At 50.8% G+C, this 57,671-nt stretch carries 52 protein-coding genes and 1 pseudogene (1 of these 53 running past the window's edge); 35 read left to right on the forward strand and 18 right to left on the reverse strand.

The window, feature by feature from the left end:
* Positions 1-103: pseudogene (locus VB712_RS03305) on the forward strand (IS5/IS1182 family transposase); the annotation flags it as partial.
* 189 nt (positions 104-292) lie between these two features.
* Positions 293-895: a hypothetical protein gene (locus tag VB712_RS03310; RefSeq protein ID WP_323252106.1), complete on the forward strand. Its 603-nt coding sequence runs from the start codon at positions 293-295 to the stop codon at positions 893-895.
* A 338-nt stretch (positions 896-1,233) separates the two neighbouring features.
* Here VB712_RS03310 and VB712_RS03315 read toward each other — a convergent pair whose 3' ends face one another.
* Both VB712_RS03315 and VB712_RS03320 read right to left on the reverse strand, forming a co-directional pair.
* Entirely contained in the window at positions 1,234-1,611 is a 378-nt protein-coding gene (locus VB712_RS03315) for a response regulator (RefSeq protein WP_323252108.1), read from the reverse strand.
* Between the two features lie 241 nt (positions 1,612-1,852).
* A complete protein-coding gene (locus tag VB712_RS03320) occupies positions 1,853-5,467 on the reverse strand; it encodes an EAL domain-containing protein (RefSeq protein ID WP_323252110.1) in 3,615 nt (1,204 codons plus the stop codon).
* Between the two features lie 474 nt (positions 5,468-5,941).
* Here VB712_RS03320 and VB712_RS03325 point away from each other — a divergent pair, with 474 nt between their 5' ends.
* From VB712_RS03325 to VB712_RS03335, 3 genes are all read left to right on the forward strand, one after another.
* Entirely contained in the window at positions 5,942-7,318 is a 1,377-nt protein-coding gene (locus VB712_RS03325) for an aldehyde dehydrogenase (protein ID WP_323252112.1), read from the forward strand.
* Between the two features lie 204 nt (positions 7,319-7,522).
* Positions 7,523-7,810 carry a type II toxin-antitoxin system HigB family toxin gene (locus VB712_RS03330; RefSeq protein ID WP_323252114.1) on the forward strand — a complete coding sequence of 96 codons (288 nt, stop codon included), beginning with the start codon at positions 7,523-7,525 and terminating at the stop codon, positions 7,808-7,810.
* Positions 7,811-7,812: 2 nt separating this feature from the next.
* Entirely contained in the window at positions 7,813-8,028 is a 216-nt protein-coding gene (locus VB712_RS03335; RefSeq protein ID WP_416236236.1) for a hypothetical protein, read from the forward strand.
* A 188-nt stretch (positions 8,029-8,216) separates the two neighbouring features.
* Here the strand turns inward: VB712_RS03335 and ylqF are convergent, their stop codons facing one another.
* Positions 8,217-9,074, reverse strand: coding sequence for a ribosome biogenesis GTPase YlqF (gene ylqF / locus VB712_RS03340; protein ID WP_323252118.1), 858 nt, complete (start codon positions 9,072-9,074; stop codon positions 8,217-8,219).
* Positions 9,075-9,170: 96 nt separating this feature from the next.
* Between ylqF and cbiD the strand changes: the two genes are divergently transcribed.
* From cbiD to VB712_RS03360, 4 genes are all read left to right on the forward strand, one after another.
* Positions 9,171-10,265 (forward strand): cobalt-precorrin-5B (C(1))-methyltransferase CbiD, encoded by a 1,095-nt coding sequence (gene cbiD, locus VB712_RS03345; RefSeq protein WP_323252120.1) that lies wholly within the window; start codon positions 9,171-9,173, stop codon positions 10,263-10,265.
* A 141-nt stretch (positions 10,266-10,406) separates the two neighbouring features.
* Positions 10,407-12,029: a glutamine-hydrolyzing GMP synthase gene (gene guaA / locus VB712_RS03350; RefSeq protein WP_323252122.1), complete on the forward strand. Its 1,623-nt coding sequence runs from the start codon at positions 10,407-10,409 to the stop codon at positions 12,027-12,029.
* A 308-nt stretch (positions 12,030-12,337) separates the two neighbouring features.
* Positions 12,338-13,648, forward strand: coding sequence for a nucleoside recognition domain-containing protein (locus VB712_RS03355; RefSeq protein WP_323252124.1), 1,311 nt, complete (start codon positions 12,338-12,340; stop codon positions 13,646-13,648).
* Between the two features lie 174 nt (positions 13,649-13,822).
* Positions 13,823-15,874: a cation:proton antiporter gene (locus VB712_RS03360; protein ID WP_416236237.1), complete on the forward strand. Its 2,052-nt coding sequence runs from the start codon at positions 13,823-13,825 to the stop codon at positions 15,872-15,874.
* On the opposite strand, the gene VB712_RS03365 is transcribed toward VB712_RS03360, so the two are convergent.
* Positions 15,856-16,770, reverse strand: coding sequence for an SGNH/GDSL hydrolase family protein (locus VB712_RS03365; protein ID WP_323252128.1), 915 nt, complete (start codon positions 16,768-16,770; stop codon positions 15,856-15,858). The two genes, VB712_RS03360 and VB712_RS03365, sit on opposite strands and share 19 nt — an antisense overlap.
* A gap of 95 nt (positions 16,771-16,865) precedes the next feature.
* Here VB712_RS03365 and VB712_RS03370 point away from each other — a divergent pair, with 95 nt between their 5' ends.
* The 4 genes from VB712_RS03370 (at position 16,866) to VB712_RS03385 (ending at position 19,117) form a co-directional block, all read left to right on the forward strand.
* Positions 16,866-17,003: a hypothetical protein gene (locus VB712_RS03370; RefSeq protein ID WP_323252130.1), complete on the forward strand. Its 138-nt coding sequence runs from the start codon at positions 16,866-16,868 to the stop codon at positions 17,001-17,003.
* 119 nt (positions 17,004-17,122) lie between these two features.
* Positions 17,123-18,229, forward strand: a complete 1,107-nt coding sequence (locus VB712_RS03375) for a hemolysin family protein (protein ID WP_416236238.1) — start codon at positions 17,123-17,125, stop codon at positions 18,227-18,229.
* Positions 18,230-18,500: 271 nt separating this feature from the next.
* On the forward strand, positions 18,501-18,710 hold the full coding sequence (locus VB712_RS03380) for a transcriptional regulator (protein ID WP_323252133.1): 210 nt from the start codon (positions 18,501-18,503) through the stop codon (positions 18,708-18,710).
* Positions 18,707-19,117 (forward strand): type II toxin-antitoxin system VapC family toxin, encoded by a 411-nt coding sequence (locus VB712_RS03385; protein ID WP_323252134.1) that lies wholly within the window; start codon positions 18,707-18,709, stop codon positions 19,115-19,117. Before VB712_RS03380 ends, VB712_RS03385 begins: the two co-directional genes overlap by 4 nt.
* Before the next feature lie 90 nt (positions 19,118-19,207).
* Here VB712_RS03385 and VB712_RS03390 read toward each other — a convergent pair whose 3' ends face one another.
* On the reverse strand, positions 19,208-20,341 hold the full coding sequence (locus VB712_RS03390; RefSeq protein WP_323252285.1) for a phosphodiester glycosidase family protein: 1,134 nt from the start codon (positions 20,339-20,341) through the stop codon (positions 19,208-19,210).
* A gap of 192 nt (positions 20,342-20,533) precedes the next feature.
* Here VB712_RS03390 and gltB point away from each other — a divergent pair, with 192 nt between their 5' ends.
* The 10 genes from gltB (at position 20,534) to VB712_RS03440 (ending at position 32,505) form a co-directional block, all read left to right on the forward strand.
* A complete protein-coding gene (gene gltB, locus VB712_RS03395) occupies positions 20,534-25,195 on the forward strand; it encodes a glutamate synthase large subunit (RefSeq protein ID WP_323252135.1) in 4,662 nt (1,553 codons plus the stop codon).
* Between the two features lie 219 nt (positions 25,196-25,414).
* Entirely contained in the window at positions 25,415-26,611 is a 1,197-nt protein-coding gene (locus VB712_RS03400) for an NAD(P)/FAD-dependent oxidoreductase (protein ID WP_323252137.1), read from the forward strand.
* Positions 26,612-26,617: 6 nt separating this feature from the next.
* Entirely contained in the window at positions 26,618-27,292 is a 675-nt protein-coding gene (locus tag VB712_RS03405; RefSeq protein ID WP_323252139.1) for an HAD-IA family hydrolase, read from the forward strand.
* 175 nt (positions 27,293-27,467) lie between these two features.
* Positions 27,468-28,376, forward strand: a complete 909-nt coding sequence (locus VB712_RS03410; protein WP_323252141.1) for an Hpt domain-containing protein — start codon at positions 27,468-27,470, stop codon at positions 28,374-28,376.
* A gap of 11 nt (positions 28,377-28,387) precedes the next feature.
* Complete coding sequence (locus tag VB712_RS03415; RefSeq protein ID WP_323252143.1) at positions 28,388-28,633, forward strand: hypothetical protein; 246 nt, start codon at positions 28,388-28,390, stop codon at positions 28,631-28,633.
* A 26-nt stretch (positions 28,634-28,659) separates the two neighbouring features.
* On the forward strand, positions 28,660-28,917 hold the full coding sequence (locus VB712_RS03420; protein WP_323252145.1) for a type II toxin-antitoxin system HicB family antitoxin: 258 nt from the start codon (positions 28,660-28,662) through the stop codon (positions 28,915-28,917).
* Positions 28,918-29,043: 126 nt separating this feature from the next.
* Positions 29,044-29,520, forward strand: coding sequence for a hypothetical protein (locus VB712_RS03425; RefSeq protein ID WP_323252147.1), 477 nt, complete (start codon positions 29,044-29,046; stop codon positions 29,518-29,520).
* Between the two features lie 49 nt (positions 29,521-29,569).
* Entirely contained in the window at positions 29,570-30,967 is a 1,398-nt protein-coding gene (locus tag VB712_RS03430) for an AAA family ATPase (RefSeq protein ID WP_416236239.1), read from the forward strand.
* A 53-nt stretch (positions 30,968-31,020) separates the two neighbouring features.
* The gene (locus VB712_RS03435; RefSeq protein ID WP_323252151.1) at positions 31,021-31,575 is read left to right on the forward strand and encodes a hypothetical protein; all 555 of its coding nucleotides are present in this window, start codon (positions 31,021-31,023) and stop codon (positions 31,573-31,575) included.
* A gap of 102 nt (positions 31,576-31,677) precedes the next feature.
* Positions 31,678-32,505 carry a TlyA family RNA methyltransferase gene (locus VB712_RS03440; RefSeq protein WP_323252152.1) on the forward strand — a complete coding sequence of 276 codons (828 nt, stop codon included), beginning with the start codon at positions 31,678-31,680 and terminating at the stop codon, positions 32,503-32,505.
* A gap of 35 nt (positions 32,506-32,540) precedes the next feature.
* On the opposite strand, the gene sigC is transcribed toward VB712_RS03440, so the two are convergent.
* Positions 32,541-33,878 (reverse strand): RNA polymerase sigma factor SigC, encoded by a 1,338-nt coding sequence (gene sigC, locus VB712_RS03445; RefSeq protein ID WP_323252155.1) that lies wholly within the window; start codon positions 33,876-33,878, stop codon positions 32,541-32,543.
* Between the two features lie 532 nt (positions 33,879-34,410).
* Between sigC and crtH the strand changes: the two genes are divergently transcribed.
* Positions 34,411-35,940, forward strand: a complete 1,530-nt coding sequence (gene crtH / locus VB712_RS03450; RefSeq protein WP_323252157.1) for a carotenoid isomerase — start codon at positions 34,411-34,413, stop codon at positions 35,938-35,940.
* A gap of 184 nt (positions 35,941-36,124) precedes the next feature.
* Here crtH and VB712_RS03455 read toward each other — a convergent pair whose 3' ends face one another.
* The gene (locus tag VB712_RS03455; RefSeq protein WP_323252159.1) at positions 36,125-37,594 is read right to left on the reverse strand and encodes a leucyl aminopeptidase; all 1,470 of its coding nucleotides are present in this window, start codon (positions 37,592-37,594) and stop codon (positions 36,125-36,127) included.
* Between the two features lie 14 nt (positions 37,595-37,608).
* Here VB712_RS03455 and VB712_RS03460 point away from each other — a divergent pair, with 14 nt between their 5' ends.
* Positions 37,609-37,734: a hypothetical protein gene (locus VB712_RS03460; RefSeq protein WP_323252161.1), complete on the forward strand. Its 126-nt coding sequence runs from the start codon at positions 37,609-37,611 to the stop codon at positions 37,732-37,734.
* 121 nt (positions 37,735-37,855) lie between these two features.
* Entirely contained in the window at positions 37,856-38,890 is a 1,035-nt protein-coding gene (locus tag VB712_RS03465; RefSeq protein WP_323252163.1) for a sensor histidine kinase, read from the forward strand.
* Here the strand turns inward: VB712_RS03465 and malQ are convergent.
* Complete coding sequence (gene malQ / locus VB712_RS03470; RefSeq protein ID WP_323252165.1) at positions 38,887-40,377, reverse strand: 4-alpha-glucanotransferase; 1,491 nt, start codon at positions 40,375-40,377, stop codon at positions 38,887-38,889. The two genes, VB712_RS03465 and malQ, sit on opposite strands and share 4 nt — an antisense overlap.
* 178 nt (positions 40,378-40,555) lie before the next feature.
* Complete coding sequence (locus tag VB712_RS03475) at positions 40,556-40,921, reverse strand: DUF1818 family protein (protein WP_323252166.1); 366 nt, start codon at positions 40,919-40,921, stop codon at positions 40,556-40,558.
* A gap of 102 nt (positions 40,922-41,023) precedes the next feature.
* Between VB712_RS03475 and gcvH the strand changes: the two genes are divergently transcribed.
* Positions 41,024-41,419 (forward strand): glycine cleavage system protein GcvH, encoded by a 396-nt coding sequence (gene gcvH / locus VB712_RS03480; protein WP_323252167.1) that lies wholly within the window; start codon positions 41,024-41,026, stop codon positions 41,417-41,419.
* Between the two features lie 211 nt (positions 41,420-41,630).
* Here gcvH and VB712_RS03485 read toward each other — a convergent pair whose 3' ends face one another.
* Positions 41,631-42,446 (reverse strand): carbon-nitrogen hydrolase family protein, encoded by an 816-nt coding sequence (locus VB712_RS03485; RefSeq protein WP_416236240.1) that lies wholly within the window; start codon positions 42,444-42,446, stop codon positions 41,631-41,633.
* Positions 42,447-42,730: 284 nt separating this feature from the next.
* On the opposite strand from VB712_RS03485, the gene VB712_RS03490 reads away from it, so the two are divergent.
* The 4 genes from VB712_RS03490 to VB712_RS03505 all read left to right on the forward strand — a co-directional run bounded on the left by VB712_RS03490 (position 42,731) and on the right by VB712_RS03505 (position 48,075).
* Complete coding sequence (locus VB712_RS03490) at positions 42,731-43,429, forward strand: hypothetical protein (RefSeq protein WP_323252170.1); 699 nt, start codon at positions 42,731-42,733, stop codon at positions 43,427-43,429.
* 77 nt (positions 43,430-43,506) lie between these two features.
* Positions 43,507-46,014: a P-loop NTPase fold protein gene (locus VB712_RS03495; RefSeq protein ID WP_323252172.1), complete on the forward strand. Its 2,508-nt coding sequence runs from the start codon at positions 43,507-43,509 to the stop codon at positions 46,012-46,014.
* Complete coding sequence (locus VB712_RS03500; protein ID WP_323252174.1) at positions 46,014-47,492, forward strand: DUF1802 family protein; 1,479 nt, start codon at positions 46,014-46,016, stop codon at positions 47,490-47,492. Before VB712_RS03495 ends, VB712_RS03500 begins: the two co-directional genes overlap by 1 nt.
* A 364-nt stretch (positions 47,493-47,856) precedes the next feature.
* On the forward strand, positions 47,857-48,075 hold the full coding sequence (locus tag VB712_RS03505; protein WP_323252176.1) for a hypothetical protein: 219 nt from the start codon (positions 47,857-47,859) through the stop codon (positions 48,073-48,075).
* A 40-nt stretch (positions 48,076-48,115) separates the two neighbouring features.
* Here VB712_RS03505 and VB712_RS03510 read toward each other — a convergent pair whose 3' ends face one another.
* Complete coding sequence (locus tag VB712_RS03510; protein ID WP_323252178.1) at positions 48,116-48,505, reverse strand: alr0857 family protein; 390 nt, start codon at positions 48,503-48,505, stop codon at positions 48,116-48,118.
* A 115-nt stretch (positions 48,506-48,620) separates the two neighbouring features.
* On the reverse strand, positions 48,621-48,824 hold the full coding sequence (locus VB712_RS03515; protein ID WP_323252180.1) for a hypothetical protein: 204 nt from the start codon (positions 48,822-48,824) through the stop codon (positions 48,621-48,623).
* 129 nt (positions 48,825-48,953) lie between these two features.
* On the opposite strand from VB712_RS03515, the gene VB712_RS03520 reads away from it, so the two are divergent.
* Positions 48,954-49,289, forward strand: coding sequence for a hypothetical protein (locus tag VB712_RS03520; RefSeq protein ID WP_323252183.1), 336 nt, complete (start codon positions 48,954-48,956; stop codon positions 49,287-49,289).
* 9 nt (positions 49,290-49,298) lie between these two features.
* Here the strand turns inward: VB712_RS03520 and VB712_RS03525 are convergent, their stop codons facing one another.
* The 3 genes from VB712_RS03525 to VB712_RS03535 form a co-directional block, all read right to left on the reverse strand.
* A complete protein-coding gene (locus VB712_RS03525) occupies positions 49,299-49,907 on the reverse strand; it encodes a Uma2 family endonuclease (RefSeq protein ID WP_323252185.1) in 609 nt (202 codons plus the stop codon).
* A gap of 134 nt (positions 49,908-50,041) precedes the next feature.
* The gene (locus VB712_RS03530; RefSeq protein ID WP_323252187.1) at positions 50,042-50,539 is read right to left on the reverse strand and encodes a type II toxin-antitoxin system YhaV family toxin; all 498 of its coding nucleotides are present in this window, start codon (positions 50,537-50,539) and stop codon (positions 50,042-50,044) included.
* A 2-nt stretch (positions 50,540-50,541) separates the two neighbouring features.
* Positions 50,542-50,877: a type II toxin-antitoxin system PrlF family antitoxin gene (locus VB712_RS03535; protein ID WP_323252189.1), complete on the reverse strand. Its 336-nt coding sequence runs from the start codon at positions 50,875-50,877 to the stop codon at positions 50,542-50,544.
* Between the two features lie 249 nt (positions 50,878-51,126).
* Between VB712_RS03535 and VB712_RS03540 the strand changes: the two genes are divergently transcribed.
* Positions 51,127-51,936, forward strand: a complete 810-nt coding sequence (locus VB712_RS03540) for a thiazole synthase (protein ID WP_323252191.1) — start codon at positions 51,127-51,129, stop codon at positions 51,934-51,936.
* A gap of 6 nt (positions 51,937-51,942) precedes the next feature.
* On the opposite strand, the gene VB712_RS03545 is transcribed toward VB712_RS03540, so the two are convergent.
* The 3 genes from VB712_RS03545 to VB712_RS03555 form a co-directional block, all read right to left on the reverse strand.
* Positions 51,943-52,839 carry a M48 family metallopeptidase gene (locus VB712_RS03545; protein ID WP_323252193.1) on the reverse strand — a complete coding sequence of 299 codons (897 nt, stop codon included), beginning with the start codon at positions 52,837-52,839 and terminating at the stop codon, positions 51,943-51,945.
* Positions 52,840-53,019: 180 nt separating this feature from the next.
* Positions 53,020-55,692, reverse strand: coding sequence for a P-loop ATPase, Sll1717 family (locus VB712_RS03550; protein WP_323252195.1), 2,673 nt, complete (start codon positions 55,690-55,692; stop codon positions 53,020-53,022).
* Entirely contained in the window at positions 55,644-56,057 is a 414-nt protein-coding gene (locus VB712_RS03555) for a HEPN domain-containing protein (RefSeq protein WP_323252197.1), read from the reverse strand. Before VB712_RS03555 ends, VB712_RS03550 begins: the two co-directional genes overlap by 49 nt.
* Positions 56,058-56,380: 323 nt before the next feature.
* Here VB712_RS03555 and carA point away from each other — a divergent pair, with 323 nt between their 5' ends.
* Positions 56,381-57,526 (forward strand): glutamine-hydrolyzing carbamoyl-phosphate synthase small subunit, encoded by a 1,146-nt coding sequence (gene carA / locus VB712_RS03560; protein ID WP_323252199.1) that lies wholly within the window; start codon positions 56,381-56,383, stop codon positions 57,524-57,526.
* A gap of 81 nt (positions 57,527-57,607) precedes the next feature.
* Positions 57,608-57,671, forward strand: partial view of an STAS domain-containing protein gene (locus VB712_RS03565; RefSeq protein ID WP_416236241.1) — the 5' portion only. Its footprint extends 293 nt past the window's final position; the window shows 64 of its 357 coding nt (coding positions 1-64); its start codon is at positions 57,608-57,610; the stop codon falls past the right edge of the window.

Below are 57,671 nucleotides of genomic sequence, written 5' to 3' on the forward strand. Positions count from 1 at the left end.
GTATCGCCGTTTAAGTAAAGACTATGAGCGTCTTCCCCAAATGAGTGAGTGTTTTGTTTATCAAGCCATGACATCTTTAATGCTCAAACGTCTTGCTGTTTAATCTTTTCTTTACAGATACCTTCTAGAAGAATTAAAAACTCTCAGCGAAAAAATTTTTCAAGACAATGAAATTCAGGCAAAACATAGAGTATATAGTTTTGTTCAAGATGGTATTGATATAGAACAGCTACGTCCAACACTTCAGGTAGTTTTTAGTGGAGTAATAGCAGTTGTTCAAGTAATAAATCTTGTGCTCAACATTCAAGAGAAAAGAAATAAATTATCTGCTGGTAACGACGCGCTATTTCACATTAAAGTCCAAGCAAGTAATGGTAAGAATTTGGATCTAAAAATTTCAGGAGAAATGACGAAGAAAAAAATCAAACTTTATCAAAAGTTAGGAGAAGATTTTGTTAACGAGTTTCTATCAGTGGATGATGGAAAATATTTGAAAAAATTAGGGAGTTCTGAAATAGCAGAGATTAATTTATTATTTGAGAGATTAAAAATTGAGCTTACTGATATTAGGGTTCTAGTCTCTCTTCCGTCAAAAAAAGTTGAAAATGTAACAACTTATTCTTGTGATTTTGAAAAAATAAATTTAACTGAAGCTATCAAAAGAGGTAGTGAAGAGCCTTTTTACCTCAAAGTAAATGACACTGAACGTTGCAAAAATATTTTCTATATTTTAGAAAGGGAAAACATCTTAGGTTTTCACGAAGACAGTACGGATGCTCGATTCATTGAAGTAGAAAATGAATTCATTGGATTTGTAGGCTATAGGATAGAGATACTTTCATTGTTTGAGGATGTTGTTAGTAATAAATCTTTTAATTTACATGATGAATTTTAATCTAACAAACAGCATAAAAACAATATCACAAATACAGAAGAAAAATTGAAACCTATTGACAACAAAATTTTGAATTGTTGGCAATGGATAAGAATTTTATTGCATCATATCGATTTATTGATGAGGCAAAAGAGCAGCTTAACGGCTGACGCACCACCTTAAATTAGAAACATCAACACAGGATACAAAATCTGGTTGTAGTGTTGATCTGCGTAGGGGCGTTGGCGTAAGCCTGCTGGAGGCACAAAAATTTTTCGCCCCAACATCACCGACAGCGTTACAGGATCGGATCAAGCAGATTCCAGATGATGCCCTGAGTCAAGCCGGAATTGACCCGATCAAATCGATGTCCCCGTCGCCAGTAGATTCTGGATCGTGTGGAGCAAAACTTGCGGCTTAAACGGCTTGCATAAATAGGCATCAGCCCCCTGCTCCAGACCCTGGGTGCGATCGCTGAGGGTATCCTGGGTAGAGCAGAGAATCACATAAATACCTTGGGTGCGGCGATTGGTCTTTAAAAACCGGCAAACCTCATAGCCATTGAGATGGGGCATCACCACATCGAGAATAATGATGTCCGGGAGTTCCTGACGCACTTTTTTGAGGGCATCCAGACCATTGCCCACCGCCGTAACGGTAAAAGACTGAGCCTTCAGCCAATGGGCAATTAAATGTCGCTGGGTACGACTATCTTCCACCACCATGATGTGAGCCATCAGAATACCTTGCCAAACGAAGAGCTATCTACAAAATCCTGATCCCTAACCCCAAAATCAGGGATGATTCATCCCCAATCTGCCCATAACCCGAAAGAGGGTCATGCCTAAGCGGATCAGCGTTAGACTGAAAACCCCTCGCTCTCCGGATGATCCTGGCGGTAGATGCGGTGCAGATGCTTTAAAAATTGGGTTCCACGCCGCTCAATGCTGATTGAACAGTGCGATCGCAGCTTACACCCTATTCCATTTTAAGAGAGTTCCCAGCGTTCGGCATCGGACTAATGGGGGAGTTTGATCGCGAAAATGCGTAAGGCGTGATGGGGCAGGTTTCCCAAGGCGACCAAGTAGCGGGTAAACGGCTATTCTGTAACAACACCGTCGCTGCCGTGGCCGTCAGGGGATGGGCGAAAAAGTAGCCCTGACCCAATTCACAGCCCAAAGTCCTCAGGTAGTTAATCTGGGTTGTGGTTTCTACGCCCTCCGCCACCACATCCATCCCCAAGTTATGGGCCAAAGCAATAATCGTTTTAATAATCTCCGCCTCTCCCCCTTGGGTGTCAACCGATTGCAGGAAAGAGCGGTCAATTTTGAGCGTATCCACCGGGAAATTGTGGAGATAGCTGAGGGAAGAATAACCCGTGCCAAAATCATCAATACTCAGTTGCATCCCTCGGGACTTCATGGCTTGCAGCGTTTCTTGGGCCAATTGAGCTTGGCCCATAATCGCACTCTCGGTAATTTCAAACTTGAGACAGTGGGGATTGATGTGGGTGCGTTGCAACATCGTATCGATTTGGGTGAGCAATTCCGGCTGGGCAAACTGCCTAGCGGAGAGATTAATATTCATCGTGATCTCAAGATCGGAACCCCATTGCTGTTGCCAGGTTTGCAGTTGATGGCAGGCTTGGGCAATCACCCAGGCCCCGATATCGAGGATTAAGCGGGTTTCTTCGGCCACGGGAATAAATTGGCTGGGGGAAATCCAACCTTGTTCGGGGTGATACCACCGGATCAGGGCTTCAAAGCCAGCCAGTTTGCCGCTGGCGAGGTGAATAATCGGTTGATAGTAAAGTTGGAATTGGTCTTGCTCAATGGCCCAGCGGAGATTGGTTTCCAATTGCAGCCGCTCCACGGCGGAACTGTGCATGGCGTAGTTAAAGACGGCATAATGCCCTTTCCCCCCGGCCTTGGCTTGGTACATGGCGGTATCGGCATCCCGGAGTAGTTCTTCGGGGTGGTGGTAGTTGGGATGGGCGCAGGCGATGCCAATACTGACGTTGGAAAAAATCGTGTGCTGGTCGATGGTGAAGGGTTGGAGGAAGGCTTCATGGATCCGCTGGGCGATGGCGATCGCCTCCTCTTCCTGCCGCACATGGGGAATGAGTACCGTGAATTCATCCCCTCCCAAGCGGGCTAAAAGCTGATCCGGGGTTAAACAACCGCGCAAACGTCGGGCAATGGCCATCAGCAGATGATCCCCCACCGTATGGCCCAAACCATCATTGACCATCTTAAAACTATCAAGATCGAGGAACAGCACCGCAAAGGGGTTGGTGGCATTACTGTGGTAGCTGTTGATCGATTCCTGAAGGCGATCGAAGAAGTAAGCACGATTCGGCAGATCCGTGAGGGCATCGTAGAAGGCAAAATGTTCTAATTGTGCCTCAGCCTGTTTGCGATCGGTGATATCCGTCAACATCCCCAACGCCCCCAAATACTCTCCCGCCTCATTAAATAAGGGACTGGTGGAAATTAAAGCCCATAGGGTTTGGCCATTCCGTCGCCGGAAACGAAAATCATGGCGATCTTCTTCCCCTCGCCGCCGCTTCGCCAGTTTTTCCGCCACGAGGGGCCGCGTCACGGGATCAATAAAATCAAAGAGGGATTTACCCCGCATTTCCTCTGGGGTATAACCGAGCATTTCCGCCATTTGGGCATTGACAAAGCTGGTGCGGTCTTGCTCATCGAGCATCCAAATCCCCTCTGCTGCTGTTTCGACAATCCGACGGTATTGAGCCTCACTACTTTGGAGCGCCAATTCCGTTTGATAGCGTTGGGTGATGTCGTTCTGGATGCCGACAAAATGGGTGAGGTGTCCTTGATCATTAAAGACCGGCGCAATAAACAGTTGATTCCAAAAGGGTGTGCGGTCTTTGCGATAGTTCCGCAGTGTGACATGGCATTCCCGCACCTCCTCAAGGGCGGAGCGGACTGAAGCGAGGGCTTCCGGTTGCGTCTCTGGCCCCTGGAGAATGCGACAATTGCGGCCGATGACTTCCTCCCCTTTGTACCCCGTCATCGCTTCAAAGGCGGGGTTAACGTAGATCACTGGGTTATCGGGTTGGGTCGCATCGGTGAGGACAACACCGTTATGGCTGGCGGCGATCGCCCTTTCCAGCAACCTTAACTGTTCATCAGCCTGCTGACGAGCAATGGCCGTGGCTAAGACATGGGCAACGGCTTGTAAAAAGTGAATATCATGCTCAGTAAACGAGCGACGGCTTTGGGTATGCACGCCCAAAACCCCAAAGGGAGCCGCCTCGTTTTTCCCCGCAATCAAGACATTCACCCCCGCCACAATGTTGTGGTTATGGAGCAGGGGGGTTCCGCCAAAGCGGGTTTCCGTGGCCAGGTTGGTGACAATCACCGGCTGATTCATGGCGAGGGTATAGCCCGCGTGGGACTGTCGCCCGGCACTGAGCACCGCATGACCTACTAAACTGCGCTCCCAACCCGTACCGGAACGGAGCAAAAAGGCTTGACCATTGGGGAGCAGTTCTAAAACATAGCCAAACTTAACATCTAAGGTGCGGGACACTAAGCGGATGGCCTGCTGCATCAGCAGATCGAGGTTTTGGTTGGCGAGGGCTTTTTGCCCCAGTTTGGCGACGATCGCCTGTTGACGGAGCCGTTGGTGGAGTTGGCTTTGGGTTTGGGCGCGATCGCGCAAATGGGCCTGTTGGCTCGTGATATCACGAATAATCGCTAACACCTCCGAACCGCTATAGGCCGTGATCCGCGCTTCGTAGTCCTGAAGACGGCCCCCATAGGGCAGTTGGTAGATGAGGGTTTGGGTCTGTTGGCTGGTGAGGGCGGTGGCGATCGCCCCGAGGAGTTGCTCCGCCAAATCGATTGGCATCAAATCCCCAAGGCTTTTGCCAATAGCATTCTCCGGCAGTAGGTTGGTTAAGGGCCCAACGGTGGGATAGTAATCCATCAACATCCCATCCGCCCGACAACGCATCAATAGATCCGGAATCGCTTGTAGATAAATCCGTTCCGAGGAAATGGAATGGGGAGTCACATCCTCAGCAATGACCGACAGCGTGTGAGTGCGTTTACTGGCTAAGGGTTGCCACCGTAGCCAAAACATCGAGCCGTTACGATGGAGATGACGGGTGACAAAGGGGGCGATCGCCTCACCCCGCTGCATTTGCCCTAAAGCAGTGGTGATCAGCGTTTGATCCCCGTGATAGGTTAAAGCCTGCCAGGATTGATGCATTAATTGAGCCAGAGGATAGCCAAATTGTTGTTCCCAAGCAGCATTGAGGTAGCTCAATTTCCCCCCGACGGTGATCACCGCACAAAGGTCTTGCACTTGGTCTAAAAACCCTTGGGGTTCCCCCTTCCCCTCTGACCCCCCGCCCTCACGGCCATTGAAGCTCCGGCTTGGACTCCCCGCCACTTGCCAAAGTTGCTCAAGCCCCTTGATGAAGAATAAAACGGTGGGGATCAGGAAAAACAAAGCAAGATAATGGTGGGAATTTACTCCTGAGCAAAAAAGCCACACCCCAATGATACTGGTGACTAAACTCAGCACCCAGCCTTTTGCCACTGAAAGGATGTATTCCATTGGAGGTGTAAATACTGGGCAGGGGTGGATCATATCATTCAAGTTTTGGGTGTATTCTCAAGCACCCTTTGCCTCTATTCTAGGGGAAATGTTAAGGACTCCGAAACTTTTTTGTAGTTAACTTGCGGAGTGTTTAGTTTTGTAAAGCTTTCCCAAGACTCTAGAACCCCTGTTGATTGCACCAAAACCTGAATATGATTCAGGTATAACGGTTTAACGATGGGGCTATTTTTCCCTGGAAATGCCAGATCCAATCCCCTGTTACGGTCAAAAGTCAAAATAAAAGTCCACCGCGTTTAAAATGCGCATCTTAGTTCAATACTTGAATTTCTTAAGATTTTTTTAAGATTAATCCCCATAATGTAGTCATCGGATTTACTCTGCAAAAGAATGTGGTTACTGAGTATGTTGTAAAGTATTGTGTGTACGGCCGGCAAAAACCAGTCTTCATGTTCTTGATTGAGCAAAACTACCATGCAAGTCACTCAATCCACCGCCCCCCTTGTCCAAGCCCAGCGGAACTATTTTCAAAGCGGCGTAACCCATGCCTACGGATTTCGCCAAACACAACTGAAAGCGCTAGGCGCAGCTATCCAAGAGCAGCAAGGGGCGATCCAGCAGGCCTTAGCCCAAGATTTGGGCAAGTCTGTTTTTGAAGCAGTCCTAACAGAAACGACCAATAGCATTAGCGAAATTAACCACACCCTCAAGCACCTCAAGGCTTGGATGGCTCCCCAACGGGTGCGGACGAGCGTTGTCCAATTTCCGGCCCAGGGGGAAATTTGGTCAGAACCTTTGGGGGTGGTGTTGAATATTAGCCCCTGGAATTATCCCTTTCAGTTGGCCATGGGGCCGTTGATTGGGGCGATCGCCGCTGGTAATTGCACGATTCTCAAGCCCTCGGAACTGGCCCCCCACACCTCGGGGGTGATTGCGGAGTTAATCGCTAAAACCTTCCCCCCGGAATACATCACCGTTGTCGAAGGGGATAAAACGATTACCCAAGACCTGCTCAAAAACCGCTTTGATCATATTTTCTTTACCGGCAGTACGGCTATTGGCCGGTTAATCATGGCAGCGGCGGCTCCCCATTTAACCCCCGTGACGTTGGAGTTGGGGGGGAAAAGCCCTTGTATTGTTGGGCCGGATGCGCCTGTGGAGTTAACGGCGCGGCGCATTGCCTGGGGTAAGTTCATCAATGGGGGGCAGACCTGTATTGCGCCGGATTATGTTTTAGTTCCCCCAGCGTTAAAAGCGCCGCTGTTGGGGCAATTGCGCCATTGGATCGGGGAGTTTTACGGGAAAAATCCCGCTGATAGCCCCGATTATGGGCGGATTATTAATGAACACCATTGGCAGCGGTTGCGGGATTTAGTTGATCCGGCTCAGGTCGTGATTGGCGGTGACGGGGACATTGAGGCCCGTTACTTTGCCCCCACGGTACTGGATGGGGTGGGTTGGGATGATCCGGTGATGGAGGCGGAGATTTTTGGGCCGATTTTGCCGATTTTGACCTATGGGGAGATGGGGGAGGCGATCGCCGCCATCAATGCCCGGCCCAAACCCTTAGCCCTTTATTTATTCACCAACGACCCAAATTTACAAAACCAAGTTCTCAGCCAAACCAGTAGCGGCGGGGTCTGTATCAATGACACGATCATGCAGTTGGGTGCGCCGTCGATGCCCTTTGGGGGTGTGGGGGAAAGTGGTATGGGGGCATACCATGGCAAGTTTTCCTTTGATACTTTTTCCCACCGTAAGAGTGTCTTAAAGCGCAAGTTTTGGCTAGATCTGGATCTACGCTATCCCCCCTATCACGACAAGTTGAAATGGCTGAAGTGGCTACCCTAAAGGAAAAAATTTTGTACCCTAGCTCTGCCGCTATCGAGGGGCAGAGCCTCCCAAATGCCATGACTGGGTAGAACCCAGTCACGAGAACAATCAATCTCGTCTCATTAGCTTTTCTTATAACCTTAAACTGGGAAGATCCCTCACATTTCTTAATTTATTGCGTTATGCTCGTAAATCTCGTCTATTTCAGAAAGTTTGTTCTCCATGCACATGATTACCCGCAAACGTATTAATGAATTTATCGAACAACACCCAGACACTCGTACTGCACTAAACCGTTGGTACAAGATTGTTAAAGCCAGTCAATTTGAGTCGTTTGATGATGTGCGCAGTACATTCCCCGATGCTGATCGGGTAAATAACTTGACAGTTTTTAATATTGGTGGGAATAAAGTGAGATTAATAGCCGCCATTCACTACAATCGAAAGAGAGTGTATATTAGATACGTGCTTACTCATTCTGAATATGATCGAGGTAAATGGAAAACATGACAATGATAAGTATTCTTGAAACAGAAAAATTGTGGCAGCCTTTCGCTGAAACATTAGAGGTTCCTTCTAGCGAAGAAGACTATCAGAACTTAGTCAATTTGCTTGATCAACTCATTGATGAAGTGGGAGAGAATGAACAGCATCTTCTCACTTCATTGATGGGCATTATTGGCCTTTTGATTGAACAGTACGAAAATGAAAACGTTCCAGAACCTTGAAACTCACTTTCTACAGGTTAACCTCGTGTCCTGGCTCTGCTTGGGCAAAGGCTCCCGGTGGCTCTGCCGCTACCGGGAGGCGGAGCCTCCCAAATGCCATGACTGGATTCTACCCAGTCACGAGGGCGTAGGGGCGTTGGCGTAAGCCTGCCGGAGGTGCAAAAATTAAACCTTTCGCCCTCCCCAGCCTAGATAAAGCGATCGGGGAGTTCGAGGGGGATGGGGCCGAGATCGCCCCGGCGGAAATCGTTGAGGAGCATCACCGCCACCCGTTGCGTATCGCTTTGGTAACGCTGATCCGCTAAACGATGTAAATAGCCCTCGCCATTCTCCTCAACTTCCAGGGGCAGATGATAGCGATCGCCTAAAACCCCCGCCAAATCCAACGCCTGCAACAGATCAATCAACCGCTCCGCTACCTTTTCGTTATCGTAGGCCGCCTCCCCAATATCCTCACAGATCGCCAACTTCACCGCATCCTCCTGACTCTCCAACTTCCAGGGGATCACCCCCGGCGCATCCAAAAGTTGAATCTCATCCGAAAGGCGCACCCATTGCAATTGCCGCGTTACCCCCGCTTTCCGCGCACTTTTCGCCACCTTGCGATTCACCATCCGATTAATTAACGCCGACTTCCCCACATTGGGAAACCCCATCACCACCGCCCGCACGGGGCGCGATCGCATCCCCCGGCTGTGGCGTTTCGCATTCACCGCCACCCCCACCTCCTGAGCCGCCTTAATCACCGGCCGAACCCCGATTCCCGCCTTCGCACTCGTCCAATACACCGTTTCCCCCTGATTTTGAAACCAATTTTCCCAGGCCTGTTTTAATTCCGGCGGGATCATATCCACCCGATTTAATAACAATAAACGCGGTTTTTCCCCAATCCATTGGGGAACATCAGGATGCTGGGAAGCGAGGGGAATGCGGGCATCGAGGACTTCAAACACCACATCAACGTGCTTGAGTTGCTCCTTGAGTTGGCGCTCTGCCTTGGCGATGTGACCGGGATACCATTGAATAGCGGGGGGACTGTTGCGCATAGGAGGGAGGGGGCGATCGCCTAAAAAAGCGGAATTCCTTTCTATTATCCCCACAAGCGGGAAAGGTGGGAAAATAGCAAAAACGCTAAAGGTGTGATGGAAACGGCTCGATCTGGTTATACTTTGCCCGTCTTTGCGGCGGCGGCGGCGGTGGCGGCATTGCGGGGATTGCAAACGGGGGAAAGTTGCCACAGCATTACCCTCGATTTAATTCAACCCGCTGAATCCGTGGAAATTCCCATCGAACAAATGGCCCCGTTGGGCAATGGAACAGTCCTCGCCATCACCCGCAGCGATCCCGGCGATAACCTCGATCTCACTCGCCATACCCCCGTTTGGGCGATTGTTCGCTTCAGCCCCGATGCCCCCGAACCGATCACCCTTGTAGGGGGGGAAGGCATCGGCAAACAAGCGGATCAACATCCCGCCATCTATCGCTACGCCCGCGAGGTGATCACCCATAACCTCCTCAAACACCTGCAACCCAACCAACAGATCACCGTGGAGATTATCCTCCCCGCTGGCCGAGAGTTAGCCAAACGCACCGCTAACGCTGCCTTTGGTGTGATTGAAGGGTTATCCCTGTTAGGCACAACGGGGATTAGCCAACCCCTGAGCGCACCGGCCCAACTGGCGGAATATCAAGAAACCTTGGCCCAACAAGTAGCCCAATTTAAAACCCTCGTGTTTTGCCTAGGGGAAAACGGTTTAGATTTGGCGCGAACGATGGGGATCAATCCCGCTCAACTGGTGAAAACCGCCAATTGGTTGGGGCCGATGCTCGTCGCGGCGGCGGCCTTGGGGGTGGAATCCCTTTTGCTCTTTGGCTACCACGGCAAGCTGATTAAACTGGCTGGGGGCATTTTCCACACCCATCACCATTTGGCCGATGGGCGGCTGGAAATTCTCACGGCCTACGGCGTGCGGGCGGGGTTAGCGGGGCCACTGTTACAGGATGTGGTGAATAGTGCCACAACGGAGGCCGCCCTCCAACGATTGCGCCAGGAGGGGGCGGCGGTGGTTGCCGCTGTGTATGACTTGGTGGTGGCGGGGATTGATGAGCGGAGCCGCGCCTATGTGGAGAAGCAAGGGTATAAGGCCCCCCGGATTGGCTCGGTGCTGTTTGATGGCGATCGCCTCCCCTTCAGCCAAAGTACAACGGGGGCAGAGATTCTCCGGGAATTATGCTAATATTATATTAATAAATAATATTAATTGTGGAAATGTTGTGAGTTAATCCCGCCATTTCATTCCTATTTAAAATTTCGTTTTTTGACGATGGACAATCCCTAAACTATGCTTTTTCTTCATTAACACTCACGCTAAATTCTAATGGCAACCCAATCATCTCCATCCCTCCTTGTCGATCCGCAAACTGACGTAGAGCAACCCCCGATTCATCGTCAGATGATTGCAATTCTAGATTTCGGCTCCCAGTATTCAGAACTGATTGCCCGGCGCATCCGGGAAACTCAAGTTTATTCCGAGGTGTTACCCTACCGTACCACTGCCGAGGAACTGCGCAAGCTCAACCCCAAGGGGATTATCCTCTCTGGCGGCCCCAACTCCGTTTACGACGGCCATGCCCCCCAATGTGATCCCGCCCTTTGGGATTTAGAGATTCCCATTTTAGGCGTGTGCTATGGGATGCAACTGATGGTGCAACAGTTGGGGGGGCAAGTGGAGCGGGCCAAACAGGCGGAATATGGCAAAGCGGCGCTGATGATCGATGACCCCACCGATCTGCTCACCAATGTCGAACCCGGCTCAACGATGTGGATGAGCCACGGCGATTCCTGCACAGCCTTGCCCCATGGCTTTGAAGTATTAGCCCACACCGATAACACCCCCTGTGCGGCGATCGCCCACCACAGCCGCCACCTCTACGGCGTACAGTTCCACCCCGAAGTTGTCCATTCCGTCGATGGCATCGCCCTGATTCGCAACTTTGTCTACCACATTTGCGATTGCCAACCCACTTGGACAACGGCCACCTTTGTGGAAGAAGCGATCCGAGAAGTGCGCAACCAAGTGGGAGATAAACGGGTTTTACTCGCCCTTTCGGGGGGTGTCGATTCCTCCACCCTAGCCTTCCTCCTCCATGAGGCAATCGGGGATCAACTCACCTGTATGTTCATTGATCAAGGCTTCATGCGCAAAGGGGAACCGGAGCGGCTCGTCAAGATTTTTAAAGAGCAGTTTCATATTGATGTGGTCTATGTCCATGCCCGCGATCGCTTCCTCAAACAACTCGAAGGCATCACCGACCCCGAAGAAAAACGCCGCCGCATTGGCCATGAATTTATCCATGTCTTTGAAGAGGAATCCCAAAAACATGGCCCCTTTGATTACCTTGCCCAAGGCACGCTTTACCCCGATGTGATTGAATCGGCGGATACCAATGTCGATCCCAAAACCGGCGAACGGGTGGCAGTGAAAATCAAAAGCCATCACAATGTCGGCGGCTTGCCGGATCAACTGCGGTTTAAATTAGTTGAACCCCTGCGGAAACTCTTTAAAGATGAAGTGCGCAACGTGGGGCGAGCCATTGGTTTACCGGAGGAAATTGTCCGTCGCCATCCCTTCCCCGGCCCCGGTTTAGCGATTCGCATTATTGGCGAAGTTACCGCCGAGCGGCTGAATATTTTGCGGGATGCGGATTTTATTGTCCGGGATGAAATCAGCAAGCAGGGGGTTTATCACGACTATTGGCAGGCTTTTGCCGTACTTTTACCGCTCCGCAGTGTGGGGGTAATGGGGGATCAACGCACCTATGCCCATCCGATTGTGTTGCGGTTTGTTTCCAGTGAGGACGGGATGACGGCGGATTGGTCGCGGGTTCCCTATGAATTGTTGGAAATTATTTCTAACCGCATTGTCAATGAGGTGGAGGGGGTGAATCGGGTGGTGTATGATATCACCTCGAAACCCCCCGGAACTATCGAGTGGGAATAAATTTTCTGCTTATCCCCCTGCCCTCACCCTAAATCCCTCTCCCAAGTTTGGGAGAGGGACTTTGAGCGGGAATTAGATTATTTCTGAACAATCGGTATTTCTGGATGATCGGAAATCCGGTTACAAAATTGGGCGTGGGGGCGAAATTTAAAATTTTTTGCCCCTGCGGGGTTGCATTCAGCGGCTCTCCCATAGCAATCCTATTTGATTCGTGAAACTTCCGACTCCCCTCTCCCACAGTTTGGGAGAGGGGCTGGGGGTGAGGGCTTACCCTACCATTGCTCTAAAATCTCAGAATTATTGAAGTTGTGAAAAAACAAGATTCTCCCCTCAATGGCATTTGGCTCTTCATGATCATCGCCTCGACAGTGGTGGCGGCGGCGCGGGGAACGATGCCGGAACTCACCGAAGCGGTGTTTGAGTCGGCGGCTAATGCGGTGACGTTGGCCATTGGCTTGATTGGGGCGTTAGCCCTGTGGTTGGGGATTATTCGCGTTGTGGAAGCAGCGGGATTGATGGCGGTGGTGGCGCGGCTGATCCGGCCGGTGATGTTGCGGCTGTTCCCCGATGTGCCGCCGGAGCATCCCGCCATGTCTGCAATGATTATGAATATGGCGGCTAATGCGTTGGGGTTGGGCAATGCCGCTACGCCCATTGGTTTGAAGGCGATGACGGAGTTAAATAAGCTCAACACCGCACCGGGGACGGCGACCAATGCGATGTGCTTATTTTTGGCGATTAATACTTCTTCCGTGACGATTTTGCCCATTAGTGCGATGACGGTGCGGGCGGCGGCGGGGGCGGCTGAACCGGGATCAATTATTTTGCCTTCAATTTTGGCAACAATCGCCTCCACAACGGTGGCGATCGCCGCCGCTAAACTCCTAGCCCGCCCCGATACGCAACCGGCCCCGGTTGATGTTGAAACCCTCGAACCGGATCACCCCTTAGAAGAATCCCCCCCAGAACCGCCAATGGTAGAACTCGATCCCCCTGGATTGTGGGGCAAGATTATTTTTGGGGGGCTAACGGTGTTGTTTTTGGGAGCGATCGCCTACCGCCTCACGGTACAAGGCACACCGGCCCTCGCCGCCACGGATTTAATGGCCGGGATTTCCAACTGGCTCCTCCCCATCGTGATCTGTACCTTGCTGCTTTTAGGCTATTGGCGGGGCGTAAAAGTTTATGAAGCCGTCACCGAGGGGGCCAAAGAAGGCTTTGATATTGCGGTGCGGATTATTCCCTTTTTGGTGGCGATTTTTGTCGCCATTGGCATGGTGCGGGCCAGTGGTTTATTAGATGGATTAACGCAGGTGCTCGCGCCGATTACCGAATGGGTCGGGATGCCCGCCGAAGCCCTGCCCATGGCCTTCATTCGCCCCCTCTCCGGCGGCGGCGCTTTTGGGGTAATGTCAGAAATTGTCAACAATGATCCCGATGGCTTTTTATCCTATCTGGTCAGCACGATGCAGGGATCCACAGAAACGACGTTTTATGTAATGGCAGTCTATTTCGGCAGCATCGGCATTCTCCGCACCCGCCACACGTTACCGGCGGCGTTAGCGGCGGATCTGACGGGAATTATCGCCTCGTTGGTGATCTGTCGCCTCACGTTTTAGCGGTTTGGCGTTTCGGGGTAGCCGATGATCTTGATTTTTGATAAAACTCATGGGTTAATTGGACAATTTTGATCCCCATGGGCATCGATGCGGGTTTAACCCTAAATCATTAATTCCCCCACCCCAGGAGCGTGTTGGATGGATACATTAACCACCCTTGAGGTATGCCTCGCAATGGGTGCATGGACACCAATTGCCCCTCCCCTATTGGCAATTTTTGGCGGCCCGATCACTGATCCCGTTGGGGTCTTTTTGATCATCATGGCGATCATGTTGGTGGCCCCCCTCATGTTTGAGCGGTTTCGTTTACCGGGAATTGTTGGGCTGATTCTCGCGGGGGTGTTAGTGGGCCCCAATGGTTTAGGCGTGTTGCAGCGGGATAATACGATTATCCTGTTGGGAACCGTGGGCCTGTTGTTTCTGATGTTCCTAGCGGGGTTGGAAACCAGTTTGAACGACCTTAAACACAATGGTAAGCAGGCTGTGACCTTTGGCCTGGCCACCTTTGTGATCCCGATGGTGATGGGGACGGTGGCGTTTTTGCTGTTGGGGTATAGCTGGTTGGCTTCGATTTTAGTGGCCTCCTGTTTTGCTTCCCATACGCTGCTTTCCCTGCCGGTGGTGAGCAAGTTGGGGATTATGCGATCGCCCATTGTCACCACCACCCTCGGCGGTACGTTAATCACCAACGTCTTTGCCCTCTTGGTGTTGGCCATCGTCGTGCAGGCCCACCAGGGGGATCTCAGCCTTGGGTTTTGGCTGGTTTTGATTCCCTCCCTGACTGCCTACACCGTAGCCACCCTTTGGGGTGTACCCCGGTTGGGACGGTGGTTTTTTCGGCGGTTTGGCCATGATGAGGGGGCAGAATTTTTGTTTGTGGTGGCGACGTTGTTTGTTGTGTCCTATGTGGCGGGATTGATCGATGTGGAGCCGATTATTGGCGCATTTTTAGCGGGAATTGCAATTACCGAACTGATCCCCCAACTCAGTCCCCTGATGAACCGGCTCCAATTCATTGCCAACACGCTATTTATCCCCTTCTTTTTGATTTCCGTGGGGATGCTCGTCAATCCTGGGATTTTATTTCAGGAAGCGCAATCGCTGCTGGTGGCGGGGGTGATGATTGGGGTGGCGATCGCCGCCAAATGGCTCCCCGCTTGGCTGACCGGCGTGATTTTTAAATATCCCGCCCCCCAAACCTTGACGATGTTCGGCCTTTCGGTGGCCCAAGCCGCCTCCACCCTCGCCGCGATCACCGTCGCCTACGATATCCAACTGGTGGATCAACGGACGGTCAACGGCACGATCGCCATGATCCTCGTCACCTGTTTACTCTCCCCCTGGGTGACAGATCGTTGGGGGCGACAGGTGAAAGCCGGGGGATCCGCCACGGCAAGCCCCACGGTTCAGCCCGAATTACCCCGCAATCAACCGGCGAAATATCGCATTTTAGTGCCGGTGGCCAATCCCAATACTGAGGATAATTTGTTGAATTTGGGGATTTTATTGGCGAAACAAAGTCAAGGAACGCTCTTGCCTTTCCATGTTTTGCTCGATCATTTAGGGCCAATTACGCCTTCGGATCAGACCCGCCAAGCGCAGCTTTTAGCCCATGCGGAACAGATTGCCCATGCAGCGGTGACGGCGGTGAAAACCATTGGGCGGGTGGATGATTCCATTGATAAGGCGATTGTGCGGGCCACCCAGGAGAACGGCGCAAGTTTAATTATTTGTGGGTGGAAAGGGTATTCCAACTATCGGGATAACTTTTTCGGCAGTGTGATTGATAATGTGCTGCGGCGATCGCCTGTCCCTGTATTAGTGACCCGGTTTACGAACCCCCTCAAAACCACCCAGCGGATTCTCCTCGCCCTCGCCGATCAAGGCCAAACGCCCCCCCATTTCACCGCCGGCCTCCGCATTGCCCACACCCTTGCCACGGAGTTAAAAGCCCGCTTAGAGGTGGTGCAAGTCACCCCCAGCCCCCACAGTCCAACGGCGATCGCCATTCCCCCCAATTTCAATAACATCACGCTCCGGCAGGAGCGGGGCAATTTTGTGCCGCGCATGGTTGAACTCATTGGTCAGGATGATCTGTTGGTGTTAATCGTCGAGTCTGATGTCAATTTGCCGGGTTTATCGGTATTGGGCAATGATTCGGAGGCGATCGCCCGCAGCGCCCCCCATCTCTCGATCCTGATCATTCACTATCCCGCCGCCGTCTGACCCCGCCACAAATCCGCTAGGCCATCGGTGACAACCCCATTGCCGAGGTCGTTGAGGTGGATGTGGTCGTGGTAGAGGCGATGGGGATCGGGGTCGGCATTGAAGACCGGGAGAAAATCGAGGTAGGGGATGTTATGGGTTTGGGCGAAGGTGGTGAGGCGATCGCGGGCCACCCGTTCATAATCGCGGGGTTTTCCGGGTTTGACCTCCCGTTGGAGGGGAGTCATCGCTAAATACAATTGCGCCCCTTGGGTTTGGGTGAGGGTGTGGATTTGCCCTAGGGCGGTGAGATTTTTGCCGATGCGATCGCCCCCCTCCTGATCCAGGGCAACTAATTCTGGCAACGGTGGCCCCTTGCGGCCATAGCGTTGATAAACCTCATGGATTGCGCACCAAGGGAGGCGATCGGGATAATTGCGATCGCGCCCCACCCGTAACCCAGAGGGAGCAGTGGCAAATAAATCATCGGTATTGAGCAGGACGATCACCCCCTGCGCCCCAAACAGGCCAAACCGCGCCACATAGGCCCACTGATTGCGCGGCCCCCAGGAATTCGCCGAAGCATTCAACACTTCTAAACCTAACTGTTGCCCCAACCGCGCCGAAATAATCCGCCCCTGATCCGTCCACCAGCCCCCATTGGCCACGGAATCCCCCAAAAGGAGCAACCGCCCTCCCCTTGGCTCTGGGGTAATCTCCGGCCCCCGCATCCCGTAGCCATTAATCACAATTCGCTGACCATCGCGGCGGGTGCGTTGGTGGGGGGCGGGGAGATAGCCAATTTCAGGATCAGCGATGTAGAGCAGGGGACGGCCGAGGCCAAAGCGCCAGCGGAGGATCCCTTCGAGGAGGGTGAGGGCGATCGCCATTGTCAGCAAAATCCAGAAAATTGGCATAGGCGGTTGTCCCTCCCGATGATTAAGATGAGAAAATGATTTGCCATTGCTTTGACAATGGCGACTTTGCAGCCTGCAACCGAGGAAACACTACTATGTCTGACCTAAATCGCGGCATTATGAAATTCAAAGGTGCGGATCAGCCCCTTGTGGTCTATACATCCGCTGCCCTTGTTTTGGGTAGCATTGCTATCTTAATCCTGTGGGCCCTGCGTGTGGCCTACGCCGTCTAACATTCAAAAAGCCCAAGCTTACCCCAAGCGGGTGAGCTTGGGGTCTGTCCCCAATCTTTGTAGCCAGCCGGTGCGTCCTACGTCTATCCCGCTGCCGCCCCTCTATCCCCATTCCCCCCATATTCCCCTTGTTATCTCCCATTAACACCTTAGCCGTTGCCGAAGCTGCCCCTCTCCTGGGTTCAGTTTGGCTCGATCTTACTGTCGTGATCTTGATGTTAATGCTTTCAGCCTTTTTCTCTGGGTCAGAAACGGCGATTACCGCCCTTGATGACCTCAAGCTCCGAGGGTTAATCAAACGCCAGGGCGATCCTGACGGACTCTTTCGCCTCGTCATTAACAAACGGCCCCGTTTCATCACCACCCTGCTGTTAGGGAATAACATCGTTAATATTTCTTCTGCTGTCCTGAGCAGTAACCTCTTTGTAATCTGGTTAGGAAATGCGGGGTTAGGGTTGGCAACGGGGGTTGTAACGGTATTGGTGTTAATTTTTGGGGAAATCACGCCGAAATCTCTCGCGATCTTAAATTCCCTAACAGTGTTTCGTTTCGCAGTGCGGCCGGTTTATTGGCTCTCCCGGTTTTTTGGTGCCTTCGGATTAATTTATCTGTTTGAATCGATTACCCACGTCCTGATCCGTTCGTTCCAGGGCAAATCCACCAAAGTCATTGAGGGTGAAAGTCTTACCGACTTGCAACTGATGATGGAGGTGCTCAGTGGCAAGGGGAAGCTGGATTTTTACCGCCATGATCTGATCAATAAAACGCTCATGTTGGATCAAATGATGGCGAAGGATGTGGTGAAGCCCCGCATTGAAATGCAAACCATTGCCCATTGTGCAAGTTTACAGGAATTAGTTGATCTTTGCTTGAAAACTGGCTATTCTCGTATCCCTGTCCAAGCGGATTCTAAGGATCAAATTGTCGGTATTGTCCATTTAAAACGGGCTTTACAACAATTACAATCCACTGAACCAGCCCCGGCAGAGCCTCATGATCTCAACCTCACTGCTGTGATGGATCCGCCGGTCTATGTGCCGGAAACGCAACGGGTGGCGAGTTTGCTGAAGGAAATGCTCAAACAGCGATGGCATTTGGTGATTGTCGTGGATGAGTATGGGGGAACGGTGGGGTTAATTACATTGGAGGATATTTTGGAGGAATTGGTGGGGGAAATTTACGACGAAAGTGATTTCCCGCGTCAACGGTTGCCCCTCCTTCAATAGGGGTTTAAGGGTTAGAAACCGGGTTTTTGGGAGGGGTTGGGGGGCAAACAAGGAGATAGACGCAACCCGGTTTCTTAGCTAGTGGAAAGAAACCGGGTTTCAGGAGAGCGATGCTGGGTAAGGGGTTGGTGCAAGAAACCCGGTTTCAGGTTTGAGGTTAGAAACCGGGTTTTTGGGAGGGGTTGGGCGGTAAACGAGAGGATAAACGCAACCCGGTTTCTCGATTTGGGGAATGGGGTAAAATTGGGGGTAGTATTTTGAAAAATTTACGATGCTCACTACGGAAACTGAAATTTTAGCAATTTTGCGTAATCTGCCCCAGCCTGCTTTAGATGAGGCGAAAATATTTTTAGATTTTTTGGCTTGGCGGTATCAAAATAATTTGCCTCAAGGAGCAAATTTAATTGCTAGTTTGCGGGGGAAGGCGACGAGGGATCTGAGTACCGATGAGATTTTGAGCTTAACGCGGGGTGAGGAATGACGGATTTCCTCATAGATAGTAATGTAATTCTGGATGTATTGACTGAAGATCTCCATTGGTTTGACTGGTCAGCCGCACAATTGGCTGATTGTGCTGAGAGCGGAACATTGCATATCAACCCAATTATTTATGCGGAAGTTTCGATTGGGTTTAAGGATGTGACGGAGGTGGAAGCAGTATTTCGCTTTTTTCAGAGGGATGGATTACCTTATGAGGCGGCATTTTTAGCGGGTCAGGCTTTTTTAGCCTATCGTCGTAGGGGCGGGGTGAAAAGATCGCCTTTACCGGATTTCTATATTGGTGCTCATGGGGTTGTGTGTGGGTACAATCTGCTCACTCGTGATGCTACCCGTTACCAAACCTATTTCCCTGAACTTGTCCTTATCAGTCCTAAGTCGAGTGGCTAGTGAGGGAAAAGAAACCGGGTTTCAGGAGGGCGATGCTGGGTAAGGGGTTGGTGCAAGAAACCCGGTTTCGGGGTTGAGATCAGCACAACCCTAGGGCAAATACACCCCGATCGCATTATGTACCCGCGCTGCCCCTGCTGGCGGTCGATCCACCAATTGCCCCCCCAGGTAAAAGGAAGAAGAACTCCCCCCATCCAAGTTGAGGGCGTGGGTCATCCCCAACCGTTGGGCTAAACCCGCCAGTTCTGGCAATGAGGGGCCGCGGCCGTCAACGCGATTATGCACCACGGCGAGGATCACATTACCGTTAGCCGTCGTGCCGATTAGCGTCCGGGAAGCGGCCTGTTGGGCAAAGGCGGCACTGAATTTTTCCGCCTCCGCATTGAGCACCACGCGGCCACCATCGAGCAATAGGGGGCCAGCCCCGATAATGTGGGGATAACTGGCAAAATCTCCGGGGGTGGTGGTGGTGGCAAGCGTCAGCCGCATCCCTAAGGGTAATTGTTCGCGGGAAACACTCCCGGCCCGAATCACCAACAGATAGCCATTGTCGGGAATGGGAAATTCTACTTCCCCCGCATTGCCCCCAGCATAATGCTCCTGGACTTGACCCCCTTCCACATAAATAATAATTTCGTTATTGGTGAGGGGACGGTAGGATACGCCCCAATCGGGGGTATAGCGGGCCATGCCCGCTTGGACATAGCCGCTGTTGAGGTGGGAAATAAACAACCGTTGATTGGTAGCTGTTGTGATTGTTTCTTGTAAACTAAGCCGGCCAATTTTAAACCGGCCCTCATCATTCCAGGCGATCGCCCCCCGGTTGAGAATTGGCCCCGAAAACCAACGGCCATCCCGCCGCAATGCCCCCAAGGGTAAGCGGTTATTGCGGTTAAAAAACCCCGCATTAATCGCCGCAAAGGCCTGCCACCGCTGCCCCATCTCCACTAAGGGACTCGTTCCCTCCATCCGGTAGGGGTCACTCCAGATTGGCCGCAATGCCACCCCCCGGTTATTGGCGGCAAACTCCAAAGAAAAAACGGGAAAGCGATCGCTCCCTAACACGACATAGCGTTTTTGCCAGCGGATCCCCGGTTGCCAGCGGGTATCCTCCGGCTCAAAGGTTTCATGATCCACCTGAGCCAGTTGAAAGGGAGCAAGGGCAGATTCTGCCATCGCTGGGCGGGGGGCTAATTCCGCCGCGATCGCCCCGAACAACCCCATTACCAAAAACGAAATGCTACCGTGAGAGATCCACCGTCGTAGCTCAAGTTTGATCCGTCGCGCTCTCTTGCCCAATGCACAGATTTCCTATAATAATCGAAGATTTACAGCAGTAGCAGTTCACACTTCCTACGTTCGCTATTAAAGCAATCTCTATCATTTTCGCCAATAATTCCTACTATGGATCAGATCATGGAGCCAACCCCGCAACTGTCCCATCCCACCGCTGACCCCCACCATCCCTATCCCGGTCAACCTTGGCTCGTCCAAGAGCGGGATGCCTGCGGTGTGGGATTCATTGCCAACAGCAGAAACGCCGCCGAACACCATCTGATCGAACAGGCATTAATGGCCCTCGGTTGTCTAGAGCATCGCGGCGGCTGTAGTGCCGACTACGATTCTGGCGATGGCGCGGGAATCATGACCGGCATTCCCCGTGAACTTTTCCAACCCTGGTTTAATGAGCAGGGCCTCACCCTACCGGAGCCAGAAGCATTAGGCGTGGGGATGTTCTTCCTGCCGGTGGATGAGGCGATCGCCCAAGAGCGGCGGCAACTGGTGGAAACCATCGCCCGCTCCGAAGGCCTCACCGTTCTCGGTTGGCGAGTCGTCCCCACCAACCCCGATGTCTTAGGCATCCAAGCCCGCGCCAACCTCCCCCGCATTGAGCAAGTTTTAATCACCTCCCCCGACCTAACCGGGGATGCCCTCGATCGCCGCCTCTATGTCGCCCGCAGTCGCGTCGGGAAACGGTTAGCTGATGACTTTTACGCCTGTTCTTGGTCTTGCCGCACCCTCGTTTATAAAGGCATGGTGCGCTCCGAAGTGCTGGGGCGGTTCTATCTCGATCTCGTCAACCCCCTGTATAAAAGTAAATTCGCCGTCTACCATCGCCGCTTCAGCACCAACACGATGCCCAAGTGGCTCCTCGCCCAACCGATGCGCATTCTCGGCCACAACGGCGAAATCAACACCCTGCTAGGGAATATCAACTGGATGACGGCGCGGGAAAGCAGCCTCGAATCCGCCGGGTGGAAACACGATGACCTTGCAGGATTAACCCCCGTGGTTAACGCCGCCAATAGCGATTCCTCCAACCTCGATAGCGTCATGGAATTGCTCGTGCGCACCGGCCGCACCCCCTTTGAATCAGCGATGATCCTCGTGCCGGAAGCCTACCGCAACCAGCCAGAACTAGAAAACTACCCCGAAATTACCGACTTTTACGACTACTACAGCAGCATCCAAGAACCCTGGGATGGCCCGGCTCTTTTAGTGTTTAGTGATGGTAAAACCGTTGGGGCCACATTGGATCGCAACGGCCTCCGTCCCGCCCGCTACAGCATCACCAACACCGGCTATATCATCGTCGCATCCGAGGCCGGCGTGGTGGACTTTCCCCCAGAGGACATCGTAGAAAAAGGCCGCCTCGGCCCCGGTCAAATGATGGCGGTGGATCTCGAAACCCACGAAATTCTCCACAACTGGGAAATTAAGCAACGCATTGCCCAAGCCCATCCCTATGGTCAATGGATGGAAAAGCACCGCACCCCCATCCCTCCCCAAGCTTTTGCAACCGCTGCAAATCTCGATGCGATCGGCTTACTCCAACAGCAAACCGCCTTCGGCTACACCGCTGAAGATGTGGAAATGGTCATCGTTCCCATGGCGTTACAGGGGAAAGAGCCGACGTTTTGCATGGGGGATGATGTCCCGCTCGCGGTGCTTTCGGCAAAACCCCGCCTCCTTTACGACTACTTTAAACAGCGATTCGCCCAAGTCACCAACCCCCCCATTGATCCCCTGCGGGAAAGTTTGGTGATGTCTTTGAGTATGTTCTTAGGGGAACGGGGCAACCTTCTCGAAACCACGCCGAAGGATAACGTGGTGCTCACGATTAATAGCCCGGTACTCAATGAGGCGGAATTAAATCAGATCCGCGCCGCTGGGTTGAATGTGACGGAACTGGCAACGCTGTTCCCCAGTGGAGCGGGGCCGGAGGGATTGCAGCCGGCCATTGCTGAACTGTGCCGCCAAGCCTTGGCCGCTGTCCAAGCCGGTAGTGAGATCTTAATTTTGAGCGATAGGTACGCTAACGCGGATCGCTCCCATCCTGCCCTCAACGGCGAAACCGCCTACATTCCCCCCCTCTTAGCCGTGGGAGCCGTCCATCAACATCTGATTAAAGCGGGGCTACGGCTTAAAGCCTCCCTGATCGTTGATACGGCCCAATGCTGGAGCACCCACCATTTCGCCTGTTTAATCGGCTTTGGGGCTTCGGCGGTTTGCCCCTATTTGGCCCTGGAAACGATCCGGGTCTGGTGGCAGGAAGAGAAAACTCAAAACCTGATGGAGCGGGGCAAAATTGAAACGGTGAGCCTTGACCAAGCTCAAACCCACTACCGCCAAGCGGTAGAGGCAGGGATTCTCAAAATTCTCTCCAAAATGGGGATCTCCCTGTTGGCCTCCTACCATGGGGCGCAAATTTTCGAGGCCATTGGTTTAGGAACTGAGGTGATTGATCTGGCCTTTACCGGCACAACTTCCCGTTTAGGGGGGATGACCGTGGCGGATTTAGGCCGTGAGGCTCTGACGTTCCATGGTCTCGCTTTCCCCGCACCCCCAGGGAAGAAGTTAGAAAACTATGGGTTGGTCAACTTTAAACCCGGTGGGGAATATCACATGAATTCCCCGGAAATGACGAAGGCATTACATCAAGCGGTGCGGGGGTTTGAAACCTTGGCCCACAATGGCACGGGGGCCAGTGCTTTGATTGCGGAACGGTATGATCATTACCGCACCTATATGGAGCAGTTGAAGGGGCGGCCGGTGACAGCGTTGCGGGATTTGCTGGATTTTGAGAGCGATCGCCCCTCCATTCCCCTCGACCAAGTGGAATCCATTGAGGAAATTGTCCAACGGTTCTGTACCGGGGCCATGTCCCTCGGTTCCCTGTCGCGGGAAGCTCACGAAACCCTGGCGGTGGCGATGAACCGCATCGGGGGGAAATCCAACTGTGGGGAAGGGGGAGAAGATCCCTTGCGGTTTACGACAATTAACGATGTGGATGAGACGGGCCATTCCGTCACGTTTGCCCATTTAAAAGGGTTGAAAAAGGGCGATCGCGCCACCTCCGCCATTAAGCAAATTGCCTCGGGCCGTTTCGGGGTCACGCCGGAATATTTAATGAGTGGCCAACAGTTGGAAATTAAGGTGGCCCAAGGGGCAAAACCCGGTGAAGGGGGACAATTGCCCGGTAAAAAGGTGAGCGAATATATTGCGATGTTGCGCCGCTCCAAAGCTGGTGTACCGCTCATTTCTCCCCCGCCCCACCACGATATCTATTCCATTGAAGACCTGGCCCAACTCATTTTTGACCTCCACCAAATTCACCCCACGGCTAAAGTTTCGGTGAAATTGGTGGCGGAAATTGGCATCGGCACGATCGCCGCTGGTGTGGCCAAGGCCAATGCCGATGTGATCCAAATTTCCGGCCATGATGGCGGGACGGGAGCCTCCCCCTTGAGTTCGATTAAACACGCCGGGGTTCCTTGGGAATTGGGCTTAACGGAAGTGCATCGCAGTTTAATGGAAAACCAGTTGCGCGATCGCGTCCTGTTGCGGGCTGATGGGGGGATCAAAACCGGCTTTGATGTCCTCGTTGCGGCCTTAATGGGGGCGGAGGAATACGGCTTTGGCTCCGTAGCGATGATTGCGGAAGGTTGCATCATGGCGCGGGTCTGCCATACGAACAATTGCCCCGTAGGGGTAGCCACGCAACAGGAGCGGCTGCGGCAACGGTTCCCCGGTACGCCGGATCATGTGGTTAACTTCTTCTACTTCATCGCGGAAGAGGTGCGCCAACTCTTAGCCCGGTTGGGTTATGCCCGATTGGAAGAGGTGATTGGCCGGTCGGATTTGTTGGTGGAGCGGGCCGATGTGGTAGTGGCAAAAACCCAGAGCCTCACCACCGCCTGCTTAACGTTACCCCCTGTTAACGAGGGCCGGGATTGGCTCAACCATGGCGAAACCCACGGCAATGGCCCGGTTTTGGAGGATCAATTGTTGGCGGATGGGGAAATTTTGGAGGCGATCGCCCACCATGGCAACATCACCAAAACCCTGAAAATCCTCAACACCGATCGCACCGTCGGCGCTCGCATTGCTGGCCACCTGGCCCAACGCTACGGCAACGATGGGTTTAAGGGGGAAATCCACCTTAACTTCAGCGGGTCAGCGGGGCAAAGTTTCGGGGCCTTTAACCTGCCGGGGATGATCCTTCACCTGCAAGGGGAAGCCAACGATTATGTGGGCAAAGGTATGAATGGCGGTGAAATCATCATCACACCGCCCCCAGAGGCCAGCTACGAAGCCGCCACCAATGCCTTAATCGGTAATACCTGCCTTTATGGGGCTACCGGCGGCACAGTCTACGCCAACGGTCGGGCCGGGGAACGGTTCGCGGTGCGCAATTCCAAAGGTGAGGCGGTGATTGAAGGAGCCGGGGATCACTGTTGCGAATACATGACCGGGGGCGTGATTGTCGTTCTCGGTTCTGTGGGGCGCAATGTGGGGGCAGGGATGACCGGCGGTTTAGCCTATTTCTTGGATGAGGCGGGGAATTTCCCGGCGCGGGTCAATCCGGAAATTATCAAAATCCAACGGGTACAAACCGCTGCTGGGGAAGCGCAACTGAAAGGGATGATTACCGCCCACGGCGATCGCACCGGCAGCCCCAAAGCCAAGGCAATCCTCGCCGACTGGGCCACCTATCTGCCCCAATTCTGGCAAGCAGTTCCCCCTTCGGAGGCGGATACGCCGGAAGTCTGTGAGCCGGTGGCGGTGGCGGTTTAGGATGGGGGAATCGGGAACGGGGAACGAGGAATCAGGAATTGGCAGGATTCCTGAAGGGCGCAAGCGGGGGAGGGCGAAAAATTTTTATGCCTCCGGCAGGCTTACGCCAACGCCCCTACCAGAGATCCCAAAGGGCGCAAGTTGCGCCCCTACTTCCTACTCCCCAATTCCCACTCCCCTTGGCCTATCCTAAAAGGCGAAACCCTCCTCCGAATTGTTATGCAACAACAACCCCTACGCATTGGTATTCTCGGCGGTGGCTTTGGTGGTTTATACACGGCGCTCCGCCTTCATCAGTTGGTTTGGGAGGGTTCCCGGCCGGAAATTGTGCTGATCGACAAGAGCGATCGCTTTGTCTTTTCCCCCCTGCTTTATGAGTTAGTCACGGGGGAAATGCAGGCCTGGGAAGTGGCCCCTCCCTTTGAGGAATTGTTGGCGAATACCGGAGTGAAGTTTCTTCAAGATGAGATTACTGGGATTGATGTGGCTAACCAAACGGTTCATCTAGCCCAGCACTCGGCCTTGAAATGCGATCGCCTCGTCCTCGCCCTCGGAGGTAAAACTCGCCCCAGCGATATCCCAGGGGTCAAAGAACACGCCCTGCCGTTTCGCACCCTCACCGATGCCCATCGCCTCCAGCAACGGCTCCGCCATTTAGAACAATCTGACCGGGAGCATATCCGGGTGGTGATTGTGGGGGGCGGCTATACCGGCGTGGAATTGGGCTGTAAATTGGCCGATCGCCTCGGTAAACGGGGGCGGATTCGCCTTGTTGATCGCGGTAGCGAGATCCTCAAAGGTTCCCCCGTGTTTAACCGGGATGCAGCAAAACAGGCCCTGAGCGATCGCCAGATTTGGCTGGATTTTGACACCGAGATCGAAGCGGTTCAGGCCGAGGCCATCGCTTTACGGTATAAAGGACAGGTGGATACCATCAGTGCGGATCTCGTGTTATGGACTGTGGGGACAGCCGTGGGGGAACTGATCCAGAATTTACCCTTACCGAAAACCGCCCAAGGGCGGGTTCAGGTGGAATCAACGCTGCAAGTGCCAGAGTTTCCCACCTTTTTTGCCCTTGGTGATGCCACAGACTGCACCGATATTACGGGGCAGGTGCTCCCCGCGACGGGTCAGGTGGCGCTCCAGCAGGCGGATTTCTGCGGTTGGAATGTATGGGCTTCTCTCAACAACCGGCCGCTGCTGCCCTTCCGCTATCAACCCTTGGGGGAAATGCTCAGTTTAGGGGTGGATGCAGCGACGCTAACGTGGTTGGGATTGCAGTTAACCGGGCCGGCGGCCTACTTGGCCCGGCGCTTGGCTTACCTCTACCGCCTCCCCACACTGCAACATCAACTTACGGTCGGGTTGAATTGGTTAACACGACCGTTACTCAATCACTTGGTGCAAGAGACTTAGGGGATTATGGCAAAACCAAAGGTAATTTTTCTTGATGCGGTGGGGACATTATTCGGGGTGCGGGGCAGTGTGGGCAAAACCTATAGTGCGATCGCCCGTGATTTTGGCGTTTCCACCTCAGCGGCGGCGGTCAATCAAGCCTTTTATGCAAGTTTTCAAGCCTCCCCACCCCTGGCTTTCGGTGCGATTTCCCTAATGGAATTACCAGAACGGGAATATGCCTGGTGGGAGGCGATCGCCCGTGCCACCTTTACCCAAGTCGGGGTCATTGACCAGTTTGAAGACTTTGATGCCTTCTTTAACCGGCTCTACGGCTACTTCGCCCTCCCTGATGCCTGGATTCTCTATCCCGACGTTAAAAAAATGCTTTACCGCTGGCAGGAAATCGAAGAAATCGAACTGGGGATCATTTCCAATTTCGACACCCGGATCTATGCCATCCTCGACACCTTCGGACTGATGCAATTTTTCAAAACCATCACCCTCTCCTCAGTCATTGGCTCCGCCAAACCAGAGCCAAAAATTTTCCAAGTGGCCCTCAAAAAACACCACTGCGCCCCCAACCAAGCCCTTTACATTGGCGATAGTGTAGAAAATGATTATAAAGGAGCCAAAGCAGCAGGGATCAAGCCCTACCTACTCAAACGAGAGCCATTGGTAGAAGCCAAAGCTCCTGACTAATATCAGAAGGAGAGAGGATAGAGAAGAGAGTAAGGTTTAGCATTCTCACTTCCTACTTTTCACTTCCCACTTCCCACTTCCCACTTCCCACTTCCCACTTCCCACTTCCCACTTCCCACTTCCCACTTCCCACTTCCCACTTCCCACTTCCTACTTCACCGGGAGAACAACAGCCTTGGATGCGGCCAACCAGCAGAAAATTTTAGGGTACTTCATCGAGGAGGCCAAGGAACATCTGGAAACCCTAGCAGAGGGTTTGATGGACTTGTCCAAAGTGATCAGCGACCCGGAAGAGATTAACGAACTCTTTCGGGCGGCGCACTCGGTGAAGGGTGGCTCTGCAATGTTGGGCTATAACAGCATCCAACGGACGGCCCACCGTTTAGAAGACTGTTTCAAAATTCTCAAGGAGCATGATATTCCCGCCGACTCAAAGTTAGAGTCTTTATTTCTTAAAGGCTATGACACACTCCACACACTCATTGATCAGTTAGAAAGCCCTTTTGGGTTACGGGATGAGGAGGCGGACAAGATTACGGCGGCCGCTGACCCGGATTTTGCGGAGTTGGAGGCTTATTTAAACCAGTTGGTGAATGGGGTGGTTCCGGCTCCGGCTCCGGTGGTGCAGGCGGCTGCGGCGGCCATGGCTCCGGAACAGGCGGAGTTTAGTAAAAAAGTGACGGTATTGCTCAAGGAAATGCTGACGCTGTTTAAACAGAAGCCCAGTCCGGCGGGGCGTAAGGAATTACAAAAGCGCTGTGTGCGGTTAGCGAAGTTGGCCCCCCAAGTGAAGCCCTGGCAACGGTTAACGAAGGCTTGCCATCAGGCGGTGGCGAATCCGAAATTTGGTTATCGGACGTTGGCCCCGGTGGTGATTCAGGAGTTAAAGCAGGGGAGCGATCGCCTCGCCCTCAAGCAGGGAGATCAAGTGAAGATCAGCCCAGAGTTGCGGCAATTGGCCACGGCAAAAGTTCCCCAAATCCTGATCCCAGTGGAACCAAAAGCAGCAGCAAGGACATTATTGCGAGCTTTTGATAAGCAGCAGGTGGGGCAGTTGGTGAAATTACTCTCGGAGGTATCTTAGGAGGTTTTTCAATGGGTGTGGAATCTTGGGGGAGGCTCATCTTTGGAGCATTTGCTTGGATTTTTTTCGGCTTAATCCTCTGGCGTTTAGGCTCATTTGTGCGCGATCTTTGGATACGAGCGGCAACAATGCACCGCATTCCCTGTACTCAATGCCAATTTTTCACCAATCAAACGGTGTTAAAATGTACAGTCCATCCCGATTGGGCAAACACGGAAACCGCGATCTTTTGTCGTGATTTCCATCCCCAAGACTAGCTTTAGTGTCATTATGAGTAGTAATTATGAGCTATCCAGTTTTGATTTATCCCAGTGAAAAAGGTGGTTATGTCGCAGAAGTTCCAGCACTGAAAGGGTGTTTAGCTCAGGGCGAAACCTTAAATGAAACCTTAGAGGAACTGGAAATCGTTGAAAATTTTTGGATTGAAACTGCCAAAAAATATGGACAAACTTTACCAGATGTTGAGGGAGCAATTCAAAAGGTTAAAACATTAAGTTTCTCAGCGGTGTCGAGGGTGGGCAATGCTCCCCTAGATCCTTGAAATCTTTGATTTAGCCGATTCATATTCCGAATGAAAATAAATGTTCAGAATTTAGGTATAACGTTTCTTCCCCCGTGACTTGGCTCAATCACGCGATTTCATCAACAACCCTAGCCCCTGCCTGCTATGCCCTTATCTCCTGAACAAATCGAAAAGGCAATCCAAGAGATTGATCGCCTCGCCAATCCCGCCAGTCCCCGCTATGGGCGATTACTCCAGTGGCAAAATTTCCCCAATCCTGCTTGGCATTATGGCATCGGCCTCTCAGATACCCACATCTTCGATACGGGGGGTATCTTGCAGCCCTTTACAAAGCACGATGCACAACAGGTTTTAGGGATTGACTCCATTGCTTTTGCACCAGATCAAACCATACAGCGATTAAAATATGCCCTCCATGTTTTTGCTCCCACCTGGCAATACAATGTACTGGGCTGGAACTGCGAACATTTGAGCCGGTTAATCGCCACAGACCAACCCCGATGTTATCAAAGTCGCCCCATCTACTGGTTGTGTAATCTGACCCCAGAGGGCGATCATAAAACCGCACAGCAGCTTTTCCAAAACTACCTAAATACCATTGATCCCAGCCTTGGTCAATGAGTGTGAGCCACTCCATCATGAAACAGATTATCTTAAATTTAAATTAGTAATGAAAATAAATGTTCACAACTTAGGTGTGATTAAGCAAGCAGAATTTGAATTAGGCGATCTGACGATTATTTGTGGGAAAAATAATTCTGGCAAAACCTATGTAGCCTATGCTGTATTTGGATTTTTAGCCACATGGCGAGAAGGTTTTGATGTCGAAATTGCCAATGATGTGATTGACCGAATTTTAAATCAAGGATTGGCCACAATTAATCTCAACAGTGATATTGATTCTCCAGAACAAATCCTATCCCAAGCCTGCCAAGCCTACACCAAAAATCTTGCAGAAATTTTTGGCGCAGAACGAGCTAAATTTGCTCAGACATCCTTTGAAGTTTTTCTAGATTTAAATGGAAATTTTCTTGATCATGGCTATGAAACCAATATCGGAGCCAGCGGTTCTAATCAGCAAATTTTCTCCCTGATCAAACTTCCAAATAGTCCGGAACTGACCGTTACACTGCTAGCAGCAAAAGAAAATATTGATTTTCCTCGACAAATCATTAAAAAAATTATTAGTGATGCAATTAAGTACATTTTATTTGCTCGATTTTTCCCCCGTCCTTTTATTGCTAGTGCAGAAAGAACGGGAACAGCTATTTTTCGTAAAGAACTGAACTTTGCTCGTAATCGTCTCTTAAATGAATTGAGCCAAGTTGAGGGTGAAAAGGATCGTTTTGAATTGCTCTTTCAATCTTACGAAGATTATGCATTACCCATCCGAGCCAATGTTGAATTTGTGCGAAATTTAGAGGCAATTTCCAAGCGTAATAGTCAGTTAGGCGAAATTAATTCCAGCATTTTAGATTATTTTGATGATATTATTGGTGGCCGCTATGTTGTTACTAAAAATGATGAACTCTACTATATTCCTACAGGGAATAAAAAAGCCCAGTTAACCATGGACGAAAGTTCTAGTGCGGTGCGATCCTTACTGGATATTGGCTTTTATCTCAAACATATTGCCCAAGTTGGTGAATTACTGATCATTGATGAACCGGAACTCAACTTGCACCCAGAAAATCAGCGCCGGATCGCCCGCCTCATGGCTCGCTTGATCAACAGTGGCATTAAGGTATTGATCACAACCCATAGTGATTATATTGTTAAAGAATTGAACACGCTGATCATGCTTAATTCTGATAAACCCCACATTCAAAAGATTGCTGAACAGGCAGGTTATCAACAAGATGAAATTCTCGATGCTAGTCGTGTTAGGGCCTATATTGCCGAAGCAGCCCTTGTTCAATTATCCGGTAAATCAAGACGAACTCGCTGTCCGACCTTAATTGCTGCGCCAATTACACCGGAATTAGGGATCGAAATTTCTAGCTTTGACAGTGCTATTGAAGCGATGAATAAAATTCAAGAAGCCATCGTCTGGGGAGAAGGGTTCTAGTGTGGGATGTAGATTATCAAATCCTGTCAGAGTTGATTTCTGAATCAGCACAAATGCAACCCATTGATCTACCCTATGAAAGCCGAGAGATTATCTTAGCTGAAGCCGATCAAAGCATTCAATATTTCCTTAAAATCAAGGGATTGCCACGAGAGATTTTTATTATTAAATCTGATCAGTTTGCACCACCAGTAGGATTTTTTCAAGGATCACAAGGAGAATGCAAACGTTCAGACTATATTATTTTAGCAAAGATCAAATCAAAAAAAATAGCTATTTTCTTAGAATTAAAGTTAGGCAATCCAGATAATCAAGATATTATCAAACAACTTAAAGGTGGTTTTTGTTTGTTTAAATATTTGCAAAAACTTGGACAGATTTTCTGGCAAAACCCAAATTTTTTGAACGGTTATCAGATTCAATTTGTGGTAATTAAGAACATACCAAGACAAGGCATATTGAATAAACGTTCATCGCAATTTAAGCGCGAAAATCTTATCACCTCTATTGAAATAGACCGCCATGATCTTGAAGAAATACCGCATTATTATTTATCGGTTAAGCATCAGCAAGAAATTTATTTTAGAGCATTTTTAGAAAAACCATGAGGCAAGGGGCGATCGCCCCTCTTTGGTAGTTCCTAGATAATCTTGTGCTGTGGAGCTTAGGAACTGTTAAAATAGCCCATTGCCTCGCAATTCTTCACCACCATGGCTAAAAAACAACGGTTAGACTGCCTCTTGGTTGAGCGGCAATTCTGTGCATCGCGGCAACTGGCCCAGCGGTTGATCCGGGCGGGGGAAGTACGAGTCAATCAGCAATTGGTGGATAAGCCGGGGACGGAAATTGCCTTAGATGCAGAGATTGAGGTGAAGGCCAAACCGCCCTATGTGTCGCGGGGGGGGGAGAAGTTGGCGCAAGCGTTGGCGGTGTTTGGGATTGAGGTGGGCGATCGCCTTTGTCTCGATGCGGGGATTTCCACCGGGGGCTTTACCGATTGCCTCTTGCAACGGGGGGCAAAGCAGGTCTATGGCGTGGATGTGGGCTATGGGCAAGTGGCTTGGTCACTGCGCCAAGATCCCCGCGTTATCCTCAAGGAGCGCACGAATATCCGCCATCTCACTGCCACAGAACTCTATCAGGGGGCGATGTTGCCGGATTTTGCCGTAGCGGATGTTTCGTTTATTTCCCTGACAAAGATTTTACCGGCGTTGTGGGGGCTATTGCGAGAACCCCGTGAGGTGGTGTTGTTGGTGAAACCACAGTTTGAGGTGGGGCGCGATCGCGTCGGCAAAAATGGGGTGGTGCGCGATGCCGGGGATCAGGCAGGGGCGATCGCCCAAGTGATCACCACCGCCCAAGGTTTAGGCTGGGGCTACCGGGGGGTAACGGCCTCCCCCATTACTGGCCCGGCGGGTAACGCGGAATATTTGCTCTGGCTCCGGCAGGGGGAGGGGGAGGCGATCGCCCTCCCAGAATTGAAAGCCCTCACCACCGCCACCCTGAACCCCCTCACTAAAAAACCGGGTGAGGAATGAGTTCAAAACCCGGTGCTTGGGATGGATGGCAACCCTTAGGCCAAATTTTCCAGGTAGTCCCGGACACGGTTGCGGCGTTTCGGTTGGCGCAACTTTTGCAGGGCTTTGGCTTCGATTTGGCGCACCCGCTCACGGGAAAGCTCCAAGGCGCGACCAATTTCAGCGAGAGAATAGGGGCTGCCGGTTTTGAGACCGTAGCGCAGTTGAATCACCTCCCGTTCACGGGTGGTGAGATCCGCTAACAATTGTTGCAACTCCCGCATCAGAGCTTCCCGCATCAGATTATCTTCCGGTGAAGCTTCTTCGGTTTCAAGGAGATCCCCTAATTCCGTATCCTTTTCTTTCCCCACTTTAATTTCCAAAGAAACAGAGCGGGGGACTCGTAACAGCACATCTCGCACCTGCTCCGCGGTCATGTCCAATTCCTTGGCGATATCTTCGGTGCGGGCGGTGCGGCCCTTTTCTTGGGAGATTTTCCGTTGGGCTTTTTTGATTTTGTTGAGTTTTTCGGTGATGTGGACGGGGAGCCGGATCGTGCGGCTTTGGGTGGCGATCGCCCGCGTAATTCCCTGACGAATCCACCAATAGGCATAGGTACTGAAGCGATAGCCTTTCGTGGGGTCGAATTTCTCCACCGCCCGCTCTAAACCGAGGGTTCCCTCTTGGATCAGATCGAGGAGTTCTAACCCGCGATTTTGATATTTCTTCGCCACCGACACGACGAGCCGCAGATTAGCCTTGATCATGTGCTCTTTGGAGCGAGCGCCGGATTTTTGCATCTGCTCCAGTTCCGCCACCGTCAGATTGGCAATCATGGCCCAGTGGCTTTTGCCTTGGGAAATGGTTTGTTTGAGCAGTTCCGTATCCATATCCAGGCTGCGGGCCCACCGTTCCCAAGAAGGGCGATGGCCCAGTTGGGCAACGAGGCGATCGTGGGCTTGGATTAATAAAACAAATCGGAACATCACCTGGAGATGGTGACGATAAAGGAGATAGGGATGCCAGAGCCAATCGGCATTAGCATGGCTGAGGAGCATCCGGGTTAAACCCACAGTTTCCGGGGCCTCAGCAGCCTGGGCAGCGCGATCGCGCAGTTCCATTAACTGCACATAGCGTTGAATAATTTGCGCCTCTGACACTTCCTCATCTCGTTTGAGGAGAGGAACACGGCCAATTTCCGTGAGATAGAGCCGGACGAGATCGGTGGTGGTACGAGTCCCCCGTTTCCCCCCTTTGTTTTCCTCTGTTTCCGTATAGTCAACATCATTGATTTCATCAACCATGGGGTTGAGCGCTGGGTCATGGCCCGATAACCCTAAGGGCAGATCAGGGGATGAATCATCCTGCGGCTTGGAAAAAGGAAGTGATGACATGGCAAATTTTATCAATCGAGAGGGGGGGAGGGGTACGCTTGGGATCGGATCTGGGGGGATTCACCCCCTAACCTTAAGGGTACGCAAATTTTCCCAAAGAACAAGTGACTTCTGTCAAAGGGTAGATTAATCTACATCACGGATTCTGCTGATTCCTGAAGGATTTGCGCCAATCTGCCACCAGGCACATTTCCCCCCCCATAATGCCATCAATCCCCCTCAGGGGATTGAGCAGATTCCCAGGTAGGGGTGAAAAATTTTTGCCCCTACCCCTGCAAAAATTACTCTCAATAGTATTGACATGTATTCTCAATAAGTGCATAATCAATATCGTGTTCTCCTCTCTGTTATGGATTCAGCAAGCGGGACAGGCGTAAATCGCCTTGTCCCCCTTTTCATCTCTAGGGGTGTGAGATTGTTGGTATTTAGGATTGAATAACCCCGATCGCCCCCCTCTCCTTTGCAGTCAATGGTAGGCTAGGGAAGAATCTGTCTCGCTATGCCCTTCTTTTCCTCCCTAGAATTAACGCAGATGACTGCAATTAAAAATAATTCTCAACAAGACTCAACTAAAACCTACGATGCGATCGTCATTGGCTCCGGCATTGGCGGCCTCGTCACCGCCACCCAACTAGCGGCCAAAGGACTCCAGGTTTTGGTGCTAGAACGCTACCTGATCCCAGGGGGGAGCGCGGGATATTTTGAGCGGGAGGGCTACCGCTTCGATGTGGGGGCCTCGATGATTTTTGGTTTTGGTAGCGAGGGGACAACGAATTTACTCACCCGCGCCCTGGCCGCTGTGGGCCAAAAAATCGAAACCATCCCCGACGCTTCCCAAATCCATTACCACCTCCCCAAGGGTTTGGATCTGAAAGTCCATCGGGACTATGAGCAGTTTTTAACGGCATTGGGCGATCGCTTCCCCGCTGAACGGGAGGGCATCCGTAAATTCTACGATGAATGTTGGGCGGTGTTTAATTGCCTCAATGTGATGGAGTTGCTTTCCCTCGAAGAATTGGGCTATCTGTTCCGGGTGTTTTTTCAACATCCCCTCGCCTGTTTGGGGTTGGTGAAATATCTGCCCCAAAATGCGGGGGATATTGCCCGCCGCTACATTCGTGATCCGGAACTGTTGAAATTCATTGATATGGAATGTTATTGCTGGTCGGTGGTGCCAGCGGATCAGACTCCGATGATTAATGCGGGGATGGTGTTTAGCGATCGCCATTATGGGGGCATTAACTACCCCAAGGGGGGTGTAGGCCAGATCGCCGCCAAATTAGTGGCCGGTTTAGAGCAGGCGGGGGGCGAAATTCGCTATAAGGCTAGGGTGACAGACATCGTTATGGAACAGGGCAAAGCAGTAGGGGTAAAGCTGGCCAATGGTGAAACCCTGAAGGCGCGGCGGATCATTTCCAATGCCACCCGCTGGGATACCTTCGAGAAACTCTTGCCCCCAGAAAATCTCCCCAACAGCGAACGCCGTTGGCAAGGGCGTTATCAAAAATCCCCCAGTTTCCTCAGTCTCCATCTGGGGGTTAAGGCGGATCTCTTGCCGCCGGGAACAGAATGCCATCATATTTTGTTGGAGGATTGGAGCCAAATGGAAGCAGCGGAGGGGACGATTTTTGTGTCCATTCCGACGCTTTTAGATCCCACCCTTGCCCCCCCCGGCCACCACATCATCCACACATTTACCCCCAGTTGGATCAGTGATTGGGAAGGGTTGAGCGCGAAAGATTATGCTGCGAAAAAAGAAGAGGCGGGCGATCGCCTCATCAGTCGCTTAGAAACTCTCTTTCCGGGCCTTGAAGCCGCCATTGATTATCAAGAAATCGGCACAGCCCGCACCCATCGCCGTTTCCTAGGCCGCGATGATGGCACTTACGGCCCCATCCCCCGCCGCAAACTGTTGGGATTATTGGGGATGCCCTTTAATCGCACCGCCATTCCGGGCCTCTATTGTGTGGGGGATAGCACTTTTCCCGGCCAGGGGTTAAATGCGGTGGCGTTTTCGGGGTTTGCCTGCGCCCATCGGGTGGGGGTGGATTTGGGGGTTTAGGGAATGGGGAATGGCAAGGGCGAAAAAAGAAAGACCTCGTGCCATGGCAGAGCCATGGCATGGGCTTGGGGCGGCTCTGCCGCCTTGTGGAGGCAGAAGCCCTCCGGGGGGCGTTACTTGGCAGAGCCAAGTAACGAGGGGCAAATTTGGGGGCGAAAAATTTTTCGCCCCTACGGATATGCGATTAACTTAAGACCCAATTCACCAAGGTACGGACGGGGTAGCCGGTCGCTCCGGCGTTGTTTACGCCGCTTTCTTTGTCTGCCCAGACGGGGCCGGCAATGTCGAGGTGCGCCCAGGGGGTTTTTTCCACAAATTGCTTGAGGAACAGGGCCGCCGTGATCGAGCCTCCGGCACGGGGGCCGGTGTTTTTCATGTCTGCAATGGGAGATTTTAAACCCTCAAAATATTGGTCTTCGAGGGGCATTTCCCAAAACTGCTCGCCTGCTTGTTCCGCTGCGGCTTTCAGTTGAACGGCAAGGTCGGGATCCGTTGACCAGAGGCCGCCAATTTGATCCCCTAGGGCGACAACACAGGCTCCGGTGAGGGTGGCCAGATCGACAATCGCCTCCACTTCTAACTTTTCTGCAAATACCAACGCATCCGCGAGGGTGAGGCGGCCTTCCGCGTCGGTGTTGTTCACCTCAATGGTTTTGCCATTGGAGGCGGTGAGGATATCCCCTGGCCGCATCGCTCGACCGCTGACCATGTTTTCCGTCGCGGCACTGATGAAATGCACTTCGACATCGGGCTTCAGTTGGGCGATCGCCTTCGCTGCCCCCAACGTTGCCCCCGCTCCCCCCATATCCATCTTCATGGTTTCAATGCCGCCGGCCACTTTCAAATTCAAACCGCCGGAATCGAAGGTCAGACCCTTGCCAACGATCGCCACCTTACGCCGGGTTGTACCAGCGGGTTTATAGGTGAGGTGGATAAATTTCGGGGGCAGGTCAGAAGCCTTAGCTACCCCAAGGAATGATCCCATGCCCAAAGCTTCACAGTCTGCTTGCTCCAGGATTTCCAGTTCTAAACCGTATTCTTGGGCGAGGCTTTGGGCCGTTTCCGCCAAGGTGACAGCGGTGACGGCATTAGCGGGAGCCGCTACCAATTCACGGGCGAGGATCACCCCTTGGGCGATCGCCTCCCCAGTAGCAACCCCTGTCCCCACATCCCCCAAGCCCAACAGATCCACCGTTGCCAATAGAGTCGGCTGATCCTCCGGCTTGGATTTGAAGCGATGGTCAGCATGGAGGGCGAGATGGAGGCCTTCCGTGAGCATTTGGGCCATTTGCGCCCCTGTGCCAATGGGGGGAATTTGAAGCGCCAGGGTTTTCAGCTTCTGCTGTTTAGCAATGCGGGCAATCAAGGCCGCCGTTGTTCGCAATGTATTGAGTCGGTAATCGGCTTCTTCCCCTAAGCCAACCAGGATAATTTTCCGCACGGGGCTATGGGTTCCCACACGGGTAACGGCACTACTGCCCGCTTTGCCCGTAAATTCCATTTCGCTGATCAATTCAGCAATCGTGCCATCAAGACGGTCATTGAGGGCAGCGAAGTCCCCTGTGAGGGGGGTTGTCACCCCAGCGAAACAGGCGATCGCCAACCCTTCACCACACCAATCGAGCGGTGTTGTTGTCACTGTGTTAATGTCCATTGTTGAGACTCTGCATGATTACGGTTCCCTATTGTGAAGCAAATGTTCAATTGGAGGCCCAGGCGATCGCCTTTTGCTCAGAATGGGGTGGAAATTTGGCCTTTAAAGTAGATTTGGATCAAAATATTAAATTTATTTAACATTTGGCAACCCTAATTTACAATACATTCTATCCATCGGGTTGTGATCCTGACCGTTTCTGAGCCGTCGCCCCTACAGCCCCTCCATAGTTGTATATCGGATTTCACTTAGGGCCGCGCTTTGGTAGACACCAATCCTTCCATCCCCAATTCTTCTCTTTCTGCTGTATCCCAGACTGAACTGACGGATCTTCAGATCAAGCTGAACCAACAGCAGGTCATTTCTCAACAGTTAGCGGCCCAACTGGCTCAGGTGCAAACAGAGCTAGCGACGCTACAAACCCAGTTTGAGCAACGCCTCGAAGCCGCGATTGAGGAATATAGCCTCAACTGTCAAGTACGTTGCGCTCAAAACGTCGCCCAGCAGGGGATGCAGTCGGTGGAAACCTTGCGCACGCTCTGGACGATGGAGCAGGCCCAAGTCCAGGATGATCACCATGGGGCGTTAAACAAAGAAAAAGAACTCAGCGAACTCAAATCCCGGATGATCCGCACCATTTCCCATGAGTATCGCACGCCCCTAACGGTGATTTCTCTTGCGGCGGAATCCCTCGCCCATCAATATTCTCGCCTCAACCATAAACAACGGCAGAACTGTTTTCAACAGATCTGCCGGGCAACACAACACATGAATAAGCTGATTAATGAGGTGTTGTGGGTGAGTCAGGCGGAAGCGGGGGAAATGGAGGCGATCGCCCAACCCGTGAATCTCATCCAGATTTGCCGCCAAAGCATTGATGAGTTGGCGATTCTCCATCCAGAGGATGGGGTGCGCATCCACTTTCACCTCCAAGGGACGGAGATCGAGGCCAATCTTGATCCGATCCTGCTCCAGCAAATTTTCACCCATCTGCTCACCAATGCCCTCAAATACTCCGCCCCCGATCAAGCGGTGCAGTTCACCGCCACCCTCACCCCGGATCAGGGGGTGTTTACCGTTGCTGATCATGGCATTGGCATCCCGCCGGAGGATTGGCCCCATTTATTCGATTGCTTCCATCGGGCTGGCAATGTGGGGACGATTCCGGGGACGGGGTTGGGGTTGGCGATCGCCCGTAAATGTGTCGAACTCCTCGGCGGTGAGATTGAGTTTAAATCCAATCCGGGGGTGGGCAGTTGCTTCACCGTCACCCTCCCCCGTCGTTTATCTCCCTAGCGGTTATAGCGTTGGGTCAGTTCCCGGAGGCGAGCGGCCAAATCCGCCGTTAACTGCTCACTGCTACGATACCGCCATCGCCAGTTCCCCCCATTAACACTGGGATCATTCATCCGCCCCCGGCTATCGAGATCCAGGAGATCCTGAAGGGTCAGAATCGCTTGATTGGCCACGGAAGCCAGGGCCATACCAATTAAACGCCAATTCACCCCTTCCAGCCGCTCAGGGCTGCGATAGCCGAGATAATGGGCGAGGTTGTGTCGCTCCGTTGGGGTGGCTTCTGCCCACCAGCCGAGGGCGGTGTTGTTGTCGTGGGTGCCGATGTAGACAACACAGTTGCGATTGTAGTTGTGGGGGAGGTAGGGATTTTGGGCATCCTCCCCAAAGGCAAATTGGAGGATTTTCATGCCGGGAAAATCAAAGCGATCGCGCAGGGCCTCCACTTCGGGGGTAATAATCCCTAAATCCTCCGCCATCACGGGCAAATGGCCCAAACGATGGCCCAAGGTTTGAAAGAATGCCTCCCCTGGGGCGGGAATCCATTCGCCATTGAGGGCGGTGGTCTCCTGGCCCGGCACTTGCCAATAGGCTTCAAAGCCTCGGAAATGGTCAATGCGCACGAGGTCAACATAAAGTAATGTGGCCCGGAAGCGATCGACCCACCAAGCAAAATCCGTTTGCTCCATTTTTTCCCAGTCATAGACGGGATTACCCCACAGTTGCCCCGTCGCGCTGAAATAGTCCGGCGGCACACCGGCTCGGTAGATTGGGGCGAGGGTTTCGGGGTCAAGTTTGAAAATTTCTTGATTAGCCCATACGTCGGCGCTGTGTTCACAGACATAGATAGAAACATCACCGATGATTTGAATGCTGCGCTCATTGGCATAGGTGCGTAGACTGCGCCATTGCTCGAAAAATTGAAATTGCAGAAATTGATGGTAGGTGAGGCGTTCTGCCAATGCTTCCTGTTGGGCTGCTAGGGCCGCCGGTTCTCGTCGCGCTAACTCTGGCGGCCATTGATACCACATTAAACCGGGGTGCTGTTCATGGAGGGCGATAAACAGCACATAATCCTCTAGCCACCAAGCCTGTTTTTGGCAAAACTCTGCAAAGGTGGGGCTGGGGGAAAATTGTTGATAGGCTTGCTCTAGATAGCGGGTTTTGTGGGCGATCGCCCCCTCAAAATCGACCCGTTCGGGATCCACATCCCCCAAGGGTTCTAACTCTGCTGCGTTGAGTAAGCCCTCCTGAGCGAGGCGATCGAGACTGATCAGCAAAGGATTCCCCGCGAAGGCGCTGTAATTCATCGTGTAGGGGGAATGTTCGTAGCCGGTGGGGCCAAGGGGCAAGATCTGCCAAAGTTTTTGGCCGCTGGCAACGAGAAAATCAATAAAATCATAGGCGGCTTGGCCTAAGTCGCCAATGCCGTAGGGGCCAGGTAATGAGGTGGGGTGTAATAAAATGCCGCTAGCGCGAGGAAATGCCATGAACCATCAATTCCTGAGTTGTTCTCTGCCCAATGTAGCGAAATCTGGGGCTGGTGTGTCTGGTTAAGTTTGCGTTCTGCATCGGTGGAGGGAAAGGCTGACAGCATTCATTGACAATCTTCAGGACTAGGGAGCGGATTGAAGTCTGCAATCCGAACGTTCACCGCGTTTTTAAAGATTAGAAAACCGTGAGCATTTGCATTCCTTGTTGTAATCCGGCTATGGCTTGCGGGGGCCAATTGCCTTCGGCCCGGCGGCCGGTGTTGAGGATGAGGCGGAGGCTATAGGCGGCGGCGGTGCCATCGGCTTCGAGCCAAAGGGTTTCGCTTTCGACGGTACAGTTAAGGTGTTCTTCGGGCATCAGTTCGGGGGCAATTTGGGCGATCGCCTCCCCCAATTGCATCAACAACCGCTGAAAATCGGCCCATTCTGCGGCGGTCAATTCAATAGCCCAATCTTCCCCCCCCACCAAAGCAGGGAAAGCACCGCCTTGGGGCTGCCACCCCAATCGCCACCCCTCCCCTTTTTTGAGTATCCGCTCCACAATACTGAATTTTCTCCCTGGCTTTCGTTGAAAATCCCGATTTCATAGTACGGTTAATTGTCAGCAAACGCACGCCTACGCAACGCTTGAGGTTTGGAGATTATGGCTTTTGACTACCCGGAGGACTTGAAGTACCTCGACACCCATGAATATGTTCGCCTTGATGGGGAGATTGCCACCATTGGCATTACGGCTTTTGCCATTGACCAATTGGGGGATATTGTTTTTCTAGAGTTGCCGGAAATTGGCGACGAGGTGGAAGCTGGGGAAGGGTTCGGTACGATTGAATCGGTGAAGGCGGTGGAGGATTTGAAGGCTCCCCTGTCTGGTACGGTGATTGAGCGCAATGATGGCTTGATCGATGCCCCGGAGGCGATCGCTGAGGATCCCTATGGGGAAGGATGGCTGATTAAAATCCGCATTGAAGACCCTGATGCGGATTTTGATGACATTCTCACGGCTGCGGAGTATAAATCTCAGGTGGAAGGGGAGGAGTGAGGAGTGAGGAGTGAGGAGTGAGGAGTGAGGAGTGAGGAGTGAGGAGTGAGGAGTGAGGAGTGAGGGAGAAATCTCAGTTTCACTCTATCCTCTCTTCTCTATAGCAGTTTTCACAAACTTGAGGTACAAAGATCCCCCTCAATCCCCCTTAAAAAGGGGGAAGTGGTGTTCTCATCCTTTCGCAATCCGCTCTATCCTCTTTTCTTCCCTTTTAGCCAAAGACGCGATGTTCTAGGGCGGGCATTTGGCGACGGACTTGGGCGAGGCAATCGGGGTTAATTTCGGCGATCGCCATTTCCTGATCCTGTCCCGCATCGGCCAAGATTGTCCCCCAGGGGTCGATGATCATGGCGTGGCCGTGGGTGTGGCGGAGTTGGTAATGGTTCCCGGCTTGGGCGGGGGCAATGACGTAGCAGGTGTTTTCGATGGCGCGGGCTTGGAGGAGCACTTGCCAATGGTCTTTGCCGGTGTAGGCGGTGAAGGCGGCGGGGACGAAGAGGATTTCGGCTCCGGCTTTGGAGAGGTGGCGATAGAGTTCGGGGAAGCGCACGTCATAGCAGACGGAAAGCCCAAGGTTGCCGAGGGTTTCGGAGGGGTAAACGGGGGGCAATGCGGTTCCGGCCATAACGGTGCTGGATTCGCGGTAGGTGTTGCCGTCGGGGAGGTTGACATCGAAAAGATGAACTTTATGGTAGCGGGCGAGTTCTTCGCCGTTGGGGGCGACGAGGAGGGCGGTGTTATAGACGCGATCGCCTTCTGGGGTGGGGACGGGGAAGCCGCCCCCCAGGAGGGTGATTTGATAGCGTTGGGCCATGGTGTGGAGGAATTGCTCGCTTTTTTCGGCGATCGCTTTGGCCTGGGCCATTTTATCGGCTTCTAAGCCCATATAGGAGAAGTTTTCGGGCAGACAGACCAGGGAGGCCCCGCGCCGCACGGCGAGTTCAATGCGCTCTTCTGCTTCGAGCAAGTTTTCCATTAAGTTGGGTTTGCTCGTCATCTGAAGGGCAGCGGCAAGGTAGGGCTTCATAAGAATCTGAATCATGAGGCGTGGTCTTAGATGGATCATAGCCTAAGTTGTCCTAGCTGCTGTTGCTGATTGTGGGGATTGATCGGGGTTGGGGCGATCGCCTCTGTTGCTAGTGCTGAGGGGGGAGTTTGGGGGGTTGATAACTGAAGAACTTTAAAAAATGTATAGTTTTGTATAGGAGGGTTGATCAATTTGTTGTCTACGGGAAGAACCTTCTACAATGGGCGGAGAAGATGTTTTCCGCATCCCACACCACAATTTGCAAAATTTGATCGGTTAACTATATGTCAACACCTGCTAATGGACTCCGGGGCAGTCAAACCCAAGCCCAAACCCGTCTGTTGCTTTCTCTTTGGGATTTGCAAGGTTCAAATCAGGAGGTCAAACGTTCTGATCTCAATAAGTGGCTCTTGCGTTCTAAGGAAAAGGTAGGGGACTATCAAGACATTTTTAAGGATCTGCAAGAAGACGGTGCGATCCAAATCACTACAGATCGTTCTGTTAGCATTTCTTTAACTCCCAAAGGCTTAGAAATCCTCAAAGAAGGCTTGAAAAATCCAGAATTTCAATTTGACGGGCCAACAATGGGAGTTAAGCTACCCAATGCTCTGCTGAAATGGATGCGGTCTAACAAAGAATCTACGCCAGTCTCTCCACAGCCAACCGTTGAATCTGAACCGCCCAAAGTAGCCAAAATCAGCAAGATCAAAAACTACACAGAATTCAAAAATGTAGTCTTGGAAGTTCATGAAACTTTAGACAAAGGTTTTAATTTACAAAACCTAGTGCCGATTTATCGCATTCGGCGTGAAATTGGAGATGCTGTAGATCGTTTAGAGTTTAATGAGTGGTTCATTAAAATGCAAGAAGATGAAATTTTTCAACTCATGACTGGAGAAATGCCAGATATGACCCCAGATAAACGAGAAGATTCTTTAACTTTACCCGGTGGTGCATTTCGTTTTTACGCAAAACGGCTTTAATTGCGAACTCATCACTAATTTTGAACGGCTACAAGGATTGTATTAGTTGTCTCCATCCCTGATCAGGACTTTCTCTCATGTCTAAACCCTCCCCCTCGCCTCTAGAACAGATCCACAATGCGATCAAGAGCCAAAATATCTTTAAAGGTATAGGCGTTTTTCGCTCCGATAATGTTTGGGGCCAAGGTCATCCTGATGTAGTGTCCTTTAATGCCCATGCTTCTGATACGGTCTTCCAAGCCTTAGATCATGTGCGCCAAGACCATAATCAAAAAGTTACATCCCTCGTTTTTACAGCCACGCCGGGCCAGGGAAAAACTCATCTGATTAATCGCATTCGTCGTCAGTTAATCAATGAAAATGATACGATATTTGTCTATGTCAATGTTCTGAATTTTACTGACTTAGATCAAATCAATTTCTACTTTCAGCAAACGATTGTTGATAGTCTCAGCCGTTCCAATAGTCAAGAAATTACCCAGTGGCAAGCTTTAGCCAGTACTATCGTTAATAGTGTTATTCCCAACACAAGGCAGCCTCAAGTTTTAATTAATCAATTTGATAAGGTCTACCAAGATGGTTTGCAAAAAGGCAGTAATCTGATTGATTTGCTGATTCAGAAGCTCAATATTCCCAACTATATCAATCCTTACATTGTCCGTGCAGTTTTGTGGATGCTTTCACCGAAGGTATCCAGTTATGCAGAGCGATGGTTAGCGGGTGAAATTTTGGAAGCATCCCATGCTCAATATTTAGGAGTTCCCCCCTCTATCCATGGCAATCAAGACCAAGACAGTAGCGCATTAAACGTTGTTAAGCAAATTCTAAATTTAATTGACCGCTACAGTTCAATTATTATCTGCTTTGATGAGCTTGATACCGCAGAAAATTCTAATGATGAAGGATTGAGAACAGAGCAAGTTGTTGCGGTTTTAGTGAAGTCATTGTATGACACATTGGAGCAGTACAATTTAAGTAAAGGCGTGATCATCCTCATGGTGATGATGCAAGATACTTATATCAACTTATTTACTTCCATGCAGTATGGTGGTGTCCATGAACGGATATGCGCCTTTACGCAAAATAAGCCCATTGAGTTAGAATTCATCGTTGAGCCTAATTCAATGATTGAGTTAGTGACACTTTATCTCAGTCATTTTTATCAAAAAAGACAATTAGTTCCACCAGAACCTATCTATCCATTTACCGCCGATCAACTCAAAAAATATGTTAAGGTAAACCGCCCCACGATGCGGGAAGCATTAAAGTGGTGTGCGGAAAACTTTAAGGTTGATGAAACAGATTTATTGCCAGAAAGCCCCGATGAGCGCATTGAACTGGCATTAAGTCGAGAAAATGACATCAATTTGAGTGAAACCCTTGAGGATAGCCAATTCATTGGTCATGTTTTAAGATTTGGATTTACAGCACTGATCGGGCAATCCCTTTCAGGAGAAACCCCAACGGGCGATCAACTCAACAATGTGGTTGTCCAGGAAATTGTTGATATTGCTCCGAAAGCCAAAAATAATGATTGGATCAATTTTAAAATTCTAGGCACAGAGGAGGATCAACCTTTTAAACTGGGGGTGATGGTGCTTCAGCATACCCATGGTTTATCTGTAGGTGCGGGAATGCACAGGATCGTTGATTATAAAACTTTTGATCTAACTCGTGGCTGCTTAGTTCGTTCTAAATCACGAAAAATTAAAAGTCATTGGGATTCTTATAAATTATTGAGAAAATTGGTCAAGCAACAGGGGGGCGAATGGGTTGATTTAGAGTTAGAAAACATCGAGCTATTGATTAAGCTGTATATCGTTAATGAGCAAAAAGACATCTACAACTTGACTGATGATCAAATCCTCAGTTATACCCAGGAAAAAATGCTTACTAATCCTCTGTTGCTAGAAATATTAAGTCCTCCATCGGGTAATATACCTGACGTTACAGTTATTGATCCTAGTAATATTGATGAGCTTTTGGACGAATTTTTTCGTCAATACAAAGGTAATTCTGATGATGTTGAACAGGCTAGTATTAATGCATTTGATAATGTAAGCGATACTGTAGAGACAATCGAAAATAGTGAGAGTAGTTCAGAACCAAGCACAGCGGAATCTGTCAATCCTAGCACTAAGCCAGTAGAGCCAGCGTCACAGTCTGATTTATCTGCTACTACTTCAGAAGACCAAACTTCTGAAGAATCTGCTACTCCTGAAACTGTTAACCCACCGGCTGAAACTTGGTTAACCCGTGATTATCGGGGGATGAATATCGCCTCTTTCTCTTTAAACGGCACTGAGTATGAGGTGACAACGTGGCGTGAGCTTTTAATTATGACTTGCACTCTGATGAAACTACACCACAATAAAGATTTTGCTAAGGTTTTAGAGATCAGAGGCCGCAAAAATTCTTACTTTAGCAAAAATGCCGAAGATCTTAAAAACCCTGAAAAAATTTCCGGCTCAGGTCTTTATGTAGAAACCAATTTAAGTGCTAATCAAATTGTTAAATTTGTACATCGAATCATTACAATTTTCGGTTATACCGAAGAGAGTCTAGATATTAAAACCCATGAATAATGAGTGAATCCAGTAGTTTATCATTAGCCATCGCTTTACCCAGCATGGATATTCAAGCCTTAATCCAAGGCGTAACCCTTGCTGCCTTACCTAATCGCTCCCTGCGGCCGGGTCAATGTTTTTTACTCTATCCCGTCGAAACTGAATCTTCAGCCCAAGCCTACCATCCACAATTAACCATTACCCAACCCCCGAACCCCCCATCCTCATCCCAAGTCTGGATCGAAGCCTGGGCAAAATGCGAACGCTGTGAACTCATTGGTGAAGCTTCAGAAGTAGAAGATCTTGCCCATTACACGATCTGGACAGCACCAGAACTCATTAAACGCAAACAAAACCGAGCTTATCTCTTCCTGGCCTACTTGAAGGTCTATCAATTTACGGAAAAGATTGCAGTGGAGGCGATCGCCAACATCACCGAAAAAATCGGCAAACCCATCGCCATGGGTCAATCTATCAATATTGACCCCTCCACCCCCATCCTCTCACCCGAAGAATTTAACCAACAATTCCAAAACCTACAATCACGCCAACCCACCCATCACCCAGAACCACAACCCCCTCCACAACCTGTCATTGAACCTAGCCCGATTCCACCTATTATCGACCCGCCGATTCCCCCTGTTCCCGATCCTCCGATTCCCCCTGTCATCGGCCCCGACGATGATCAATGGATTGAACAAATTGCCACCATTGGCAATTCCAGCCAAGGCCACGACTTTGAACGCTTAATCCGTAAAGCCTTGATCTTTTTAGGCTTTGAAAACACAATCAATCACTCCAAAGCCAGCCTTGATCCCGATGCCACCGGCGGCCCCGGCGGCCTAGACTTCTATGCAAATCAACCCTATCCCATCGTTGGCGAATGCAAAGCCACCAAAACCGAAAAAGTCTCCGATGGCACACCCGCCCAATTAATTAGATTGGGGCATAATATCCTTCAAGAGCAATACAACCCTTGCGTTAAAATTATCATCGCTGCCGGTGAACTCACAGAATATGCCAATAAAACAGCATTGAGCAATGATCTGAATGTAATTCGTCCTGAAACCATTCAAAATCTAACCCAACTCAAAAAACACTATCCCGGCTCAATCAATTTATGGGCATTGAAAGAATGCCTAGAACGTGAACCCTTTGGCGAACAAGCAGACCAAAAACTCAGAACCTACATTGCTCAAGTCATTCAAGCCTTACAAATCCGGTCTGATCTCGTTCAGTTAGTCAAAGAAGAGGGTGGATCTGTTGAATTTTTACGCGGTGGATTTCGCCGAAATTACACATTACAAGATCGAGAAATGTACCAAATCTTAATTGAATTATCCTCTCCTCTAACAGGTTATATTGGGCGCAAAAAGAATGATAAAAAGGATAATAAATCTAACAAAGAAGATGATGGATTGAAAACTGATTCCTTTTATTTTTTGAGAGACTTCGTATTTACCAAAGATTTTCTCATTGATGATCATCAAGAATAAAACTCTTGTTTCCTAGTATTAGGGTGTGTACGCTCCCCCGGAAGGCTTCTGCCTCCATCCCAGGCGGCAGAGCCGCCCGAAGCCCGTGCCAAGGCAGAGCCATGGCACGAGATCAGTGAAATTTTTCGCCCCTACGCCGATCCATTCGATAACCGGATGCCGATCACCGGAGAGGCGGTAGGTTGCCACAAAATACTGAGTACAAAAGGATTAACTAAGCATCCTTCCCCGGAAACTGACTAAAATCAAGGGGAGGGACTGATCCAGATCATAGGTTAAATCTGCTAAATTCAGTATTCTTGCCACTATGGGAGGTCATACCCCTCAAACAGTGGTTGACAAACCATCAAGATGATGTTGGAGGATGAGTGTTGTGATTAGTATTGGTGAAATTGTCCAAGAAGCCCTCGGCCAAGGCTGCTTAACCGTCGAAGCCGAAAATCAACTGCGCTGTCTTCTGTCCCACAGTCGCCCAGAAGATGTGCTCCTATTTAGCCAGTTGCAGGCAGAAATCATGGAAGGCCGAGTTCGACAGGAGGCCCGCGAACGCTACCACCGGCAATTGGCAGCCGCCACAGCCTAACTAGGTTCAGGGGTAGGGCAACACTCCACCCCCCAGCCCATTAATCTCCGTGCAATTCGGCGATCGCCTCCGCCTGTCGCCACAGACGATAGAGGAACGTTTCCGTGCGATCGCCCAACCGCGTCACAAAAACCCCCGTTTCCGCTTCCGGGTCAGCCCCCACCCAAGTCCCATTCAGGCAAATCTCCACATAGCCCGCATCACAAGCCGCCACCGCCACTCCACAGCCCAACTCCGGCCAGAGCAACGCCTCAAAGGTTGCCAACTCCGGCAAATCCTCCGGCAGCAAAAACGAAGCCGTCGTCGGCTCCATCGTTAACGCCGTCCCCGCATGGAGCGAAACCAACAGGCGAGATTGCAACCAGGTTTCCACCGTCATGCTCAATTGTTCGAGCCAAAAACCATCGTCAGTATAAGTTAATTTCAACATTGCTCTTAAGCCTTCAATGCTGGGCAAAAAAAATGCAAAACATTCAGCAACCGTCAACAGAAAGCCCCGCCTCTACAGTTCAGAAGCGGGGCAAAGCATAGTTGAGCTTTGACATTCAGGCACAAGTCCTTCGCCAAGGCAGCCTGTCACCGCTGAGAACCGCAAAAATTAAGATTGGCAGCTTGCCGGATTGGGGATTGACGGGGGGAATTGTGCCGTCAAAGCCAAAACTGGCGGGCAAAACCGGCGAGGTCAACCCCTCACCCCTGAGGCGATTGCCCCAGGTTTTGCCATTGGTAATTGCATTGAAATTTCCCATCTATTCCCCCTAGCCTATGGCTTTGGCCAAGTTTTGCACGAATTTAACCGCGAAGTTCGTAACCAATGTTTTTCTATACTACACTTGTAATATCCCAATGTCCACATTTTTTTGGAGGAATTTGCCACCATGCGCACCTTGACCCGCACCACCACCACCGAGATGGAAGTCACCAGTATTCGTTTAGAGCGTGAATTGAAAGATAAACTCAAAGCCCTCTCCGGCAATACCGGCTATCAAGCCTTGATCAGAGATGTCCTCTGGAGCTACGTTCAGCAAAAATCCGGCGACTACCGCCCCCAGTTTTCCCGCCAAGACCTCCGGGCCGCCGTGGAGGCGATCGCCCAAACCGATCAGCATTGCGTCCTCACCGGCACACCCATCCCCCAAAATTCCCCAATGCTCCTAGGGCTGACCACCGCCGGGGATTTTGTCCCCCTCAGCCCCGATAGTCTCCACGATTAACGCCATCCCTTAGGGAGACAAGTCTCCTCCCTCGACCCCATCCGGTAATGGCTCAAAAACAATCTCTTCGTAAAATTCCTCAATGGCCACCGTTAAATTAATGCTGGCTAAGGTGAGGCGATCGCCCGCTCGATAGCTCAGAATCAGCCAATCCCCCGCCTCATTTTTGTGATAAATATCAATCGCCATCTCCTCAGAACTGACTAACACATAATCCACTAAATTCGGATTGCGGCGATATTTTTCAAACTTCTTGCCACGGTCATAGGCCTCAGTACTAGGGGATAAAACCTCCACAATCAAGCAAGGATAAGTGATGTATTGGGTGCTGGAATTATCTCTCTGATCGCAAGTAACACTCAGATCGGGATAGGTATAGTTGCGGGTGTTGAGAATATTGACACGGCAGTCAGAATTGTATGTTTTACAACCACTACCCCGCAAATGAGGCTTAATAATCGCTAAAAAGTTTCCTGCAATATCACTATGATTTTTTGTCCCCCCACTCATTGCATAAACCCGCCCATCAATTAGCTCATGCTTTTCTAGCTGCTTTGCTTCCCAAGCAAAATACTCTTCAGGGGTAAAGTACTGCTCCTGCTCTCTAGCTGCAATCATGAGAATCTCCCACTCTAAAGGTTGTAATACCAGTTTAAACCTTATAATCCAATCCTCGCAATTCTTCCGAATTGCCCCCTTCAACCGTGCCGACTCCGTGAACCGGTCACAGTAAACCGACATTCCGCAATGAGTTAAATTTCGGTTTCAGCAGCTTTTTGTAAACGGCTTATTGCACTTTTTGCTTCTTTGAGTAAGTTATGCCAATCATCTGGAGGATGACCACTCTCTAGCATTTTCCTAAAGACTCGATAAGCATCTGTATTACTCTCATAAGCTCGCTTAGATTTTTCATCATTGACCCAAGCAAGGAGAATTATTTTACTTTCTTGATGATATCGAAAAAACAGTCGATACTGCTGAAAAAATTTGGCTCTAAACCAGTGTTTGTAATCATCGCCAAGGGTAGACCCCTGTCGATACTCATTTCGAGTTGGATCTTGAGGAATAATCTCAAAAGCTAACTTTGCTATGGCCGCTAGACGCTTTGTGGCATTGTTTTTTTGATAATCTTGGGGAAACTTGCGACGCAGATGTTCAACCTGCGCCACAAGTTCTTCAAACTGTTTAAGGAACAGAGGATGAGCAAAGATGTTCCATCCATTAATAACTAGCGGCTGATCTACTGGCAACCTTATTCGTCCTCATCCAGTAGTGGTGCATCAAGATCCAGATCAACGCCGGAGACTAAGGATTGAACATGACTGGCTAGGTCAGAACTCATTGCTCGTATCTGTTGAGGGTTCTGTTCGATATCTTGGGCAAGAAAATTTAGAAATTTCCCAAGCACTGGATCATTTTCTTCTGTCTGGCCAGCCCGCGAGATCCATACTTTGCCATTGGGCTGTATGGTGTAGCAGATTTTATCGCGCTTATTCAAGCCCAGGGCTTTGCGAACAGGCTCAGGCACTGTCGTTTGATAGCGATCCGTAAGCGTGGATTCCGGACATGGGTCTAGCGTTGCAACCATAGCGACCTTATCAGCCTGTTGATAAAACTAGATCTTAATGGTAATGCAACTGCATTGTCTTGTCAACTGTAGAGTAATTAGGTCTACAGCCTAACGATGGAGTTGAACTGTATCCGCCACACTTGCGGTGAACTGAGCAATGACGGGTTCTCCATCGGAGCATCGCCCCCACCCTTAACCCCAAACCCGCCAGGAGCGTACAATGAAAAGTCCATGCTCATTTTTGGACTTTTTGCAGGAAAACGCCCGATGCTAACAGCCACCACCACCCAAGACCCCTTAATCATTGCCGGCCGCCCCTTCACCTCCCGGCTGATGACCGGAACCGGCAAATACCGCGACTTCGCCACCATGCAGGCCAGCATCACCGCCAGTGGTTGCGAAATCGTCACCGTCGCTGTCCGCCGCGTTCAAACCCAAGCCCCCGGCCATGAAGGGTTAGCGGAAGCCATCGACTGGGGCAAAATTTGGATGCTCCCCAATACCGCCGGTTGCGCCACCGCTGAAGATGCGATCCGCGTCGCCCGCCTCGGTCGCGAAATGGCCAAACTTTTGGGTCAGGAAGACAATAACTTTGTCAAATTAGAAGTGATTCCCGATAGTAAATATTTATTACCCGATCCCATCGGCACGCTCAACGCTGCGGAGCAGTTGGTGAAAGAAGGCTTTGCGGTTCTACCCTATATCAACGCCGATCCCCTTTTGGCCAAACGGTTAGAGGAAGTCGGCTGTGCGACGGTGATGCCCTTGGGTTCCCCCATTGGTTCCGGCCAGGGGTTGAAAAATCTTGCCAATATTCAAATTATTATTGAGCAATCGCAAGTTCCCGTGATTGTCGATGCGGGCATTGGTGCGCCCAGTGAGGCGGCGGCGGCCATGGAGTTGGGGGCCGATGGGTTGTTGATCAATAGTGCGATCGCCCTCGCCCAAAATCCCCCCCAAATGGCCAAAGCCATGGCCCTCGCCGCCGAAGCCGGACGGTTAGCCTACCAAGCGGGGCGCATTCCCATCAAGGCCTACGCCGCCGCCAGTTCCCCCCTCACCGGCATCATTGCTTAAGGGGTTCTAGGAGCATTGAATGCGGTTACTCACCACCCGCCGTATTTCCAAACAGTAGGCCTGGGTATCCATCCCCCCCATTTCCGTCTGCGTGGGGGGATTGTTGGCAATTTGTTGCGTAATGCTGTTGACGCGATCGCCCGGATTCGGGTGCGTACTGAGGATCGTCATTCCCCGGCCCCCGCCTTGGCTAGCCAGCTTCGCCATAAAATTCGCCATCCCCTGGGGGTGATACCCCACCCGGCGCATAATGCTGAGGCCCAACGTATCAGAATCATTTTCATCACTGCGGCTATTGGGGAGATTAAGCGCCACCTCCACCCCCAACTGAATCACCTGAGCTTGATTCAACCCCGCAGCGGAGAGAATCCCCTGCTGAATCGCCCGTTCGCGCATTTGTTTAATGGCGTGGCGCTCAATAATATGGCCCATCTCATGGCCAATCACACCGGCCAGTTCCGCCTCCGTATCCGCCAGCACCATCAGGCCCGCATTGATATAGACAAAACCGCCCATCGTCGCAAAGGCATTAACGTTGGGATCATTCACCACCTGGAACGTAAAGTTAATGTTTCGCCGCTCTGCCGGAGTCAGCTTGTCCACCATCCGCTGGCCAATGGCGTTGATATATTGAGTGGCAAGGTGATCATTCCGCACGACCGGCGTACCATTACCCGCCAATTGCTGTTTAATTTGTTGATCGATCTGGCCACCGAGGGCCATTTCCCGTTCAGGGGACATACTGCCCAATTGAATCCCCTGGAGGACCTGCGCACCGCCGCGAATAATATCCCAAATCGAGATCGCTTGAACGGGTTGGGCAAAGAAAATCGTACAGGTGGTGAGGATTGCAATTAACCCATAAACCCAACGGGGGGGATGAGTAAAAAATTTGTTCTTCATAATTTGGGGAGGAGCAAAACCACTCTTGCGTTACATCTATGGTCTTTATTCTGGCCGATCCGACGGGATCCGTCCTCGGTTTGTTGCCAGTTTTCCCGTTGTCCGATGATAAAAAATGCTTGTTGCCCATTGAATAGTACAAAAAGATTGCACAATATGCCCCATGCAACAGGCGATCGCCTAGGCTTGACCTTTGCGAGTCATCCCAATACCAGATCGGTATAAATCTGGAACTTTATAGCGTTCAACCACATCATTGGTTCCTTCATAAATAGAGAGTAAACCCACTTCACTCGCTAGCCTCAATTCATCCTCCAAACCCTCTACTTCACTGGATTTAAAGGGAGAACGACCTATTTCCCTTAAACGTTCAACCAAGGTGCTTAAATTGGGAAACTCTTCCTCAATTAAAGCATCTAGGGTTTGCTTAGACACTTCTTCAAGAGAAGCAATTAACGCTTTTGGTCGAATCACGGTTTTACCATAGGCATTCTTGGTCTGTTCTCGCATTTCCCAGGCCTGACCTTGCTTGAACAATTGTAACAACGCACGGGGACTATGATGATTACTGCCATCGGCAATCCGTTTCCAAACCCAATTCTTCGTAAAAGCTGATTTGCCGCCCCGCATCCGTTCACCCACGAGTAAATTCCAAATATTCCAGACTTGTTGCTCTGTTAGATGGAAATCATCACTGGAGAATAAGAAACGCCCTTGGTTTTGTTGCTCTTCAATGGACTGCACTAAGGCTTTAAACCGATGGGACTGTAAAGCTGTTTTCACAATCACCTTAAAGAAATCTACAGGCTCTAACCATTGGAGTGAAACCGAGCGTCCATAAAAATGGCTTTTGTTGTCAAACTTTAATCTGCGCCAAATATCTTCCCGTAACATCACCTTAAACTTCAAGCGATGCAAATTACTTTCTAAGTCATTCACTAAAGACAGCAAACTTGAGATCGATTCTGTTCTGATGTGTTGCTCCTGTAAACCAACACCAAAGCCTGTATCTAAACCATCAATCAACAAGAAGGTTTGCACAGAGATATCTCGATCAAACCGCATCAACCAATCATGGAGCAGCAAGCCTAGCCTTGGTTTGGATAATGAATTTTCAATGCAGTTGATGAAATCCAGTTCCTTAGTTAACGGATTTGCGAGTATATCCATTAAAGCGTCATCAGGTTCTGGTGGGGCTGCTTGCCAAGATAAATGACAGGCGAGACAAACTTGCAGGAGCCAAAATTCACGCCAACTCTTTTGATGCTGCTTCAACTGCTGATCAACTTCTTTAAAGGCTTCTGGACTCAAAACCCAAAACCGCCCATCTTTGAGCGGACTAGGGGAAAGAACCACAATGGAGGGGTATTGGTCATCTTCTAGGAGACGACGAAAAATTGCGGTCTTTCCTGTTCCTTTTCGACCTAATACTAGAGGCATATCAGGGCGGATAGCTCGCTGTACTAAATCTGTTTCGACAAAAGTTTCTAATAAATGATTTTGAGCTTCTGCTGCTGCACCAGAAAATTGTAACTCTTGCAAAATTTGAGCTTTTTCATGGGCTAAATTCACAAAAGATTGCTGCTCACTGGCCATGGGCAGTAAACCCTCGATCCACTCTGCAACTGGCTCAAAATCACGCCAATATTCTGGGGCTGATAAGATTCTATCCGATGTAGCAATGGTTTCGCGATAGGGGATAAAGTGGGTAATCTCCGATTCGACCATTGGCTCAAAGTTTGGTCTTTTATCGCTCAAACTTCCCAGCCAGTTATTGATCCAACCCAGGGAGCGATGACGATATCGCTCAATGACCTCTGGTGCTTGACTCGCCGGGATCGGAGAAACAATAAATCTAGGTTCAGGGGTGAGGTTCGGTTCAGTTCTGCGATTATGGGAAGCAAGCAGAGCTTGCACTAATGCCCCAGTTCCGACTTGGGTTTGCGGGTGAGGGAAGAAAACAATAATGGCTAAATCAGCCAAGTCAAAGAGTAACGGCCCATTGAGGGGGGTGATGCCGGTTCTTGCATCCAACAAAATAACATCTGGCTTGAAGGGCAGTTCTGTGCTGAGAATATCGATCAATTCTCGTAAAGGATTGCGGTCTTCTCGATACCAAGCTTCTGGATTGATCAAGTTCAACACTCTGGCATAATTGGCATTGGGTAAACCTGCGGGCAAACAATAGAGTTCCTCTGTTTCTGAGATGCGAATAATCTGATTGCGGAGATCAGGATGTTCACCTTGGTCTAAACTTAGCAATGAGAAAATTAACCCTTGTTCTGGTTGAACTTCGTTTTCTTTCCCGAACAAAGCGGCTAATCCAGGAGCTTCTAAATCCATATCAACACACAAAACAGTGCGTCCATGATTTGCTAAAATTTGCGCTGTATAGGCAAGGGCAGTGGAGCGACCGACTCCGCCTCTGAGTGAGTAAAATGTGGCAATGATCGGACGCTTTAAATCATCCTCTAGGTCTGAGGCAAACAGGATCGTTTCAGGATGACTGGGGCGTGCTAATGCTTCTGGCCAAAGGGGCAAGTTTTCAATAGGAGCATCTAGGGGCAGAGAACCGGCCCATTCCTTTTCCTCAGGGGTGAGTAAATCTAACCATTGAATGGTTAAGGCTTCTAGTCCATTGAGGACAATTTTTTGACGTTCTGATCGAGTTTTGTGATTAAAATCGGGCGAAATCACCGCGATACGCCAGCCGACATTTTGATCCAGTTGAATGCGTAGGTCTTCAATCTCTAGATGAGCAGATGACATATTTTCTGTGATTTTTGCCTTGATCTCTGAATGGTTCATTTGTTTCTTCTCGATGGAGTCCGACGGATTTGATTCTGTATCCATCCCGTTAACTGTTTAGCTCCCTCTACTAATTCTGGATAACTCAGGGAAGTCTCAAAAGTTAGTTCGTAGCGGAGTGAAGTCTCCCATCTCTCTAGGTAAAATGTCTTTTTCCCTGTCGGATCACCAAGATCAGACAGGGAAAAATTGCAAGCTTTCCATAGGCCTCGCAAATTATGCCCATCCTGACCATGTTTTGGGAAACCCCTTCCTCGCTGCTGCAAGAATGCCTTTAAGCTGCATTCAATGGCATAACCGGCTAGATAAACAGACGTGACTGAAGTGTTTCGATTCTTGGTCATTACGTCTGCATCAGCAGCGCGTTCATTGGCCAAGTTAATCCAATCTTCTGAAGTATGTGGAGGCATATACTGAGTCAATCTAAGGCTGACGCTCTACTCATGTTAACATCCCCTGATCTCTGATGGAGTAACCGCGCCGTTTAGTCTGTCCCCGTCCCTAGGGAAACGAGAGCGTCAATCTCACCCATTGTCACCGCGCTTGTAGGTATTCTACCTTCGAGGCTAGATTCGTCTTGGGGTAAGGCGTTCAGCTTTTTTGCTCTGTCCGCTAGGGCGATCGCCCCCTTCCAGCCCTCCCCCCATTTCTTAAAATTGTCCGATTGAATTCTTTCTCAAGGCAAAAATACCGCTAAAGTGAGTCTTTGGCTGAGTTAGACGCAACATAAAATATGCCTATTTCCCAAGCATCCCCCGCCTTGCTCGTTCTCGCTGATGGCAGCATCTACCACGGCTTTTCCTTCGGAGCAACGGGGACGGCCATCGGTGAAGTCGTCTTCAATACCGGCATGACGGGCTACCAAGAGGTACTCACCGATCCCAGCTATCGCGGTCAAATTATCACCTTCACCTATCCAGAACTGGGGAATACCGGGGTCAATGCTGAGGATGAAGAATCAGACCACCCCCAAATCCGTGCCGTCATTGCCCGCAATATTTGCCATCGCCCCAGCAATTGGCGATCGACCCAATCCCTCCCTGACTACCTCAAACAGTATAAAATTCCCGGCATCTATGGCTTAGATACCCGCGCCCTCACCCGGCGACTCCGTTCCGCAGGGGCGATGAATGGTGGCATCTCCACGGAAATCCTCGATCCGGAAGAACTGCTGCGCCAAGTACAATCCGCTCCCTCCATGGCCGGGCAAAATTTGGTCAAAGAAGTCACCACGCCTCAGGTTTACGAATGGCAAACCCCCACCGATACCGCTTGGGAATTCAGTGCCACCACCGGGAGCAATGAGCCGCCTTTAACTGTGGTGGCCATTGATTTTGGTGTGAAGCGGAATATTCTCAACCGTTTGGCCAGCTATGGCTGTCGCGTTATCGTTGTTCCCGCCAGCACCCCCCCGGAGGAAATCCTCAGCCATAACCCCGATGGCATTTTCCTCTCCAATGGCCCCGGCGATCCCGCCGCCGTCACTGAAGGCATTGCTACCGCCACCGCTCTCCTCGCAGCGAAAAAACCCACTTTCGGGATTTGCATGGGCCACCAGATCCTCGGCCTGTCCCTCGGTGCCGAAACCTTTAAGCTCAAGTTTGGCCATCGGGGTTTGAATCAACCCTGCGGTTTAGCGCAACAGGTGGAGATTACCAGCCAAAACCATGGCTTTGCTGTCACCGCAGATTCTTTGGGGGAAGATGTGGAAATCACCCATCTCAATCTTAATGATCAAACGGTGGCGGGCCTGCGCCATAAAACTCTGCCTTTGTTCTCGGTGCAGTATCACCCGGAAGCTAGCCCCGGCCCCCATGATGCGGATTATTTGTTTAAGCAGTTTGTGGATTTGATGCGGGAGCATCGGGCCGCTGCCTAGTCGCTGCTGGGTCAGCCTGTTATACTGAGGGACTGATCAACTGCCGTTTAGAGTAGGGAGGGTAGAGCCATTCCTGAACAACTGAATCTCACCGTGAGCCTGCGGGGTACACGGGAAATCAAAGAAAACTGTCAAATTTTTCGGC

This window comes from Spirulina sp. CCNP1310 (assembly GCF_034932185.1).
GTDB lineage: Bacteria > Cyanobacteriota > Cyanobacteriia > Cyanobacteriales > Spirulinaceae > Spirulina.

Bases quoted from the DNA above. Each gene is read 5' to 3' on its own strand.
- VB712_RS03415 (WP_323252143.1), top strand. From the start codon at position 28,388: ATGGGTGTGGAATCTTGGGGGAGGCTCATCTTTGGAGCATTTGCTTGG.
- gltB (WP_323252135.1), top strand. From the start codon at position 20,534: ATGGAGCCAACCCCGCAACTGTCCCATCCCACCGCTGACCCCCACCAT.
- VB712_RS03500 (WP_323252174.1), top strand. From the start codon at position 46,014: ATGAGTGAATCCAGTAGTTTATCATTAGCCATCGCTTTACCCAGCATG.
- VB712_RS03510 (WP_323252178.1), bottom strand. From the start codon at position 48,505: ATGTTGAAATTAACTTATACTGACGATGGTTTTTGGCTCGAACAATTG.
- malQ (WP_323252165.1), bottom strand. From the start codon at position 40,377: ATGGCATTTCCTCGCGCTAGCGGCATTTTATTACACCCCACCTCATTA.
- VB712_RS03440 (WP_323252152.1), top strand. From the start codon at position 31,678: ATGGCTAAAAAACAACGGTTAGACTGCCTCTTGGTTGAGCGGCAATTC.
- VB712_RS03335 (WP_416236236.1), top strand. From the start codon at position 7,813: ATGATAAGTATTCTTGAAACAGAAAAATTGTGGCAGCCTTTCGCTGAA.
- VB712_RS03545 (WP_323252193.1), bottom strand. From the start codon at position 52,839: ATGAAGAACAAATTTTTTACTCATCCCCCCCGTTGGGTTTATGGGTTA.
- VB712_RS03520 (WP_323252183.1), top strand. From the start codon at position 48,954: ATGCGCACCTTGACCCGCACCACCACCACCGAGATGGAAGTCACCAGT.
- guaA (WP_323252122.1), top strand. From the start codon at position 10,407: ATGGCAACCCAATCATCTCCATCCCTCCTTGTCGATCCGCAAACTGAC.
- VB712_RS03385 (WP_323252134.1), top strand. From the start codon at position 18,707: ATGACGGATTTCCTCATAGATAGTAATGTAATTCTGGATGTATTGACT.
- crtH (WP_323252157.1), top strand. From the start codon at position 34,411: ATGACTGCAATTAAAAATAATTCTCAACAAGACTCAACTAAAACCTAC.
- VB712_RS03330 (WP_323252114.1), top strand. From the start codon at position 7,523: ATGCACATGATTACCCGCAAACGTATTAATGAATTTATCGAACAACAC.
- VB712_RS03365 (WP_323252128.1), bottom strand. From the start codon at position 16,770: ATGCCAATTTTCTGGATTTTGCTGACAATGGCGATCGCCCTCACCCTC.
- VB712_RS03360 (WP_416236237.1), top strand. From the start codon at position 13,823: ATGGGTGCATGGACACCAATTGCCCCTCCCCTATTGGCAATTTTTGGC.
- VB712_RS03515 (WP_323252180.1), bottom strand. From the start codon at position 48,824: ATGGGAAATTTCAATGCAATTACCAATGGCAAAACCTGGGGCAATCGC.
- VB712_RS03540 (WP_323252191.1), top strand. From the start codon at position 51,127: ATGCTAACAGCCACCACCACCCAAGACCCCTTAATCATTGCCGGCCGC.
- VB712_RS03315 (WP_323252108.1), bottom strand. From the start codon at position 1,611: ATGGCTCACATCATGGTGGTGGAAGATAGTCGTACCCAGCGACATTTA.
- VB712_RS03525 (WP_323252185.1), bottom strand. From the start codon at position 49,907: ATGATTGCAGCTAGAGAGCAGGAGCAGTACTTTACCCCTGAAGAGTAT.
- VB712_RS03405 (WP_323252139.1), top strand. From the start codon at position 26,618: ATGGCAAAACCAAAGGTAATTTTTCTTGATGCGGTGGGGACATTATTC.
- VB712_RS03370 (WP_323252130.1), top strand. From the start codon at position 16,866: ATGTCTGACCTAAATCGCGGCATTATGAAATTCAAAGGTGCGGATCAG.
- VB712_RS03455 (WP_323252159.1), bottom strand. From the start codon at position 37,594: ATGGACATTAACACAGTGACAACAACACCGCTCGATTGGTGTGGTGAA.
- gcvH (WP_323252167.1), top strand. From the start codon at position 41,024: ATGGCTTTTGACTACCCGGAGGACTTGAAGTACCTCGACACCCATGAA.
- VB712_RS03380 (WP_323252133.1), top strand. From the start codon at position 18,501: ATGCTCACTACGGAAACTGAAATTTTAGCAATTTTGCGTAATCTGCCC.
- VB712_RS03420 (WP_323252145.1), top strand. From the start codon at position 28,660: ATGAGCTATCCAGTTTTGATTTATCCCAGTGAAAAAGGTGGTTATGTC.
- VB712_RS03320 (WP_323252110.1), bottom strand. From the start codon at position 5,467: ATGGAATACATCCTTTCAGTGGCAAAAGGCTGGGTGCTGAGTTTAGTC.
- VB712_RS03325 (WP_323252112.1), top strand. From the start codon at position 5,942: ATGCAAGTCACTCAATCCACCGCCCCCCTTGTCCAAGCCCAGCGGAAC.
- VB712_RS03425 (WP_323252147.1), top strand. From the start codon at position 29,044: ATGCCCTTATCTCCTGAACAAATCGAAAAGGCAATCCAAGAGATTGAT.
- VB712_RS03460 (WP_323252161.1), top strand. From the start codon at position 37,609: ATGATTACGGTTCCCTATTGTGAAGCAAATGTTCAATTGGAGGCCCAG.
- VB712_RS03400 (WP_323252137.1), top strand. From the start codon at position 25,415: ATGCAACAACAACCCCTACGCATTGGTATTCTCGGCGGTGGCTTTGGT.
- VB712_RS03535 (WP_323252189.1), bottom strand. From the start codon at position 50,877: ATGGTTGCAACGCTAGACCCATGTCCGGAATCCACGCTTACGGATCGC.
- VB712_RS03390 (WP_323252285.1), bottom strand. From the start codon at position 20,341: ATGGGGTTGTTCGGGGCGATCGCGGCGGAATTAGCCCCCCGCCCAGCG.
- VB712_RS03435 (WP_323252151.1), top strand. From the start codon at position 31,021: ATGCAACCCATTGATCTACCCTATGAAAGCCGAGAGATTATCTTAGCT.
- VB712_RS03430 (WP_416236239.1), top strand. From the start codon at position 29,570: ATGAAAATAAATGTTCACAACTTAGGTGTGATTAAGCAAGCAGAATTT.
- VB712_RS03505 (WP_323252176.1), top strand. From the start codon at position 47,857: ATGAGTGTTGTGATTAGTATTGGTGAAATTGTCCAAGAAGCCCTCGGC.
- VB712_RS03550 (WP_323252195.1), bottom strand. From the start codon at position 55,692: ATGGATACAGAATCAAATCCGTCGGACTCCATCGAGAAGAAACAAATG.
- VB712_RS03485 (WP_416236240.1), bottom strand. From the start codon at position 42,446: ATGAAGCCCTACCTTGCCGCTGCCCTTCAGATGACGAGCAAACCCAAC.
- VB712_RS03555 (WP_323252197.1), bottom strand. From the start codon at position 56,057: ATGCCTCCACATACTTCAGAAGATTGGATTAACTTGGCCAATGAACGC.
- ylqF (WP_323252118.1), bottom strand. From the start codon at position 9,074: ATGCGCAACAGTCCCCCCGCTATTCAATGGTATCCCGGTCACATCGCC.
- carA (WP_323252199.1), top strand. From the start codon at position 56,381: ATGCCTATTTCCCAAGCATCCCCCGCCTTGCTCGTTCTCGCTGATGGC.
- VB712_RS03490 (WP_323252170.1), top strand. From the start codon at position 42,731: ATGTCAACACCTGCTAATGGACTCCGGGGCAGTCAAACCCAAGCCCAA.
- sigC (WP_323252155.1), bottom strand. From the start codon at position 33,878: ATGTCATCACTTCCTTTTTCCAAGCCGCAGGATGATTCATCCCCTGAT.
- cbiD (WP_323252120.1), top strand. From the start codon at position 9,171: ATGGAAACGGCTCGATCTGGTTATACTTTGCCCGTCTTTGCGGCGGCG.
- VB712_RS03495 (WP_323252172.1), top strand. From the start codon at position 43,507: ATGTCTAAACCCTCCCCCTCGCCTCTAGAACAGATCCACAATGCGATC.